Here is a 43,495-nt window from a genome sequence, read left to right as displayed (position 1 = left end):
GGGGTTAAGGCTCCCAGTAGACGACTGGGTTGATAGGCCGGATCTGGAAGGCGGGTAACCGCTGGAGGTGACCGGTACTAATAGGCCGAGGGCTTGTCCTCAGTTGCTCGCGTCCACTGTGTTAGTTCTGAGGCAACGACCGTTGCCGGTTTGAGCAGAACATTCAATTACAAAGTGTGCTTGTTCGCTCGAAACCGATAGGGTTTCGGTGGTCATAGCGTAAGGGAAACGCCCGGTTACATTCCGAACCCGGAAGCTAAGCCTTTCAGCGCCGATGGTACTGCAGGGGGGACCCTGTGGGAGAGTAGGACACCGCCGAACAATCTTTCAGGACCCTGGGTCCAGCGTTCAACGCTGGACCCAGGGTCTTTTTTTGTTTTTTGTCGAAGCGCGTCGGCCTGCCGACTGCGCGAGAATGGCCGCAGTACCTTGCAGACAGGAGTCACCCCCATGTCCACCAACTCTCCCGACGACCGCCCCGAGCGCGAGCAGCGCCGTAGGGATGGTGGCGACCGGGGCGGCTTCCGTGGTGGCCGTGACGACCGTGACCGTGGCCCGCGCCGGGACAACGACCGTGACCGTGGTGGCTACCGCGGCAACGACCGTCGTGACGATCGTGGCGGCCGGCCTGCGGGCAACAGCGGTGGCGGTGGCTACGGCCGGCGTGACGAAGGCGACCGCGGCCCGCGCCGCGATGACCGTCCCAGTGGCTCCTCCGGTGGTTTCCGTCGTGACGATCGCGGAGACCGTCCCGCTTTCCGCCGTGACGACCGGCCTTCCGGTGGTGGCTATGGTGGCCCGCGCCGTGACGATCGTCCCGGTGGTTCCTCCGGTGGTTTCCGCCGTGACGACCGGGGTGACCGTCCGGCGCCGCGTCGTGATGACGACCGTGGTGGCTACCGAGGCAACGACCGCGGTGACCGTCCCGCGCCGCGTCGTGATGACGACCGTGGTGGCTACCGAGGCAACGACCGCGGTGACCGTCCCGCGCCGCGTCGTGATGACGACCGTGGCGGGTACCGCGGCAACGACCGCGGTGACCGTCCCGCGCCGCGTCGTGATGACGACCGTGGCGGGTACCGCGGCAACGACCGTCGCGACGACCGTGGCGGGCGTCCCTCCGGTGGTGGCTATGGCGGTCCGCGTCGTGACGATCGTCCCGGTGGCTCTTCCGGTGGTTTCCGTCGTGACGATCGCGGAGACCGTCCGGCGCCCCGCCGTGACGATGACCGTGGTGGCTACCGCGGTAACGACCGTCGCGACGACCGTCCGCCCTTCCGCCGTGACGACCGGCCTTCCGGTGGTGGCTATGGAGGTCCGCGCCGTGATGACCGTCCCGGTGGCTCTTCCGGTGGTTTCCGTCGTGACGATCGCGGAGACCGTCCGGCGCCCCGCCGTGATGACGACCGTGGTGGCTACCGCGGTAACGACCGTCGCGACGACCGTGGTGACCGTCCGGCGTTCCGGCGTGACGACGACCGCGGTGGGTACCGCGGCAATGACCGCCGTGACGACCGTGGCGGGCGTCCCTCCGGTGGTGGCTATGGCGGTCCGCGTCGTGACGACCGTCCCGGTGGCTCTTCCGGCGGCTTCCGCCGTGATGACCGCAGTGACCGTCCCGCGCCGCGTCGTGACGATGACCGTGGTGGGTACCGAGGCAACGACCGCCGTGACGACCGTCCGCCCTTCCGCCGTGACGACCGGCCGAGCGGTCCCCGTCGTGACGACCGCCGTGATGACCGTCCGGGTGGTTCCTCCGGTGGTTTCCGCCGTGACGACCGTCGCGATGACCGCGGTGACCGTCCGGCGTTCCGGCGTGACGACGACCGCGGTGGGTACCGCGGCAATGACCGCCGTGACGACCGTGGCGGGCGCCCCTCCGGTGGTGGCTACGGCGGACCGCGCCGTGACGACCGGCAGGGTGGCTTCCGCCGCGACGACCGGGACCGGGACCGTCCGGACCGTGAGCCGATCAAGCGGCTGCCGATCCCGGAGGACGTCACCGGTGACGAGATCGACGGCGATGTGCGCCAGGAGCTGATGAGCCTTCCCAAGGGGCTCGCCGAAGAGGTCGCGAAGAACCTCGTCATGGTCGCCAGGCTGATCGACGAGGACCCGGAGGATGCGTTCAACTACTCCAGGATCGCGCTGCGGCTCGCCTCCAGGGTCGCCGCCGTCCGTGAGGCCGCCGGATTCGCCGCGTACGCGACCCAGCGGTACAGCGAGGCGCTGGCCGAGTTCCGTGCCGCCCGCCGGATGAGCGGCGGGGTGGAGCTCTGGCCCGTCATGGCGGACTGCGAGCGCGGGCTCGGACGGCCCGAGCGGGCGCTCGCCATGGCCGGCGAGGCCGAGGTGCAGAAGCTGGACAAGGCCGGCCAGGTCGAGATGCGGCTGGTCGCGGCCGGTGCGCGCCGGGATCTTCAGCAGCTCGACGCCGCGATCGTGACCCTCCAGGGCCCGGAGCTGGCCTCCAACTCCGTACAGCCCTGGACGGCGCGGCTGCGGTACGCGTACGCCGACGCTCTGCTCGCCGCCGAGCGTGAGGACGAGGCACGCGAGTGGTTCGCCAAGGCGCTGGAGGCCGACAAGGACGGCGCGACCGACGCCTCCGACCGGCTGGCCGAGCTGGACGGGGTCGAGTTCGTGGACGTCATGAGCGACGACGACGAGCACACCCCCGACACGGCCCGGCAGGACGCGGTCGTCGAGACGGACACCGAGACCGGGACCGACACCGACACCGATGACGATGTCGCGGACGAGGACGCGGTCGCCGAGGTCGAGGCGGACGTCGACACGGATGCCGATGTCGACACCGACGCCGACACCGAGGGTGACGAGAAGGCGTAGGCAGTGATCGAGCGGTGAACATCAGGGCGGCTCCCGAAAGCGGGAGCCGCCCTGATGTGTTTCAGGGCTCGGTCAGGACAGGGCCGGCGTGAGAGCGCGCAGCACCAGACCGGTGGCCGGCTTCGGGCCGAAGGACGTCGACTTGCGCGGCATCGTGACGCCCTCGCGCGCCAGCTCGCGCACCACTTCCTCGCGGACCGGATGCATCAGCACGGCCGTGCCGCCGCGGCGTTCCGCCTGGATGACGGCGGCCTCGGTGTCATGGATGTAGGCGATGTGGTCGGGGTCGTCCGGGATCCGCCACAGGCCGTCCAGGAGGGCGGCATGGAGCACGGTCGCGTCCAGGGTCCGCCAGCTCTCCGGGCGGTCGTGGCGGACCGCGCGGGCGAGCAGCTCCGGATCCGGGCGGTCGATGAGATGGAAGGCGCCGTCGCCCGCGAGGAGAAAGGCGTTGCCCCCGCCGGCGGCCTCCGCGAGCGCGTCCATGGCCCGGGGGAGCGGCAGGCCGAGCCGGCGGACGCGGAAGGAGTCGCCCAGCGCGGTGAGCGCGTCGGGGACCGGGAGCCGGTGCAGCAGCCGGTGGATCGCGCGGACCCGCAGCGGGTAGCGGGCGGTGTCGATCAGCAGCACGAGGCCGTAGTTCCACGGGCCCTCGGTGCTGCTGTGCTCGGTGCGCAGCCGCAGATAGGTGGCCCATCGGTGGTGGCCGTCGGCGATCAGTGCCTGGCGGGCGGCGAGATCGGTGTTGACCGCGGCGATCTCGGCCGGATCGGTGACTGCCCACAGCCGGTGGCTGAAGCCGTCCTCCGTGGTGGTGGCCAGCAGCGGGGGCCGCTGTGCGGTGCGTTCCACAAGGGCGGCGGTGCCGGTCAGATCGCCCCGGCCGCGGTAGGTGAGCAGCAGGGGTTCCAGATTGGCCCCGGTGGCGCGCATCAGCGCCGCACGGTCGGCGACGATGTCCGGCATCACGTCCTCATGGGGGAGGACCACACCGTCGGAGGGTTCGGAGAGGGCGAGCGCGCCGATGATCCCGCGCTGGAGGAGATCGCCGCCGCGCTGCTCGTACACATAGAGCGCGGGTTCCGGATCGGGTGCCAGTACCCCCTCCGCCAGCCAGCGGGTGAGGGTGTCGGCGGCCTGCCGGTGGCGCTCCTCGGGGCCGGCGGCCTGGGGCAGGATCAGCCGGACGATGTTGTACGGGTCGGCCGACTCCAGATGGTGCAGTCCGTCGGGCCGGACGACGACGTCGTACGGCGGTGAGGTCACGGCGGCGAGGGAGCCCACCCGCTCGGGGACGTAGCGCAGTCCGCGGAAGGGGATCAGGCGCAGACCGTCATGGGCCGCGGGACCGTCGCTGTTCATCCGTGCATCGTATGCGGGGCGGGCGATGAGCGATGATCGGGGGAGTGGAGAGCCGATGGAGGGGCGAGTACCTATGAGCCAGCCGAGCAGGACCCGGCCGGAGGGCAGCGCGCAGGCGCTGATGACCGCGTACGACACCGCGCTGCTGGACCTGGACGGGGTGGTCTACGCGGGCGGTGAGGCGATCGGGTACGCGGTGGGATCGCTGCTGGCAGCCCGGTCCGCCGGGATGCGGCTGGCGTATGTGACCAACAACGCGCTCCGGCCGCCGGACGCGGTGGCCGAGCACATCAGCGAGCTGGGGGTGGCGACCGAGGCCGCCGATGTCATCAACTCCGCGCAGGCGGTGGCCCGGCTGATCTCGGAGCAGCTGCCCGCCGGATCGCGGGTGCTGGTCATCGGCGGTGAGGGGCTGCGGGTCGCGCTGCGCGAGCGCGGTCTGGAGCCGGTGGAGTCGGCGGAGGACGACCCGGCCGCCGTGGTGCAGGGGTACGGCGGGCCCGAGCTGCCCTGGGGGCGGTTCGCGGAGGCCTGCTACGCCATCGCCCGCGGGGTGCCGTGGTTCGCGTCCAACACCGATCTGACGATCCCCGGCGCCCGCGGCATCGCGCCCGGCAACGGCGCGGCGGTCGAGGTGGTGCGGATCGCCACGGGGGCGGAGCCGCAGGTGGCGGGGAAGCCGCTGCCGCCGATGCACCGGGAGACGATTCTGCGGACCGGGGCCGTGCGTCCGCTGGTGGTCGGGGACCGGCTGGACACGGACATCGAGGGCGCCTTCAACGGCGGGGTCGATTCGCTGCTGGTGCTGACCGGGGTGACGGACGCGGCGCTGCTGCTCGCCGCGCCGCCCGAGCACCGCCCGACCTATGTGGACGCCGATCTGCGCGGCATGCTGACCGGGCAGCCGGAGGTCACCGAGGCGTCGGGCGGCTTCCGCTGCGGTGGGTGGACCGCGTCCGCGCGGGGCGGGGAGCTGACGCTGGACGGGGCGGGGGACGGCTCTCCGCTGGACGGACTGCGGGCGCTGTGCGCGGCCGCCTGGACGCATGCCGGGGACGGCGTCTGCGGTCTGGACGCGGGGAAGGCGCTCTCCCGGCTGGGGCTGTAGGCGCGGCAGCATGGTCCCGGCCCCTCCGGCTCGCCCGGCTCGCGAGGGGTCGGGGAAGGGCAGGCTAACCTGACCCCTTGATGGCCGGCACTCCCGGGCACGTACCCCGGCGGCCACCGGAATCCGGAACGACGCCTTCAGGAGTACCGTCACCATGCAGCGCCTCACCGCGGAATCGGTCACCCTCGGCTACGACCGGCACGTCATCGCCGAGGACCTGTCGGTGGAGATACCCGACAACTCCTTCACGGTGATCGTCGGGCCCAACGCCTGCGGGAAGTCCACGCTGCTCCGTGCCCTGTCCCGGATGCTGAAGCCGAGCAGCGGCCGGATCCTGTTGGACGGGCAGGTGATCCACTCCATGCCCGCGAAGAAGGTCGCCAGGACCCTCGGGCTGCTGCCGCAGACCTCCATCGCGCCGGACGGCATCACCGTCGCCGATCTGGTCTCCCGGGGCCGCTACCCCCATCAGGGGCTGCTGCGGCAGTGGTCGCCGGAGGACGAGCGCATCGTCCGGGAGTCGATGGAGGCCACCGGTGTCGGTGAGCTCGCCGACCGCTTTGTCGACGAGCTCTCCGGCGGCCAGCGCCAGCGGGTCTGGATCGCGATGGCGCTCGCCCAGCAGACCCCGCTGCTGCTGCTCGACGAGCCCACCACCTTCCTGGACATCCAGCACCAGCTGGAGGTGCTCGACCTCTGCGCGGAGCTCCACGAGACCCAGGGGCGGACCCTCGTCGCCGTACTGCACGATCTGAACCAGGCAGCCCGATACGCCACCCACCTCATCGCCCTCCACGACGGCAGGGTCGTCGCCGAGGGACCGCCGTCGGCGGTGGTCACGGCCGAACTGGTCGAGCGGGTCTTCGGGGTGCGCAGCCAGGTCATCGAGGACCCGGAGTCCGGTACGCCGCTGGTGGTGCCGGTCGCGCGCAAGCGGGTCCCCGTCACCCGGGCGGGCTGAACCGGCTCCGGGCCCGGGGGGCGTTCACCCGAGCAGTGTCCGCAGCCGGAGGAGATCGCGGAACCCGGCCTCCAGCTTCACCCGGCCCGACGCCCACGCCTTCGCGAAGTTGAGTTCGCCGTTCACCATCGCCACCAGATCGTCGCCCGTCATCGCCAGCCGGATCCGGGCCTTCTCGCGCGGCGGTCCATTCAGGGTCTCGTTCACCTCGATCCGGCCGTCCCGGAGGCGGCCGGCGAAAGTGATGCCCAGATCCGTGATGCGGCAGCTCAGGGATCTGTCGAAGGCCATGGCACCGCGCACGTCGCCGTCCGCGCGGGTGAGATTGTCGCTGAGTTTCGTGAGCGCGTCGCGGCACTCTTCTGTTGTCGCCATCGTGATCGACGTTACCGCAGGGCTTCGCGGTAGCGTCGGGGCATGGACCACTCGACGCCGGGCCCGCACCACCCCGGGCCGGAGCAGCCGGAGCCGGCGGACGCGGCTCCCCCGGACCCCGCGGCCGGGGATCCCGCCGCGCCCGCTCCCCTCGGCGTGGAGCGGGCCCCCACCGGCGACCCCGGGGTGGATCTGCTGCTGGAGCGGCTGGCCGACGCCGACCACCTCCCGGCGGACGGACACCTCGCGGTGTACGAGGATGTGCACGGGGGGCTGCGTTCCGCGCTGGCCGCCCTCGACACCCGTCCGGGACCCGCGCCCGCACCACCGGCCGTGCCCCGGACGCCGCCACCCTCACCCCCGTACGACCACAGGAGCTGAACCGCACGTGGCAGGAGCCGCCCGCCGCCGTCTCGACGCCGAACTGGTACGCCGCAGTCTCGCGCGTTCGCGTGAGCATGCCGCCCAGCTGATCGCCGCGGGCCGGGTCACCGTCGGCGGCAGCGCCGCGACGAAATCCGCCACCCAGGTCGAGACCAGCGCCGCCATCGTGGTGGTCGCGGACGACGGCGACCCCGACTATGTCTCCCGGGGCGGCCACAAGCTCGCCGGGGCGCTCGCCGTCTTCGTACCCCTCGGGCTGCGGGTCGAGGGCCGGCGGGCGCTCGACGCGGGAGCCTCCACCGGGGGCTTCACCGATGTGCTGCTGCGCTCCGGCGCCGCTCAAGTGGTCGCCGTCGATGTCGGTTACGGACAGCTGGCCTGGTCGCTCCAGAGCGATGAGCGGGTCGTGGTCAAGGACCGCACCAATGTCCGTGAGCTCACCCTGGAGGCGATCGACGGCGCCCCCGCCGACCTGGTCGTGGGCGATCTCTCCTTCATTCCGCTGGGGCTCGTCCTGCCCGCGCTGGTGCGGTGCTCGGCCCCGGACGCCGATCTGGTGCTGATGGTGAAGCCGCAGTTCGAGGTGGGCAGGGAGCGTCTGGGCAGCGGCGGAGTCGTCCGCAGCCCCGAGCTCCGCGCGGAAGCCGTACTGGCCGTGGCCGGACGGGCCGCGGAACTGGGTCTGGGTGTACTGGGCGTCACCGCCAGCCCGCTGCCCGGACCCTCGGGGAATGTCGAGTACTTTCTGTGGCTCCGGGCCGGGGCGCCCGGGGTCGATCCGGCGGATGTCGAGCGCGCAGTGGCGGAGGGACCTCGTTGACCACACCCGGCTCATGGGCCACATCGGAAGTGACAGCGGCGGACGGAGCGGCAGGGGGAACGCGAGTGGGGGAGAGAACGGCGGCGGAACCCGCCGGGACCGGGGACGCGCGGACGGTCTTTCTGCTCGCGCACACCGGCCGGCCCGCCGCGATCCGCAGCGCCGAGCTGGTGGTCCAGGGACTGCTCCGCCATGGTCTGCATGTCCGGGTGCTGGAGGCGGAGGCCGCGGATCTGCCGCTGCCGCCGTCGGTCGAGACGGTGCCCGAGGCGACCGCCGGCTGCCTGGACGACTGCGAGCTCCTGATCGTGCTCGGCGGTGACGGGACACTGCTGCGCGGCGCCGAGTTCGCCCGTGCCTCCGGGGTGCCGATGCTCGGGGTCAACCTGGGCCGGGTCGGCTTTCTCGCCGAGGCCGAGCGGGACGATCTCGACAAGGTGGTCGACCGGGTCGTGACCCGGGAGTACGAGGTCGAGGAGCGGATGACCATCGATGTCGTCGTGCACAGCAACGGCGACGTCATCCACCGCGACTGGGCGCTCAACGAGGCCGCCGTCCAGAAGGTGTCCCCGGAGCGGATGCTGGAGGCCGTACTGGAGATCGACGGCCGCCCGGTGACCGCCTTCGGCTGCGACGGCATCGTCTGCGCCACGCCGACCGGATCGACCGCCTACGCCTTCTCGGCCGGCGGCCCGGTGGTCTGGCCCGAGGTGGAGGCGCTGCTGATGGTGCCGATCAGCGCCCACGCCCTCTTCGCCAAGCCGCTGGTCACCTCGCCGACCTCGGTTCTCGCGGTGGAGGTGCAGCCGCACACCCCGCACGGCGTGCTCTGGTGCGACGGCCGGCGCACCGTCGAACTGCCGCCGGGCGCCAGGGTCGAGGTGCGGCGGGGCGCCGTGCCCGTACGGCTGGCGCGACTGCACCACGCCTCCTTCACGGACCGGCTGGTGGCGAAGTTCGCGCTGCCCATCTCGGGGTGGCGGGGCGCGCCGCGCTGACGGGCTCCCCGGCGGGGGCGGTCGCCGGTTCGGGTGACCCGCCGGGCGGGCCCGCCGCCCCGCCCGGGCCCGCCCGGCGGGGTCCGCGTCGCGCCGCGCGGGCGAAACCTCGTAAGGTCGTGTCCGTGTTGGAGGAGATGAGGATACGGTCGCTCGGGGTCATCGACGATGCTGTCGTCGAGCTGTCCCCCGGATTCACCGCGGTGACCGGCGAGACGGGCGCCGGCAAGACCATGGTCGTGACCAGCCTGGGGCTGCTGCTCGGCGGCCGTGCGGATGCGGCGCTGGTCCGGATCGGCGCCAAGTCGGCGGTGGTGGAGGGCAGGATCGGCGTGCGCGCCGGCGGCCCGGCCGCCGTCCGGGCCGAGGAGGCCGGGGCCGAACTCGACGACGGCACCCTGCTGATCAGCAGGACCGTCTCGGCGGAGGGCCGTTCCCGGGCCCACATCGGCGGTCGCTCCGTACCCGTGGGGGTGCTCGCCGAGCTCGCCGATGAGCTGGTCGCCGTGCACGGCCAGACCGATCAGCAGGGACTGCTCCGCCCGGCCCGGCAGCGGGAGGCGCTGGACCGGTACGCGGGCGAGGCGGCCGGCGGCCCGCTCGCCGAGTACGCCGCCGCCCACCGCGGACTGCGGGCGGTCACCGCGGAGCTCGCCGAACTCACCACCCGGGCCCGGGAACGCGCCCAGGAGGCGGATCTGCTCCGTTTCGGCCTGGAGGAGATCGCCGGGGTCGAGCCGCGCGCGGGTGAGGACGTGGAACTGGCGGCCGAGGCGGAGCGGCTCGGCCACGCCGAGGCCCTGGCCTCCGCCGCCGCCATCGCCCACACCGGCCTCACCGGGAATCCGGAGGATCCGGAGAGCGCCGACGCCACCACGCTCGTCGCGGGCGCGGGGCGGGCGCTGGAGGCGGTCCGCTCCCACGATCCGGCGCTCGCCGCGCTCGCCGAGCGGATGGGGGAGATCTCCATCCTGCTCGCCGATGTGGCCGGTGAACTCGCCGGATACGCGGACAATCTGGACGCCGACCCCCGGCGGCTGGCGGCGGTCGAGGAACGCCGGGCGGCTCTGACCGGGCTGACCCGGAAGTACGGCCCGGACATCGACGCCGTTCTCGTCTGGTCGGAGCGGAGCGCGGCACGTCTCGGTGAGCTGGACGGCGACGACGACCGGATCGGCGAGCTCACGGCCGAGCGGGATGTGCTCCGCGGCGAACTCTCCGTACTCGCGCAGCGGCTGACGGATGTGCGCACCGAGGCGGCGGACCGGTTCGCCGCGGCCGTCACCCGGGAGCTCGCCTCGCTCGCCATGCCGCATGCCCGGGTGTCCTTCGCGATCCGGCAGACCGAGGACCCGGAAGGGGTGGAGGTCGGCGGCCGGAGGGTGGCGTACGGGCCGTACGGCGCGGACGAGGTCGAGCTGCTGCTCGCCCCGCATCCCGGTGCGCCGCCCCGGCCGATCGCCAAGGGGGCGTCCGGGGGTGAGCTGTCCCGGGTGATGCTCGCCGTGGAGGTGGTCTTCGCCGGGACCGACCCGGTGCCCACCTATCTCTTCGACGAGGTCGACGCGGGTGTGGGCGGACGGGCGGCGGTCGAGATCGGCCGCCGGCTGGCCAAGCTGGCGAAGACCGCGCAGGTCGTCGTCGTGACCCATCTGCCGCAGGTCGCCGCTTTCGCCGACCGCCAGCTCCTGGTGGAGAAGACCAGCGACGGCTCGGTCACCCGGAGCGGGGTCACGGTCCTGGAGGGCGAGGACCGGGTGCGCGAGCTCTCCCGGATGCTCGCCGGCCAGGAGGATTCGCAGACCGCGCGGGCCCACGCCGAGGAACTGCTGGCCAGCGCGCGGGAGGCGGCGGGCTGAGGGGCGGGGGCGGTCCTCGCGCTCGCGGCGTCGGTCGCGGGCCGCCGGTGCGGGTCCGCGCCTCGGACCTGACGGGCGGCTGCCGTGCGGGGGTGACCTCCGGCCCGCTCGGCCGGGGTTTCCGCCGTCGCGGGTGTGCGTGCGCGGGTTGTACGGGCGCCGGGGCTCGCGCCGTGGCGGTGCGGGCCGCGGGGGTGGTCGCCGTCCGCTTCGGCCGGGGTGGTCTGCCCCCGCCGCGCCGTCCGCTGCGGTGGCCGTCATTCCGGTTCGCCCCGGATCCGGTGGGCGAAGCCGGGCCCGGCCCAGTGCTGGTTTTCGGCCGGCCGGTGCCGGGAGCGGTGGACCCGGGCGCACGGCCCGGCACCGGGCCGATCGCCCCGTCGGATCACCCATGTGAGTGATAGCGGGGGCGGGATGCCCCGGTCCGCCCACCGCGACGGTGCCGGAACGCGCGTACGGGCTGGCATTCTTGGCGGGTGACACAGCTGCGTACGGTCCAGGTGCTGGGCGGCGGCAGTGCGGGCAGCAGCGCGCACGTCCGATCACTGGCCGCGGGGCTGGTGGCACGGGGGGTGCGGGTGACCGTGTGCGCCCCCGCCGAGCTTGAGCACATCTTCGACGTCCCCGGCGCCGGGGCCCGTTTCACCCCTGTGCCGCGCAGAAGCGATCCGGCCGCGGTCGGCGCCCTGCGCGCGGCCTGCGCCGGGGCCGATCTCGTCCACGCCCACGGGCTCCACGCGGCGGTGCGCGCCACGATGGCCCTCGGCGGACTGCGGATACCGCTCGTCGTCACCTGGCACACCCGTACACCGGACGACGGCGCCCGGGGGACCGTGCTGCGGCTGCTGGAGCGGCGCGCCGCCCGGGCCGCCGCGGTGGTCCTCGGGACCTGTTCGGAGCTGGTCGACCTGGCCCGTACGCACGGCGCCCGCGATGCCCGGCTCGCGCCGCACGCGGTGCCGCTGCCCCAGAGCGGCGAGTCCGTCCGCGCCGCACAGGACAGGACACGGGCGGAATTCGGCACCGGCGGACGCCCGCTGGTGCTCGCCGCCGGAAGTCTCGTACCGGGCCGGGGATACGGAACCCTCCTCGACGCGGCGGCGCTCTGGCGGGAGCTGGAGCCCGAACCGCTGGTCGTCATCGCGGGCGAGGGGCGGGAGCGGGCCGCGCTGGAGCGGCGGATCGGGGCGGAGGGGCTGCCGGTGCGGCTGGCCGGCCGCCGCGACGACATCCCGGCCCTGCTCGCGGCGGCTGACATCGCTGTCCTGCCCAGCCGCTGGGAGGCCAGGTCGCTGCTCGCCCAGGAGGCGCTGCGGCGCGGGGTGCCGCTGGTGGCGACCGCCGTCGGCGGAGTGCCGGAGCTCGTCGGCCGGGCGGCGGAGCTCGTTCCGTACGGGGATGTCGGGGCGCTCGCCGTGACGGTGGCGGATCTGCTGGGCGACGGGGCGCGCCGGGCGGAGCTGGCGCGGGAGGGGCGGGCGCAGGCGTCCCGCTGGCAGACCGAGGACGAGACCGTGGCGCAGGTGCTGAGCGTCTACGACGAACTGGTGACGGTGCGCGGGGGCATGGGGCGGATCTGATGCCGCCGCCCCCGCCGTTCAGTTCACATGGCGCCGGGCGCGCAGGGCCAGACTGAGCGTCAGGACCGTCTGGGGGTCGTCCAGATCCGTGCCCAGCAGATCGGTGATGCGGGCCAGCCGGTTGTAGAGGGTCTGGCGGTTCAGATGGAGTTCGCGGGCGGTCTCCGCCTTGCGGCCCGCGTGTGCCAGATAGGTCTCCAGGGTGGGGAGCAGCGGCGGCCGGGAGACGGCGTCGTGTTCCCGCAGCGGCCCCAGCGCGCGATCGACGAAGGCGGCGAGATCCGGGTGGTCGCGCAGGCGCCACAGCAGCAGATCCGTGTCGAGGCGGCGGGCGTCGTACCAGGGGCGGTCGCTCAGCCCCCGGGCCGCCGCCGCGGTCTCGGCCGCATGCCGCAGTCCCGCCGGGACGGCGTCCCAGCCGCCCGCCATGCCGACCACGACGACCGGCGGATGTCCGCCCGCGCGGTCCCCGGCGGCAGCGCGTTCGACCCCGGCGCGCAGGGCCGCGGCGACCCGGTCCGCGACGGCGGTGCGGTCGGCCGCGGTGCGCAGGCCGATGAGCATCGGGACCCGGCCCTCCACCGGGCGGACCCCGAGCAGGACCGGCACCCCGACCGCGGTGAGCTCCTCCGACACGGCACCGGCCAGCGGGGGCAGGCCGCCCGCGCCGGGGGAGAGTCCCATCACGACGGGGAGCAGCGGGCCGTCCCCGGGGCGGAAGCCCAGCACTCTCGCCTGGGCGGGGGCGTCGTGTGCGGTGATCCGCCCGTCGGCGAGATCGGTCAGGAAGTCGCCCCGGCCGCGCGCGGCCAGCTCCTCCTCCTGGCGGGCCTGCATGAGGACGACCGCCAGCAGTCCGGCCGCGCGTTCCGCCGCCATCCCGTGCACGGCCGGCAGCGGGTCGCCGCCGCCCGGTGCCAGCACCAGACGGGCCCGTACCGAGGCCGCGCCCCGCCCACCGCCGGGGACGTCCACGAGATGGGTTCCGGCGGGCGGGGACTCCCGTACCGCGCGTCCGCCGCGCACCGCCTCCCACACCTGGAGCGGATCGGCCCCGGCCCGGTCCGTGCCGGGGCCGGCCGCGTACAGCAGCCGGCCGTCGGGGGTCTCCAGGAAGACCGGACTTCCGGTGAATTCGGCGAGTACCCGCAGCACCTGCGGCACTCCGCCGCCGCCGAGCAGTGCCTCGGTGCACCGGCGGTGCACCTCCTCGGCCCGTCGCAGCAGTGCGTAGTGGCCGTTGACGATCTCGGTGTGGATCTCCTCGGTCACGGTCACGAAGGGGACCTCGCGGTGGAGCTGGACCAGCGGCAGCCCGGTGGCCCGCGCCGTCTCCACGATCGCGGCGGGCAGCCGGTCGAAGCGGGAACCGAGCTCCACCACGAGCGCGGCGATTCCCCGGTCCGCGAGCCGGCGCACGAAGGCCCGCTGTTCCGCCGGCCGGGTGCCGAGGCCCAGACCGGTGGTGAGCAGGAGCTCGCCGCCCTTCAGCAGGGAGGCGATGTTGGGGACCTCGCCCGCGTGCACCCAGCGGACGGTGCGCTGAAGCCGCTCGGCCCCGGCGACGACCTCGGGCAGACCCGAGCGGAGGCCGGGCAGTTCGAGCGCGCGGCGCACGGTGATGCCGCCCTGGGGGGCGGCCGGCGCGGCGGGCCGGGTCCGCTCGCCGGCGGGGCCTGGGGTCTCCACGGAAGGGGTGCCTCGTGCTTCCTGGGTGCCGCACGGGTGGTGCGGAAGGGGCCGGTGTCCGGCCTCGGACGCTACCCGGGACGGCGTACGCACACCTCATCAGCCCCCGGCCGTGCCCGATCCGCTACGCCCCGTACGCCCCCGAGGCGGTGAGCCGCAGCGCGGTGTCGATCAGCGGCACATGGCTGAACGCCTGCGGGAAGTTGCCCACCTGGCGCTGGAGCCGTGAATCCCACTCCTCCGCCAGCAGCCCGAGATCGTTCCGCAGCGAGAGCAGCTTCTCGAAGAGCTTCCGGGCCTCGTCGACCCGGCCGATCATCGCGAGATCGTCGGCCATCCAGAACGAACAGGCGAGGAAGGCGCCCTCGTCGCCCGCCAGGCCGTCCACCCCGGCGTCCTCACCCGCGGTCGGGTACCGCAGGATGAACCCGTCCTCGGTCGAGAGCTCGCGCTGGATGGCCTCGATGGTGCCGATGACCCGCTTGTCGTCCGGCGGCAGGAAGCCCATCTGCGGAATGAGCAGCAGCGAGGCGTCCAGCTCCTTGGAGCCGTACGACTGCGTGAAGGTGTTCCGCTCGGTGTCGTAGCCCTTCTCGCAGACATCGCGGTGGATGTCGTCGCGCAGCTCCCGCCAGCGGTCCAGCGGGCCGTCCGCGTCGCCGGACTCGATGAGCTTGATCGTCCGGTCGACGGCGACCCAGGCCATCACCTTGGAGTGGACGAAGTGCCGGCGCGGGCCGCGGACCTCCCAGATGCCCTCGTCGGGCTCGTTCCAGTGGTCCTCCAGGTACTTGATGAGTTTGAGCTGGAGCAGCGAGGCGTAGTCATTGCGCGCCAGGCCCGTCATATGGGCCAGGTGCAGTGCCTCGGTGACCTCTCCGTACACATCGAGCTGGAGCTGGTGGGCGGCGCCGTTGCCGACGCGCACCGGGCCGGAGTTCTCATAGCCGGGCAGCCAGTCGAGCTCGGCCTCGCCGAGCTCCCGCTCGCCGGCGATGCCGTACATGATCTGGAGATTCTCCGGGTCTCCCGCGACGGCCCGCAGCAGCCACTCCCGCCACGCCTGGGCCTCCTCGCGGTAGCCGGTGCGCAGCAGCGAGGAGAGGGTGATCGCGGCGTCGCGGAGCCAGGTGTACCGGTAGTCCCAGTTCCGTACGCCGCCGATCTCCTCCGGGAGGGAGGTGGTCGGCGCGGCGACGATGCCGCCGGTGGGCGCGTAGGTGAGCGCCTTGAGGGTGATCAGGGAGCGGACGACGGCCTCGCGGTAGGGGCCGTGGTACGTACAGTGCTCCACCCAGTCGCGCCAGAAGTCGGCGGTCGCCTCCAGGGACGCCTCCGGCTCCGGGAGCGCGGGCGGGGTGCGGTGGGAGGGCTCCCAGCTGATGGTGAAGGCGATCCGCTCACCCGGCGAGACGGTGAAGTCCGAGTAGGTGGTCAGATTCTCGCCGTAGGTGTCGACCTCGGTGTCCAGCCACACCGAGTCGGGTCCGGCGACCGCCACCGTGCGGCCGTCCACCTTGTGGACCCAGGGGGTGATGCGGCCGTAGCTGAAGCGCATCCGCAGGGCGGATCGCATCGGAACGCGCCCGCTGACGCCCTCCACGATCCGGATCAGCTGCGGTGCGCCGTCGCGCGGCGGCATGAAGTCGATGACGCGGACGGTGCCGCGCGGTGTGTCCCACTCCGATTCCAGGATCAGGGAATCGCCCCGGTACCGGCGCCGGTCGGCCGCGCGCGGCTCGGCATGCTCGGGGTGGGCGGGACCCAGTCTCCAGAAACCGTGCTCCTCGGTGCCGAGGAGCCCGGCAAAGACTGCATGGGAATCGAAGCGGGGCAGGCACAGCCAGTCGACTGTGCCGTCCCGGCAGACCAGTGCGGCGGTCTGCATGTCTCCGATGAGTGCGTAATCCTCGATGCGCCCGGCCACGTGCATCTCCAGTCGAACGGCCATGTCCGCCCCCGTGGGGCGCTTACTGCGGTCAAGGGTCGTCGGCGAGCCTGTGGTTACGGGTTAATGCCGGGGATGTCGCTTTTGGCCTTTTTCACCCGGTGCCCACTTCCACCCTGCTCGTCTGAGCGTGCCCCTGCGCATTGCTCGGCTAAGCGAGTGTCCGAGCAGGATACGACGCACCACTCGGATCTGCCTGGTGGTCTCGACAACCCGTCTGAGCCGAACGAGTGATCCAAGAGTGATCTCCGGGAAAGATGGTGAAGGAGTGGCACCGCGTGGCCGGAAGCGGTCCCTCGCGGTCGCTGATACCCTGGTATCCCGTGGACCGGTGGCCCGCCTGCGCTCGGCAGGAGCCCCGCAACCGCAGCGACGGCGCCCCCGCGATATGCAGGGAAATCGCCGGTACGCACCTCACCCTCGCGACCACGGGAGCCCCCCTTTGGCGATGCCGCCCAAATCCATGACGACCAAGCACATCTTCGTCACCGGGGGTGTCGCCTCCTCCCTCGGAAAGGGCCTGACGGCCTCCAGCCTGGGGGCTCTGCTGAAGGCGCGGGGTCTCAAGGTCACGATGCAGAAGCTCGACCCCTACCTCAATGTCGACCCGGGCACGATGAACCCCTTCCAGCACGGTGAGGTGTTCGTCACCAACGACGGCGCCGAGACCGACCTGGACATCGGCCACTACGAGCGCTTCCTCGACGTCGACCTCGACGGCTCCGCGAATGTCACCACCGGGCAGGTCTATTCCCAGGTGATTGCCAAGGAGCGGCGCGGTGAGTACCTCGGTGACACCGTGCAGGTCATCCCGCACATCACCAATGAGATCAAGCACCGCATCCGCCGGATGGCCACGGACGACGTCGATGTGGTCATCACCGAGGTCGGCGGCACCGTCGGCGACATCGAGTCGCTGCCCTTCCTGGAGACGGTCCGCCAGGTCCGCCACGAGGTCGGCCGGGACAATGTCTTCGTCGTGCACATCTCGCTGCTGCCGTACATCGGCCCCTCCGGCGAGCTGAAGACCAAGCCCACCCAGCACTCGGTGGCCGCCCTGCGGAACATCGGCATCCAGCCCGACGCCATCGTGCTGCGAGCGGACCGCGATGTTCCGGTGGCCATCAAGCGCAAGATCTCGCTGATGTGCGATGTCGACGAGGCCGCCGTGGTGGCCGCGATCGACGCCAAGTCGATCTACGACATCCCCAAGGTGCTCCACACCGAGGGCCTGGACGCCTATGTCGTCCGCAAGCTGGACCTGCCCTTCCGCGATGTGGACTGGACGACCTGGGACGACCTGCTGGACCGGGTCCACAACCCCGACCACGAGGTCACCATCGCCCTCGTCGGCAAGTACATCGATCTGCCCGACGCCTATCTGTCGGTCACCGAGGCACTGCGCGCCGGCGGCTTCGCCAACCGTGCCCGGGTCAAGGTCAAGTGGGTCACCTCCGACGACTGCAAGACCCCGGCCGACGCCGCCCGCCAGCTCGCCGACGCCGACGGCATCTGCATCCCCGGCGGCTTCGGCGACCGGGGCGTCAGCGGCAAGGTCGGCGCGATCCAGTACGCCCGCGAGAACAAGATCCCGCTCCTCGGGCTCTGTCTCGGCCTCCAGTGCATCGTCATCGAGGCCGCGCGCAACCTCGCGGGCATCCCGGAGGCGAACTCCACCGAATTCGACGCCGCCACCGCCCACCCGGTGATCTCCACCATGGAGGAGCAGCTGGCGTACGTCGAGGGCGCAGGCGATCTCGGCGGCACCATGCGGCTCGGGCTCTACCCGGCGAAGCTCGCCGAGGGCTCCATCGTCCGCGAGGTCTACGCCGACCAGCCCTATGTGGAGGAGCGCCACCGCCACCGGTACGAGGTGAACAACGCCTACCGTGCCGAGCTGGAGAAGAAGACGGGCATCGTCTTCTCCGGCACCAGCCCGGACAACCGGCTCGTGGAGTACGTCGAGTACCCCCGCGAGGTCCACCCCTACCTGGTCGCCACCCAGGCCCACCCGGAGCTCCGCTCCCGTCCCACCCGCCCGCACCCGCTCTTCGCCGGGCTGGTCAAGGCCGCCGTGGAGCGCCGGACGGGCGAGTAACACCCCTGTCCTGTTCAGGCATTACCGTTGACCGGGGTGCGCATTGAGCTGATGCGCGCCCCGGTCGAGCACGGGAGGCTACAGCCATGGACAGGGTCATCAGGGACATCGCCGAGGAATGGCGGGTGACCGCGACCGCGACCCCCTTCCGGGGCAACAAGACCAGTGTCCGCACGGACGAAGTGGTCATGCCGGACGGCACCGTCGCCCGCCGCGACTATCAGGTCCACCCCGGCTCGGTCGCCGTCCTCGCGCTCGACGAGGAGCAGCGCGTCGTGGTGCTGCGCCAGTACCGCCACCCGGTGCGGCAGCGGCTCTGGGAGATCCCGGCCGGGCTGCTCGATGTGCCCGGGGAGAATCCCCTCCACGCGGCCGAGCGCGAGCTGTACGAGGAAGCGCACGTCAAGGCCGGTGAATGGCGGGTGCTGACGGATGTCTACACCACCCCCGGCGGCTGCGACGAAGCTGTGCGGATCTTCCTCGCCCGGGATCTGTCGGAAGCGGCGGGGGAGCGGTACGCGGTCTCCGAGGAAGAGGCCGACATGGAGCTGGCCCGGGTGCCGCTCCAGGAGCTGGTGCGCGGCGCGCTCGCCGGGGAGCTGCACAACAACTGCCTGGTGGTGGGCGTCCTGGCGGCCGCGGCTGCGCTCGCGGGCGAGGGCGGCCTGAGCGCCCTCCGCCCGGCGGACGCGCCCTGGCCGGCCCGGCCCTTCGAGAACTGACCGCCCCGGGCCCGGACCTCCGGGCTGTCCGCCTGCGCGCCGGGGCGGATCGCGGTTTCGGTGTGGGCGAGGGCGGAGGAGCCACGGCTCCGCCCCCGCTTTCGCGGCTTCGGGCGAGCCCGGCGGCGGCGCGGCGCGCGGCCGGGCGCCTGGGCGCCCGGCTCGTGCTCTCCGCGTCCGGGCGGCCCGCGCCCGTGACCACCGGGCGGTCCCACCGGCTCCACGGACGGCTCCCGCGCCGCCCGGAACGGATGTTCGGGGCGGTTCGCCCGTGCGGGGCCGGATCCGGGTGTGGTCTCCGCGCCCGTACGCCTCCGGCCGGGTCCGGCGGCTCGCCGGTGTGATGCCGTTGGTGTTCGCGTCGGGGCCGCCCGCGCGGTGCTCGTACGCCTCCGGCCGGTCCGCCGGCCCATCGGCGTGATGCCGTTGCCTTCGCGTCCGCCCCGCTCGCGCGGTGCTCGTACGCCTCCGGCTCGTCCCGGTCCGTCTGCGCCGGGATGCCCGCACCCCTCGTGCCCGCCGGTCCGTCCGTGCGGGGCCGGATCCGGGCATGGCCGCCGGGCCCGTACGCCTCCGGCCGGTCCGCCGGTCACGCCCCCGCGCGGCGACCCGCGACCGGCGTCGCCCGACCCCGCTCCGTACACATGCGCACGCTTCCATGGGCCGGATCGGTGATCGCCGTTCCGCCAATCCGATGATCTTTCGATCGGATTGATCTGATCGGGCGATTCGCCGGGCACGCTCCGCACGGTCCGTAGCAGAGAGTGAACTACGCTCGGAACGGCCCGTGCGGATTCCCTGCGGGCTCGTGAGGTGCACGGACTGGACGGGAGCGTGGCCCGTGGCTGATCAGGCGGTGGACTCGGGCGGTCGGGCCGAGGCGTCCCGGGGTCAATTCTTCGGGCGGCAAAGGGAACTGAAGGCCCTTCAGGCAGATATCGAGCGCGCCGGGCTCGACACCATCGCCGGCCGCAAGGCCCCCCGTGCCCGAGTGCTGCTGATCGCCGGCCGGCCCGGTTCCGGCCGGAGCACGCTCGCCGCGCGGCTGGTCGCCGAGATCGCCGGAGAGTACCCCGACGGGGTACTGCGCGCCCGGCTCACCGAGCCGGGCGGACGCCGGGTCCCGACCGAGGAGACGGCCCGTGCCCTGCTGGAGAGCCTGGGCGTCCAGGGGCCGCCCGGCGCCGACGGGGACGAGCTCTCGCAGCTGCTGCGCGAGGCGCTCGACGGCCGCCGCGCGGTGCTCCTCCTCGATGACGCGGCCGACGCGGAGCAGGTCGATCCGCTCCTCCCCGACAACCCCGACTGCCTCCTCGTGGCGGTCTCCGGCGGCCCGCTGACCGGAATCCCCGGAGTCCGCCCGTGCACCCTCGGCGGCATGGACCCCAAGGCGGCCATCGAGCTCCTCACCACCTTCACCGGATCCGTCCGGATCACCGTGGACCCGCAGGCCGCCGAATCCGTCGCCGAGGAGTGCGGCGGACTCCCCGCCGCGCTGGTGCTGGTCGGCGGCTGGCTGGCGGCCCGCCCCACCGCATCCGTCGCCGACGCCACCCGCCGGCTGCGCGCCCTCCCCGCCGGGGACGGCGAGGGGCCCCAGAGCCCGCGCCCGGCGGACCGGGCCTTCCGGCTGGTGTACGAGGCCCTCCCGGCGGGCCCCGCCCGGATGCTGCGGCTGCTCTCCCTCGCCCCCGCCGGACTCGCCGACCCGCACACCGCCGCCGCGCTCGCGGGCTGCTCCGTCGCGGAGGCCCGGTCGGCCCTGGACGGCTTCGCGTCGCTCGGCCTGCTGCACCCCGAGGACGGGTACCACCGGGTGCCGGGCGGGCTCCACCCGCTGCTCGCGGCGCTGACCGAGAGCAGCGACAAACCGGCCGAGGTGCAGCTGGCGCGCGCCCGGATGCTGGAGCGGGCGGTGCGCAGGCTCCAGGCGTGCAGGGCGGTGACCGAGCCGGAGGGCTCCCCGGCCCGGGAGGCGCTCGAAGGGATGCCGCACGGGCTCCGCTTCCGTGACGCCGAGGCCGCCGGCCGGTGGCTGCGCCGCAAGCAGCCCCTTCTGCTGGCCGCCGCCCGGGTCGCGGTCGAGGACGGCGGGCTCGACACCCTCGCCCGCCGGCTGGTCTCCGCGCTGGTGCGGGCGCTCGCCGCGCACCGGGGCACCGAGGCCGCCGCCCCCGAGCTGTACGGGCTCCACCGGCTCGTCCTCGATGTCGCCGAGCGCCGGGGGCTGCACCGGGAAGTGGCCGCCGCGCTCCTCAATCTCGCCGATCTGGACGCCAGGACCGGACGGAACGAGGCGGCGCTGGCCCGCTACCGGGCCGCCCTGGACGCGGGACGGGCCGCGAACGACCCGTACGCCACCGGCCGCGCGATGGAATCCGTCGGCGCCGCCCACCAGGAGCTGGGCGACTGGAACCGGGCCGCCGACTGGTACGGGCGGGCGCTCGCCCAGCGCCAGGCCCGGGGGGAGCGCGCGGACGAGGCGCGGCTGTACGGGCGGCTCGGCACCGTCCACACCTACGCCGGGCGGTACGGCGAGGCCCTGCGGGGCTGGCGCGCCTCCGTCGCCGCGTACCGCAGGGTCGGCGATCTGCCCGCCCAGGCGAGGGCGCTCAGCGAGGTGGCCCGGGTGCAGGAGTACGCGGGCAGGCCCCAGGAGTCGCTGCACACCTGCCGCGAGGCGGTCGAATGGGCCCGGCGTGCCGGTGACCAGCGGCTGCACGCGGCGCTTCAGCTCCGGCTGGCCGACACCCTCGACCGGCTCGGCGATCCGGCCGCCGCCCGGCTGCACCGGACCACGGCGGAGCGGCTGCTGGAGCGGGAGGAGGCACGGGATCCGGGTGCCCCGGAGGCCGGGCCGGGGCGGGGTGCCGGGGCCCCCGGCCGCGCCGGAATCGACGCGAAGGAAGGCCACCCGAAGGGTGCTACCTACGAAATCCGTAGTGTCATGGTCGAAGATTAATGCTTTGTAAGGCTAGACAGCGGGAACTCCTTCATTAGACTGGCTGCACCGCGCCTTTTCCGTGGTGTCTGCCGGTGCGCCTCCGTGCATCCGGAATGTATGGACGTACCCCTCTGTCCCCTGAGTCAAGGACCGTGATCGACGTGTTGGTCGGCATCCCCCGCGAGGTCAAGAACAACGAGTTCCGGGTGGCGATCACCCCCGCCGGCGTGCACGAGCTCGTGCGCCACGGCCATGAGGTCGTCATCGAGCAGGGCGCCGGCACCGGCTCCTCGATCACGGACGCCGAGTACATCGCGGCCGGCGCGCGGATCCTCCTCACCGCCGACGAGGTCTGGGCCGCCGCCGACCTGCTGCTGAAGGTCAAGGAGCCGATCGCCGAGGAGTACCACCGCCTCCGCAAGGACCAGACCCTCTTCACCTATCTGCACCTCGCCGCCTCCCGCGAGTGCACGGACGCCCTGCTGGAGTCCGGCACCACCGCGATCGCCTACGAGACGGTCGAGACCGCGGGCCGCGCGCTCCCGCTGCTGGCCCCGATGTCCGAGGTCGCGGGCCGGCTGGCCCCGCAGGTCGGCGCCTACCACCTGATGCGCTCGGCCGGCGGCCGCGGTGTGCTGCCCGGCGGTGTCCCCGGCACCCACGCCGGCCGTGCCGTCGTCATCGGCGGCGGTGTCTCCGGCTGGAGCGCCGCGCAGATCGCCGTCGGCATGGGCTTCCACGTGACCCTGCTCGACCGCGACATCAACAAGCTCCGCGAGGCCGACAAGATCTTCGGCACCAGGGTGCAGACGGTCGTCTCCAACAGCTACGAGCTCGAGAAGGCGGTCATCGACGCCGACCTCGTCATCGGCGCGGTGCTCATCCCGGGCGCGAAGGCACCGAAACTGGTCACCAACGAGCTCGTCGCCAAGATGAAGCCCGGAAGTGTTCTTGTCGACATCGCGATCGACCAGGGCGGCTGCTTCGAGGACTCCCGTCCGACCACGCACGCCGAGCCGACCTTCCCGGTGCACAACTCGGTCTTCTACTGCGTCGCCAACATGCCCGGCGCCGTTCCGCACACCTCCACCTACGCGCTCACCAACGCGACGCTGCCGTACATCGTCGAGCTGGCCAACCGCGGCTGGACCGAGGCGCTCCGCCGTGACCCGGCACTCGCCCTCGGCCTCAACACCCATGACGGCCAGGTTGTTTACGGCCCGGTCGCCGAGGCCCACGGCCTGCCCCACACCGAGTTGAGCGCGCTTCTCGGCTGACGGACGGACGGCCGGTCAACGCCCGCCGTCAACATCGCGCCCCCGGCCGGATCTTGCGGAGCAAGGTCCGGCCGGACGCGTTCCCGGCTCCGGCGGGGGCCCGTGCGACTCGTCCAGTCCGTAACTCTTCAACCGATTCGCGCACCCCCGAAACCCGGCGGCCGACTCCCGCCGAACCGGCCGCGCACCCTTGACAGAAGGGTGTTCCGTTGCCGACACATCGGGCCGGGTCCGGTGGATTGTGTTGCTGCGGAGCGGTGACACGCCATAGAGTCGCCAACCGTCGGCATGGTGCCACGCTGACCTATCGATAAAGTCCTGGTCACGTCCAAGGAGGTAAGACGACTTGTGAATGAGTCGACATTTACTCCCGGGGGTGGTCGAGCGGTGACGCCTGTACGGGGACTGAGCCCGTCGTCCGGGCTGGATGCTGTCGGCTCCGCAGCTGTCCGGACCTTCGCGACACACCAGGACACCACGCACATGACGACAGCCCACACGATGAAGATGACGGACGGCCTACACGTGAACGCCACGGCCGGCAACGAGAGTGGCCGAGAGTCCACCCACTTCGCCGCCTACGAGGAAGTCCCCGAGGGGCACTTCTACGACCCCGACGCCGAATACGAGCCCGATCCGGAGTACGCGGCCACGCTCGCGCCGGACGCCGCGCGCCAGCGCCGCGAGCGGATCGGCCCCACCGGGCGGCCTTTGCCGTACTTCCCGATCCCGGGACCGCTCACCGATCACGGTCCCGCGAAGATCATCGCGATGTGCAACCAGAAGGGCGGCGTGGGCAAGACCACGTCGACCATCAATCTGGGCGCCGCGCTCGCGGAGTACGGACGGCGTGTCCTGCTCGTCGACTTCGACCCGCAGGGAGCCCTGTCGGTCGGTCTCGGCGTGAATCCGATGGAGCTCGACCTCACCGTCTACAACCTGCTCATGGAGCGCGGGATGTCGGCGGACGAGGTGCTGCTGAAGACCGCCGTGCCCAATATGGACCTGCTGCCGAGCAATATCGACTTGTCGGCCGCCGAGGTGCAGCTGGTCAGCGAGGTCGCGCGCGAGTCGACACTTCAGCGCGCGCTCAAGCCGCTGCTCCCCGACTACGACTACATCGTGATCGACTGTCAGCCCTCGCTCGGTCTCCTCACCGTGAACGCGCTCACCGCCGCTCACAAGGTGATCGTCCCGCTGGAGTGCGAGTTCTTCGCGCTGCGCGGTGTGGCGCTGCTCACCGAGACGATCGAGAAGGTCCAGGAGCGGCTCAACCCCGATCTGGAGCTGGACGGCATTCTCGCCACGATGTACGACTCGCGCACGGTCCACAGCCGCGAGGTGCTCGCCCGCGTGGTGGAGGCGTTCGACGATCACGTCTACCACACGGTGATCGGACGCACCGTCCGCTTCCCGGAGACCACCGTGGCCGGTGAGCCGATCACCACCTACGCGTCCAACTCCGTCGGTGCCGCCGCCTACCGTCAGCTCGCCAGGGAGGTGCTCGCCCGGTGTCACGCCGAGTGAGTCTGCCCGGTGCCGACGAGCTGTTCCGCACCACCGGGGGAATGGCACTCCAGCCGTCGTCACCGCGCAGGCCGGCGAAGGGGGAGCCGAGGGTCCCCGCGCCCGCGGGGGAGACCGATCCCCTGCCCGGTTCCGGGGCCGATTCCGACCGCGCGGACGAGCAGCACACGGCAGCCGCCCCCGACGGCGGCGCCGAGGGGCGCAGCAGGGCCGAGGAGGGCGCGCAGCCCTCCTCCCAGGCGGCGGCCAAGGCGCGGCGCCCGCAGGCCGCCCAGGAGCCCGCTGGGGCCCCTGCGCGGCGGACCAGGGGGGGCAGGGGGGCGAACCGCCGCCCGAGCGGCCGTGAGCGGCACGACGAGAAGATCACGGTCTATGTCTCCGCCGAGGAGCTGATGGACCTCGAACACGCGCGGCTGGTGCTGCGCGGCGAGCACGGGCTGGCCGTCGACCGCGGGCGGATCGTCCGCGAGGCAGTCGCCGTGGTGCTGGCCGATCTCGAACAGCGCGGCGACGCGAGCATCCTCGTGCGCCGCCTCAGAGGCCGCTGAGGGTAGCCTGCGGGCTGCCACTGCCGGCCCTTGCGCACCGCTTTGCACCACTCTGGACATGCCATGCCCCCGACTGATCCGTCCCGCCCGCCGCGCCGTGCCCTGGGGCGGGGTCCGGGATCGGCCCGGCCGCCGGGGGAGTCCGCCCCGCCAGGCCCCCCGGTCGCGGGCGGGGACACGCCCCTGCCGCCGCCCGAGGCTCCGGGGGCTCGGGCGGCGCCTGCCCCCGACCCGGACCCGTCCCCGGACGCGTCTTCCGACCCGGACCCGTCCCCCGACCCGGACCCGTCCCCCGACCCGGACCCGTCCCCCGACCCCGCGCCGACCCCGGACCCCGCGCCGACCCCGGATCCCGTGCCGGTCGCGGGCCCCGAGGACGGCTCCGAGGACGGCTCCGGCGACGGTGACACGCGGTTCACGGTGCGGCTGGCCAATTTCGAGGGCCCCTTCGATCTGCTGCTCCAGCTCATCGCCCGGCACAAGCTCGATGTGACCGAGGTCGCCCTCTCGAAAGTCACCGACGAGTTCATCGCCCACATCCGGGCCCTCGGCGACGACTGGGATCTCGACCAGACCACCGAATTCCTGGTCGTCGCGGCCACCCTGCTCGATCTCAAGGCCGCCCGGCTGCTGCCCGCCGCCGAGATCGAGGACGAGGCCGATCTCGCCCTCCTCGAAGCCCGTGATCTGCTCTTCGCCCGGCTGCTCCAGTACCGCGCGTACAAGCGGATCGCGGCGGTGCTCGGCGAGCGGTTCGAGGCGGAGGGCCGCCGCCACCCCCGTACCGTCGGACTCGAACCGCACCTGGCCGAGCTGCTGCCCGAGGTCGTCATCAGTATCGGCCCGGAGGGATTCGCCGCCCTCGCCGCCCGGGCGATGCGGCCCAAGCCGCCGCCGCAGGTGTACGTCGACCACATTCACGCGCCGCTGGTCAGCGTGCGCGAGCAGGCCGAGCTGGTGATCGCCGTGCTGCGGGAGCGGGGCCGGGCCACCTTCCGGGAGCTGGTGGAGGGCGCCGGGGACGACACCCTCACGGTGGTGGCGCGGTTCCTCGCCCTGCTGGAGCTCTACCGCGACAGGGCGGTCGCCCTCGATCAGGCGGAGGCCCTCGGGGAGCTGCTGGTCACCTGGACCGGCGGCGAGGCGGCGGCCGGAGTCGGTGACGAGTTCGACCGGCCCGCCGCCCCGGCACGGGAAGCCGCCCCGGCACAGGCACAGGAACAGGAACAGGTACGGAAGGAGCGGCCGTGAGCGATCTGCTGCCCGCGCTCGAAGCGGTGCTGATGGTGGTCGACGAGCCGGCCTCGGAGGAACACCTCGCCAAGGTGCTGGAACAGCCCCGCCGGGCCGTCGCCGGCGCCCTGCGCGAGCTGGCCGACGACTACACCCGGCAGGGGCGCGGTTTCGAGCTGCGGCTCGTCGCGGGCGGCTGGCGGTTCTACTCCCGTCCCGAGCACGCGGAGGCCGTCGAGCGCTTCCTTCTCGACGGCCGGCAGGCACGGCTGACCCAGGCCGCGCTGGAGACCCTGGCGGTCGTCGCGTACCGCCAGCCGGTGAGCCGTTCCCGGCTCTCCGCCGTGCGCGGAGTGAACTGCGACGGGGTGCTGCGCACCCTTGTTCAGCGCGGTCTGGTGACCGAGGCGGGCGCGGAACCCGAAACAGGTGCGATCCTGTACAGGACGACGAACTACTTTCTGGAGCGGATGGGCCTGCGCGGCCTGGACGAGCTGCCGGAGCCGGCGCCCTTCCTCCCCGAGGCCGAGGCGATCGAGGCCGAGACGCAGGAAGGCGTACCGTCGTTCGATCCGGACGCTCCGGACACCGAGGCGGACGGACGGCCGGACCACCGGACGGACGGCCCGCCGGACAGACATCCAGACGATTCGACGGAACTTTGATGCGAAGCAGCGGCAGGGACAGCAGCGGGAAGAGCGGCGGGCGCGGGAACACCCGGGGCGCCGGCAACTCCCGCGACGACAAGCAGAAGCGTGCGGGCAAGCCCCGGCCCGAGGAGCGCCGCTACGACGTCGGTGGTTCCTCCGACGGTCCCCGGAGCGGCCCGAAGGCCGGCGGCTCCCGGGGCGGCGCGAAGGGCGGCCCCTCCGGCGGCGGTGCGCGCGGCGGCTCGGCGGGCGGCTCCCGGGGCGGTTCGGCGGGCGGCTCGCGCTCCGGCTCCGGCTCCGGCGGCGGGGCTCCGCAGGGCGGCGCCAAGCAGGGACGCGGCGCCTCGGCCCGCGGCGGTGCCAAGGGCGGCCCGAAGCGGTCCCCGCAGAGCGCCGGCCGCTGGACCCCGGCGCGCTCCCGCGAGTACGACGCCAGGACCGAGGAGCGCAACCGCGAGCGGTACGCGGACAAGCCGGAGATCAAGACGCCCAAGACCTTCGGCGACCAGGAGGGCGAGCGCCTGCAGAAGGTGCTGGCCAGGGCCGGTATGGGCTCGCGCCGTGCGTGCGAGGAGCTGATCGAGGCCGGCCGGGTCGAGATCAATGGCCAGATCGTCATGGAGCAGGGTGTCCGGGTGGACCCCGACAAGGACGAGATCAAGGTCGACGGGCTGACCGTGGCCACCCAGTCGCATCTCTTCTTCGCGCTGAACAAGCCGGCCGGTGTGGTCTCCACCATGGAGGACCCGGACGGCCGCCAGTGCCTCGGCGACTACGTCACCAACCGGGAGACCCGGCTCTTCCACGTCGGCCGGCTCGACACCGAGACCGAGGGCATCATCCTGCTCACCAACCACGGCGAGCTGGCGCACCGGCTGACCCACCCCAAGTACGGCGTGAAGAAGACCTACCTCGCGGCGATCCAGGGACCGCTCCCGCGTGAGCTGGGCAAGCGGCTCAAGGACGGTATTCCGCTGGAGGACGGGTACGCCCGTGCCGACCACTTCCGGGTGGTGGAGAACACCGGCAAGAACTACCTCGTCGAGGTGACCCTCCACGAGGGGCGCAAGCACATCGTCCGCCGGATGCTCGCCGAGGCCGGATTCCCGGTCGACCGGCTGGTGCGGACGGCCTTCGGCCCGATCGGGCTGGGCGACCAGAAGTCGGGCTGGCTGCGCCGGCTCACCAACACCGAGGTCGGCATGCTGATGAAGGAGGTCGGCCTCTAGGACTCCGGGGCCTCGGGGGCCTCCGGGTCCTCCGGGGTTCTTCTGGGTCCTGGGCCTCGCGGCCCCACTCCCGCCGGGTGAAGCCCGCGGTTCCTCGGAGCCGCGGGCTTTCTCCGTGCCCCGTGCCCGTGCCCCGTGCCCGTGCACTCGCCCGGTGTCCGCCCGCATGCGAAGGCCGGGTCCCTCGCCCCTCAATCGCCGGCGGGGCTGGTTTTGCCCCGTGTCCCGCGAAGGCCGGGTCCTTCGCGCCTCAATCGCCGGCGGGGCTGGTTTTGCCCCGTGTCCCGCGAAGGCCGGGCTCTTCGCGTCGCAGTCACCGGCGGGGCTGATCTTGTCCCGTGATGGCCGGCGGGGCCGGCTCCGCCCTCGCGTCTCCGTCGGATTCGGGCCCCGCGGCGCTTGTGCGGCCACCGGTCTTCTTTTATAGTCAACATGACTATTAAAGGAGCGGGTTGTTGAGTCTCTCGCAGATACTGGATCCCTTGCAGCAACCGCTGTTCACCGTGCTCGACACCCCGGTGAGCTGGACCGAGGTGCTCGGCTTCGGGAGCGGCGCGCTCTGCGTCTGGCTCGTGGCCCGGCAGCACATCGCCAACTGGCCGATCGGCATCGCCAACAACCTCTTCTTCATCCTGCTCTTCACCCAGGCCGGGCTGTACGCCGACGCCGGCCTCCAGATCGTCTTCATCACCCTCGCCGCGTACGGCTGGTGGACCTGGACCCACGGGGGTGGACCAGGCTCCGGCACTCTTCCGGTACGGCGCACCAGCCGTACCGAATGGGTATGGCTCATCTCGGCGGGGGTGGTGGGGACCACGGCCATCACCCTGCTCCTCGACCGCGCCACCGACTCCACCGTCCCCTTCTGGGACGCCCTCACCACCGCCCTCTCCCTGATGGCGACCTACGGCCAGTGCCGCAAGCGGCTCGAATCGTGGTGGCTGTGGATCGCCGCGGACGTGGTCTACATCCCGCTCTACGCCCACAAGGGCCTCTACCTCACCTCGCTGCTCTACACCGGCTTCCTGGCCCTGTGCGTCCTCGGACTGCGCAACTGGTCCCGGGACGCGCGCACCGCGCCGGCCGGGTCCGTGCGGGCGGTGGCGGCATGAGGGTGCGTCAGTACGGACACGGCCTCGTCCTCGGCAAGTTCTATCCGCCGCACGCCGGCCACCACCATCTCGTCGACACCGCGGCCGGCCACTGCGACCGGCTGACCGTGCTGGTCTGCGCGGCGTCCGTGGAGTCCATCCCGCTCGCCGACCGGGTCGACTGGATGCGCCGGGCCCATCCCGGTGTCCGGGTGGTCGGTGCCGTCGACGACATCCCCATGGACACCGGCGACCCGGCGGTCTGGGACGCCCACATGGCGGTCTTCCACGCCGCCGTCCCCGAGCCGGTCGACGCCGTCTTCACCTCGGAGGCGTACGGGGAGGAACTGGGCCGCCGCTTCGGCGCCCGCGCCGTCAGTGTCGACCCCGAGCGGAACCTCTTCCCGGTCTCCGGCACCGCCGTGCGCCGGGACCCCGCCGCCTGCTGGGGCTTCCTCCGCCCGCCCGTGCGCGCCGCCCTGACCCGCCGGGTGGTGGTCCTGGGCGCCGAGTCCACCGGCACCACCACCATGGCGCGGGCCCTCGCCACGCACTACCGGCGGCGCGGCGGGGTCTGGTCGGCCACCCGCTGGGTGCCCGAGTACGGACGGGAGTTCAGCGAACGCAAACTGGCCCGGCTGCGCGAGGCCAGGCCCGGGGCGCCCTGGGGCGAGGTCGCCTTCGAACCGGACGACTTCGCGGAGATCGCCCGGCGTCAGTGCGAGCAGGAGGAGACCGCCGCCGCGCACGGCTCACCGGTGCTCTTCTGCGACACCGACGCCTTCGCCACCACCATCTGGCACGAGCGCTATCTCGGCGGCGCCCACGAGGAGGTCGCCCGGATCGCCGCCCGGGCGCGCGGACGGCAGCAGCTGTGGCTGCTCACCGACCACGAGGGGGTTCCCTTCGAGGACGACGGGCTGCGCGACGGGGAGGAACTGCGGCCCTGGATGACCGGGCGGTTCGCCGCCGAACTCGCCCGCACCGGACGGCGGACCGTACGCCTCACCGGATCGCACGAGGCCCGGCTGGCCACCGCGGTCGCCGCCGTGGACGAGCTCCTCGGCGCCGGCTGGGGCCTCGCCGACCCCCTCCCCGACCTCACGGAGCGGCACTGATGGCGAACGGATCCGGCGGCGGACGGCACCCCGGCACCGCGGGCCCGGCCGGCCGGCCGCCCGCGTACGACCCCCGTGCCTTCCACCCCTTCGCGGTCACCGTGGACCTCGCCGTCTTCACCGTCCGCGAGGGGCTGCTGCACGTCCTGCTCGTCCAGCGGGGCGAGGAGCCCTACCGGGGCGCCTGGGCGCTCCCCGGCGGTTTCGTCCGTCCGGAGGAGTCCGCCGGGATCGCCGCCCGCCGGGAACTGGCCGAGGAGACCGGACTCTCCCCGGACACCGTCCGCGGACTCCACCTCGAACAGCTGCGGACCTACAGCGAACCGGACCGCGACCCGAGGATGCGGGTCGTCTCCGTCGCGTACGCCGCCCTCCTGCCCGACCTGCCCGAACCGCGTGGCGGCGGCGACGCGGCCGAGGCGCGCTGGGCACCGCTCCCGGCCGCCGCCCCGCTCGCCTTCGACCATGAGCGGATCCTCGCCGACGCGACCGACCGCATCGGCGCCAAGCTCGAGTACACCTGTCTGGCCACCAGCTTCTGCCCGCCCGAATTCACCCTCGGCGAGCTCCAGCGGGTGTACGAGACGGTCTGGGGCGTCGACCTGGACCGGCCCAACTTCCGGCGGAAAGTCCTCGCCACACCCGGCTTCGTCGAAGCCGTCGAGGGCCCGCCGCGCCGTACCGGCGGCCGGGGCAAACCGGCCGCGCTCTACCGGGCGGGTACCGCATCCGCCCTGCACCCTCCGCTTCTGCGACCGGAAGGACGGTAGTCATGACCACGCTCAGGACTCCGGGGACCGTCACCAAGCAGGCCGCCACCGGCTCACTCATCGGGCTCGCGCTCGGCGACGCGCTCGGCTTCCCGACCGAATTCAACGACGTACCCCAGATCCTCACCAAGTCCGGCCCCTGGCGGCGGATGGAACTGCCCCGGCCCGCCTTCGTCACCGACGACACCCAGATGACCCTCGCCGTCGGCCGCGCCATCCGCACCGCCATGGACCGGGGAGTACTCGCCGCGGACCGGCTGCTGCCGCCGCTGCGCGCGGAGTTCACCGCCTGGCTGCACGACCCGGAGAACAACCGCGCCCCCGGCGACACCTGCCTCGCCGCCTGCCGCCTCCTCGACAACGAGCGGCTGCCCTGGCAGGACGCCAGCCGGATGCGGTCCAAGGGCTGCGGCGCCAATATGCGCGTCGCGCCGGTCGGCCTGGTCCCCGGACTGAGCGGCGAGCAGCGGGCCGGGGCCGCGCAGCTCCAGGCCGCGCTCACCCACGGCCACCCCACCGCGCTCGCCGCGAGCGATCTCACCGCCCGCGCCGTCTTCCTCCTCGCCACCGGCACCGAACCGCTCGGCCTGGTCGGCCGGCTGCGGTCGTACGCGTACGAGAACCGCACCCGCTACCCCGAGCGCTGGCTCGGCAATCTGTGGCGGTACTCGGGCGACCAGAGCCCCGAGGCGTACATGGCCAGGGGCTGGAACGAATGCCTGGAGATCCTGGACCGGCTCACCGGAGCCCTGCGCTCCGCCAATCCCGAGACGGACCCCTGCGAGACCACCGGCGACGGCTGGATCGCCGAGGAGGCGCTCGCCACCGCGCTCCAGTGCTTCCTGCTCTTCCCCGAGGACCCGGTCACCGCGCTGCGCCGGGCCGCCTGCACCCGGGGCGACTCCGACTCCATCGCCTGTCTCACCGGTGCCTTCGCCGGAGCCCATCTCGGCGCCGGGGCCTGGCCCAAGGAGTGGTCGGAGCGGATCGAGTACCGCAGCGACCTGATGTCGCTGGCGGCGCTCTGGGACTCCTGAACACCCGCCGGTGCCTCCCGGGCCGGGGCCCGCCGCCTCACCGCGCGTCCCGGCCCGGGAGAATCGCCGTATGACAGATCTCTCAGCGGTCGGCCTCGCCGATGTCGTCGCGGAGCAGCCGGACCCGCTGCTCTTCGCCACCGTCTCCGGCGCCCATCTGTACGGCTTCCCGTCCCGGGACTCGGATGTGGACCTGCGCGGAGTCCATCTGCTGCCGGTGGCCGACCTGGTGGGGCTCGACGAGCCCGAGGAGACCCGGTCCCGGATGTGGACGCGGGACGGCACCGAGCTGGATCTCGTCACCCACGATCTGCGGAAGTTCGTCCGGCTGATGCTCCGCCGCAACGGCTATGTCCTGGAGCAGCTCCTCTCGCCGCTGGTCGTGCACACCTCACCGGCCCATGCCGAGCTGGTCTCCCTCGCGCCCGGAGCCGTCACCTTCCACCACGCCCACCACTACCGGGGTTTCGCCGGCACCCAGTGGCGGCTCTTCGAGCGGACCGGCGAACTCAAACCCCTGCTCTACACCTTCCGGGCCCTGCTCACCGGCGTCCATCTGATGCGCACCGGACGGATCGAGGCCCATCTGCCCACCCTGATCGAGGAGTGCGGCGCCCCGGGATATCTGCCCGGACTGATCGCGGCCAAGGCGGACGCCGAGCACGGCCGGGCGGACGGCACCGACCCGGCCGCCGTGCGCGCCGATGTGGAGGCGCTCCACGCGCTCCTGGAGGAGGAGCGGGAGAAGTCAGCGCTGCCGGGGGAGCCCGGGGGCCTCGGGGCGCTGAAGGACTTCGCCGTACGGATACGGCTGGAGCGCTGAGGCGCGGCGCACCCGGATCAGGAAGTCCTCGACCCGGGCGCGGTCCGGCTCCGGCGGGAGCGGGGTGCGGGCGGCGGCGGCGTCCGACTCGTCGGCGGCGCGGGTCATCCAGCCGTCGAACTCGGCCCAGCCGACCTCGCCGCGCCGGACCGCCAGCAGCCGCTCCCGGTCGGCGCCGGCATCGAGCACCAGCTCACCGGTGCGCAGCAGGTCGCGGCAGCTCAGCAGCAGCCGCAGCAGATGCATCGCGGGCTTCCAGCGCGGCGCGCCGTCCCGCCCGGCACCCGCGCGCAGTCTGGCGTGCTGGGCGCGGGCGTACCGGGTGAAGGTGCGGTGCACCTCCCGGGAGAGAAAGGCGCCGCGCAGCGACAGCAGCTCCCGGCCGGTGTCGTCGAGGTGCTCCACGAGCGGGGAGTGCAGACACTCCAGGATGTTCGGGTTGGCCAGCAGCGCGAGCCCGCAGAAGCGTTCCAGCTCCCAGGAGAACTGCTCGTCCGCAGGCCCCTCGGCATGGGTCGGGGGCTTGTCGAACCCCCAGAAGGCGGGGGTGGGCGCGACGAAGACCCCGCGCCGGTCGGTGTCGCTGGCCTCGGTGGCGAGGCCGAAGGCGCGCGACCCCATGACGCAGGAGTAGACGGTGTGATCGCGGACCAGTTCCTCCGGACTCATGCCGGTCAGCGTAGGGCGCCGAGGCCGGGACTCTCCCGCCGGGGCGGGTCCGCTCTCCGGCCCGGGCCGGTCTCCCGGGTCAGGCGAGGCGGATCACTCCGCCGGATACGGTGATCCGCTCGGGCGGCAGCGGGCGCACCGCCGGACCCCGGACGACCGAGCCGTCCGCGATCCGGAACTCGCTCCCGTGGCAGGGACAGTCGACGGTGCCGTCGGCGACCGTGGTGACCAGGCAGTGCTGATGGGTGCAGACCGCCGAGAACGCCCGGAAATCACCCGGTACGGGCTGGGTCACCACGACCTTCTCGTCGGCGAAGATCTTTCCCCCGCCGACCGGGATGTCGGCGGTACGGGCCAGTCCGCCCCCGGCCGCCCCCGTCCGGTTCGTCTGTTCCCCGGGTGTCCGTCCGCCGTCCGCCGTCGCCGCGGACTCTCCGGAGCCGCCCCCTCCGCCGCAGCCCGCCGCACCGGCCGCGATCATCGCGGCGGCGGACGCCGTCAGCACTCTCCGTCGGCGGATGTCCATCGGCGCGCTCCCTCGGGATGGGTGACATATTCCTTTTGCGGTGCATCCTCCCTCCCCCGGCGCCCCGAGGCGGGGCGCGGCGCGCTCGGAGGTGCCCGAGTGGCGGCGGATCCCGGCCCGAGTGACCTTGACCGGTGAGACGGATCGATCCTTCGCCCCCCGGAAGCGGAAACACGGCGGGCAACGATCTCGGCAGACCCCTCGGCGCGCTTCCCGGCGTCGGCCAGGGCGGCAGCGGTCAGGGCGGTGGCGGCGGCGCGGGCCGCGTCCTCGGCGCCCTGATCGGCGCGCCGGCCGGCAAGGGCGGCACCGGTACGAGCGCGGGCACGGCCGGCGGCAGCAGCCTGAACGGGCTCATCGACCTCCTCACCACATCCGGCCTCGCCGACAAGGCCCGGTCCCGGGCCGGCACCGGCGCCGGCAAACCCGTCGACGGGGCGCGGATCGCCGAAGCCCTGCCCGACGACACCCCGCGCAAGGTCGCCGCCGGCGCAGGGGTCACCCCGGAACAGGCGGCCGGCCGGATCGCCCATTCCCTGCCCACGGCCGTCGACCGGCTCACTCCGGGCGGCCGCGTGCCCCAGGAGTCCCCGGAGGAGATCATCGGGGCCGGCGCGCCTGACCCCCGGCGGCGGCGCTCCCGGCCCCGGCCCCGGTCCCGCTCCCGCTCCCGGAGGGCAGTCCCGGAGGACGGTCCCGGCAGCGCCGCACCCGGCCGCTGACTACGCTGTCACCGGAGCGATGCCCCGGGTCGTCACGGATCCTCGCCCCAGTCGAAGCCGGTTCCGACCGGGCCGAGATCTCCCCGCCCGCCCCGGCGCCCGCAGCCGCTCCCGCAAGGACACCGCACAGTGAGAACCGCCCTCGTCATCGGAACCGGTCTGATCGGCACCTCGGCCGCGCTCGCCCTCGCCGGCCGGGGCGTCGCCGTCCACCTCGCCGACCACGACCCGGAGCGGGCGCGCACCGCCGCCGCGCTCGGCGCGGGCACGGACGACCCGCCCGAGGGCCCCGTCGACCTGGCGGTCGTCGCCGTACCCCCGGCACACACCGCCAAGGCGCTCGCCGACGCCATGGGAGCCGGGCTCGCCCGCGGCTACCTGGACGTCGCCAGCGTCAAGGGCGGCCCGCGCCGCGAGCTGGAGGCGCTCTCCCTCGACCTCTCCGCCTACATCGGCACCCACCCCATGTCCGGCAAGGAGCGCTCCGGCCCGCTCGCCGCGGGCGCGGACCTCTTCGAGGGCCGCCCCTGGGTCCTCACCCCCACCCGGGACACGGACACCGAGGTACTCAACCTCGCCCTGGAGCTCGTCGCGCTCTGCGGAGCCGTCCCCGTGGTCATGGACGCCGACGCCCACGACCGGGCCGTCGCCCTCGTCTCCCACACCCCCCAGCTGCTCTCCTCGCTGGTGGCCGCCCGGCTGCGGGAGGCCGACGAGACCGCGGTGCGGCTCTGCGGCCAGGGCATCCGCGATGTCACCCGGATCGCCGCCTCCGACCCCCGGATGTGGGTGGACATCCTCTCCGCCAACCCCGGACCGGTCGCCGACGTGCTCGCCGGGGTCGCCGCCGATCTCGACGAGACGGTCCGTGCGCTGCGCTCCCTCCAGTCCGCCGACGAGACGGAGCGCCGGGGCGGCGCCGACGGCATCCAGGAGGTGCTGCGCCGGGGCAACGAGGGCCGCGCCCGGGTCCCGGGCAAGCACGGCGCGGCGCCGGCCTCGTACGAGATCGTCGCGGTCCTCATCGGCGACCGCCCGGGCGAGCTGGCCCGGATCTTCGCCGACGCGGACCACGCGGGCGTCAACATCGAGGACGTCCGCATCGAGCACGCCACCGGCCGGCAGGCGGGTCTCGTCCAGCTCATGGTGGAGCCCATGGCCGCGACGCTGCTCTCCGCGGCCCTCCGCGAGCGGGGCTGGTCGATCCGCCAGTAACCTCCGCACCCCGCCCAGCGCCCCTGCGGGCCCCCTCCCGGGCCCCATGTGCCCGCACCGGCCCGGGCGTACGGCACACCGCGGGACGGCCCGGACACCCGCCGCCGGGGCCGCCCGGGGCCGCCGCGCGCCCGGCCCCGGCGTCCGCGTGTCCATGGCGGTCCCCGCACTCGGTAACCTTGGTCGGGGCCCACCGCAATTCCGCCTGGCCCGCTCCCCACCTCAGGAAGGGTGTCCGCCACCGTGGAATCCGTGATCGTCGCCATCGACGGCCCCGCCGGCACGGGGAAGTCGAGCACGTCCAGGGCCGTGGCCGCCCAGCTCGGCCTGAGCTACCTGGACACCGGCGCCCAGTACCGGGCGATCACCTGGTGGATGATCAGCAACGGTGTCGACACCGACGACCCCGAGGCCGTCGCCGGCGCCGCCGAGAAGCCCGCCATCGTCTCCGGCACCGACCCGGCCGCCCCCACCATCACGGTCGACGGCGCGGACGCCGCCGGACCCATCCGCACCCAGGAGGTCAGCTCCCGGGTCAGCGCCGTCAGCGCGGTCCCCGCGGTGCGGACCCGGATCACCGAGCTCCAGCGGGTCATCGCCGCCTCCGCGCCCGGCGGCATCGTCGTCGAGGGCCGGGACATCGGTACCACCGTCCTCCCCGACGCCGACCTCAAGATCTTCCTCACCGCCTCGCCGGAGGCGCGTGCCGCCCGCCGCAGCGGTGAGATCCAGGGCGCGGATGTCGCCGCCACCCGGGAAGCCCTGCTGAAGCGGGACGCCGCCGACTCCGGCCGGAAGACCTCGCCGCTGGCCAAGGCCGACGACGCCGTCGAGGTCGACACCACCGAGCTCACCCTCCAGCAGGTCATCGAGTGCGTCGTCACCCTGGTGGAGGAGCGCCGCGCGGCCGGTGCCGGGGAGCGGACGGCACGGTGACACTTCGTACGGGGACACCCGCCGCGACCGGGGGACCGGGCACGGCGGGCACCGGCGCCCCCTCCGCGCGCGGCGCGGCGGTCGGGCGGCGGATCGGCATCGGCCTGATGTACGGGCTGTGGCGCCCCCGGGTGCTCGGCGCCTGGCGGGTTCCGGCCGCCGGACCCGTGATCCTCGCCGTCAACCACTCGCACATGGTCGACGGCCCCATGCTGATGGGCACCGCGCCCCGGCCGGTGCACTTCCTGATCAAGAAGGAAGCGTTCGTCGGCCCGCTCGACCCCTTTCTGCTCGGCATCGGCCAGCTGAAGGTGGACCGGGCGAGCACCGACCGCACCGCCGTGACCGGGGCGCTCGGCGTCCTGGAGCAGGGCGGCGTCCTCGGGATCTTCCCCGAGGGCACCCGCGGTGAGGGGGACTTCGCCTCGCTGCGCGCCGGGCTCGCCTACTTCGCGGTGCGCTCCGGCGCCCCGATCGTCCCGGTGGCCGTGCTGGGAAGCACGGAGCGGCCGGGACGGTTGATCAGGGCACTGCCTCCGCTGCGCGGCAGGGTGGACGTCGTCTTCGGCGACGCCTTCGAAGCGGGGGACGGCACCGGCCGCCGCACCCGTACGGCGCTGGACGAGGCCACCGTACGCATCCAGGAGCGGCTCACCGCCCACCTGGAAAACGCCAGGCGCCTCACCGGGCGCACCGGGTAAGACTTTGAGCAGCGGGATCGCGCGACCGTGATCCCGTTCACGACCGAGGAACGGACTTCATGAACGACCAGCACGACCACGGAGCACTCGGCGACGCCGAGTACGCGGAGTTCATGGAGCTCGCCGCGGAAGAGGGTTTCGACGCCGAGGACATCGAGAACGCGCTCGACGAGGCCGGACACGGCCCGCTGCCCGTCCTCGCCGTCGTCGGCCGCCCGAATGTCGGCAAGTCGACCCTGGTGAACCGGATCATCGGCCGCCGCGAGGCCGTCGTCGAGGACAAGCCCGGTGTCACCCGGGACCGGGTCACCTATGAGGCGGAGTGGGCGGGCCGCCGTTTCAAGGTCGTCGACACCGGCGGCTGGGAGCAGGACGTCCTCGGGATCGACGCCTCCGTCGCCGCCCAGGCGGAGTACGCGATCGAGGCGGCCGACGCGGTCGTCTTCGTGGTCGACTCCACGGTCGGCGCCACCGACACCGACGAGGCGGTCGTCAGGCTGCTGCGCCGGGCCGGCAAGCCCGTGGTGCTCTGCGCCAACAAGGTCGACGGACCCAGCGGCGAGGCCGACGCCACCGCCCTGTGGTCGCTCGGTCTCGGCGAGCCGCACCCGGTCTCCTCGCTGCACGGCCGCGGTACCGGCGACATGCTGGACGCCGTGCTGGAGGCGCTGCCGGAGGCCCCGGCGCAGACCTTCGGCGCCGCGGTCGGCGGACCGCGCCGGATCGCCCTCATCGGCCGCCCGAATGTCGGCAAGTCGTCCCTGCTGAACAAGGTGGCGAACGAGGAGCGCGTCGTCGTCAACGAGATCGCGGGCACCACCCGCGACCCGGTCGACGAGCTGATCGAGCTCGGCGGAGTGACCTGGAAGTTCATCGACACGGCCGGTATCCGGCGCCGCGTCCACCTCCAGGAGGGCGCCGACTACTACGCCTCGCTGCGCACCGCCGCCGCCGTCGAGAAGGCGGAGGTCGCGGTCATCCTGATCGACGCGAGCGAGTCGATCAGCGTCCAGGACCAGCGGATCATCACCATGGCCGTGGAGGCGGGCCGCGCGATGGTGATCGCGTTCAACAAGTGGGACACCCTCGACGAGGAGCGCCGCTACTACCTGGAGCGGGAGATCGAGACGGAGCTGGCGCAGATCGCCTGGGCTCCCCGGGTCAATGTCTCGGCCCGTACCGGCCGTCACATGGAGAAGCTGGTCCCGGCGATCGAGACCGCGCTGGCCGGCTGGGAGACCCGGGTCCCCACGGGCCGGCTGAACGCCTTCCTCGGCGAGATCGTGGCCTCCCACCCGCACCCGATCCGCGGCGGCAAGCAGCCCCGCATCCTCTTCGGCACCCAGGCGGGCACCAAGCCGCCGCGGTTCGTCCTCTTCGCCTCCGGCTTCCTGGAGCACGGCTACCGCCGCTTCGTGGAGCGCCGGCTGCGCGAGGAGTTCGGCTTCGAGGGCACCCCGATCCACATCTCGGTACGGGTGCGCGAGAAGCGCGGCCGCAACAAGTAGCGGGGCGTTCCGGCCCGGCGGTACGCCGCCCGGCGGGAGCCCGCGCCGTGTGGACACGACTCCGCCCCGGACCGGCACGACGCCCGGTCCGGGGCGGAGCTCTGTTCCGCACGGGCGCACCGGTTCCCCGGCACCGGAGGCGGTTCAGATGTCCCGGCGGGGCGCCGGGGGGAGCGCGGCGGGCTGGTGATGGTGTCCCACATGCGCCCGGGGAGTGGGATAGGGCTGCCAGCCGGTGCCGGGGTAGTACGTCTGCCCGGTGGTGCCGTAGCCCCGGCCGCCGGCCGACCCGATGCCGAAGCCCTTGAAGCCGAGATCCTCCTCACCGCTGCGGTCGCCGGGCAGCGACCGGAACGCCCGCCGGTACTCGGCGCAGAGCAGGTCGAAGATCGGGGTGGGGGAGGGCTCGGCGGATGCCTCGTGTGCGGGGCGCATGCCGGGGATCTGACTCGGGTACGGCTGGCGGGACGGATCGTATGAGTGCACATATGTGCAACGACCCATCCCGCGCGCCGTCACTCTCCCCGGGCCGCTGTCACTCTCCCCGCCGCGCCCGCCCGGCCGCCGGGACCCGTCCGGCCGGGGGAGGGGTCAGGAGGTGCCGGCGAGCGGCATCGCCGCGGCCACCAGCCGGCCGCTCGCGGCCGCCTTCTCCAGGGCGTCCCGCAGCAGGTCCTCCCGGGGCTGCTGGCCGATCGAGCCGACCGGGGCGGCGAAGACCAGGACCCGGTGCGACTTGTTGGCGGCGGTGCGCCAGCCGTCGGTGACCTGGAGCGGCTGGTGCGCCTGCCACCAGGCGACGGCCGCCCCGCCCGCGGTGCCGGGCTGGAGGACCGCGTGCAGCCGGCCCATGGCGAACAGCACCGACCAGCCGGGCAGCTGCGGGGGCAGCTGTTCGAGCTGGTGGACGGGGACGAAGCCCTGCTCGATGAGGAGCGGAAGGAATTCGTCCCCGGCCTCGCCGGTGGTCCCCGGGCGGGCGATCGGCGCGGTCGGCTCCACGACCAGCGCCGGGTGGAGGTCGCCGTTGATCAGGATGAGTCCGCTGGTGACGCCCAGCACCGCCTGGCCCGGCACGGTGTCGGGCAGCGGGGAGCCGGTCTGCGCGGCGGCGGTCTGCTCCCCGGTGATGGAGCGCACGGCACCCTGGAGTTCGGACTCCGCGACCTTGACGACCTGGGAGGGGATGCAGCTGGCGTGGGCGAAGGCGAGAACGGCGGTCTCGTCGCCGACGAACAGGACGGTGCTGGTGCGCTCCTGCTCGGTGTCGCCCGGGGTGCGGCAGGAGGTGCAGTCATAGCTGCCCGGGGCGTTGTCGCCGGCGAGCAGCCGGTCGGCTTCCTGATCGCCGATCTCGGCGCGTACGTCCTCGCTGACGTCGAGCATGCGCGGCACGGGTGGCTCCTCGGACTTGTTCTCATACGCCGGGCGGATCCCGGCTCATAAAGGGTTCAACGGGCGATCCGTGGCAACGGTCACGCGCCGGGGGCGACGGAATCCAACCATCCGCCGCGGAAGGCGAGTTGGCGGGCGGAAAAGGCCGGTGTGTGTCAGCAGGGCCTGATTGCGGGGGTGTTGGGCCGGAGCGGAGTCGCACGGCCACGACAGTCACTGAGTCGATAAATACGGAAATCCACACATCGAGTGGTGGCTCGATTTCCCCGATACCGTCGGTAACCATGGACCGGGCGAGCGCGGACCGGGCCATGCGACGCGATCCGGCCCGACGCGATCCGATCCGATGCCGCCGGGCGAGCGCGGACCGGGCCGCCGGCGCGTCCGGCCGGGGGCGGACACCGGGTCCGACCGGGTGGGCCCGCGCGTGTCCCCGGCCCGGCTGCGGCGCCCGCCGCGCCCCGCTCCCTACCGTGACGCGAATGGCGACCCTGCGCTCCCTGTTCCCGGCCGCGGCCCTGGCCGCACTGCTCGCTCTCGCGCCCCACCCGGCCGCGGGCGCCGAACCCGTACCGCCGTCCGCGACCGGTGTTCCCGCGGAAGCCCCCGGCGCCGTCCCGGCGGAGGAGTGCGCCGCGACCGGCTGGCCGTGGAACTGCGTCGCCGAGTGCGAGAGCGGCGGCGACTGGCGGGCCAACACCGGCAACGGCTACTACGGCGGCCTCCAGTTCTGGCAGCCCACCTGGGAGGGCCACGGCGGACTCGCCTTCGCCGCCCGTGCCGACCTCGCCACCCGCGCCGAGCAGATCACGGTGGCTGAGGAGGTGCTGCGCACCCAGGGCTGGGGCGCCTGGCCCACCTGCTCCAAGCGGTACGGCCTCAGCGGGCGGGTCCACACCGTCCAGCCGGGGGACACCCTGTACGCCATCGCCCGCCGCTTCAAGGTGGCCGGGGGCTGGCAGGCACTGTACGAGGCCAACCGTGACGTCATCGGCGACTCACCCGACCGGATCGCGGTCGGCATGATGCTCGCCATCCCCGAGTGATCCGCATCCCCGAGTGATCCGCGAACTTTTCCCGCGGCATCGGACAACAGCAGGCATGAAGCTTTCCTTCCTGCTGCACAACGCCTACGGAATCGGCGGAACGATCCGCGCCACGTTCAATCTGACCCGCGCCCTGGCCGAGCGCCACGAGGTCGAGATCGTCTCCGTCTTCCGGCACCGCGACGAGCCGCTGATGGGCGCGCCCGCCGGCGTCACCATGAGCCACCTCGTCGATCTGCGGAAGGGCAGCCCGGAGTACGACGGCGACCACCCCGACCACCGGCTCCCCGCACGGGTCTTCCCGCGCGGGGACGGCCGCCACCGGCAGTACAGCAGGCTCACCGACACCCGGATCGGCGACCATCTGCGCACCGTCCGGGCCGATGTGGTGATCGGCACCCGGCCCGGACTCAATGTCCACCTCGCCCGCCAGACCCGCCGGGGACCGGTCCGGGTGGCCCAGGAACATCTGACCCTGGAGAGCCACAGCCGGCGGATGCACCACGAGATCGGCCGCCACTACCCCCTGCTGGACGCCCTGACCACGGTGACCGAGGCGGACGCCCGCGCCTACCGGACCGGGCTCCGGCTCCCCGGGCTGCGGATCGAGGCCATCCCCAACAGCGTGCCCGCGCCCTCGGTGGCCCCGGCCGACGGCAGCGGCCGGTGCGTCATCGCGGCGGGCCGCCTCACCCGGGTCAAGCGGTACGACGTCCTTGTCGAGGCGTTCGCCGAGGTCGCCGCCGCGCGGCCGGGCTGGCAGCTGCGGATCTACGGCAGCGGCGACGCGACCGGCAATGAGAAGACCGCGCTGACCGAGCTGATCAGAGCCCGCGGACTGGAGGGCCGGGCCGCGCTCCTCGGCAACGCGGATCCGCTGGAACGCGAGTGGGTCAAGGGATCCATCGCGGCGGTCACCTCGGAGCGCGAGTCCTTCGGCATGACGATCGTGGAGGCGATGCGGTGCGGCCTCCCCGTCGTCGCCACGGACTGCCCGCACGGACCGCGCGAGATCATCTCCGACGGAGTGGACGGACGGCTGGTCCCGGTCGGCGACACCGCCGCGTTCTCGGCCGCGCTGCTGAGCCTGATCGACGACGAGGACGGCCGCCGCCGGGCCGGCGCCGCCGCCCGCGACGCCGCCGAGCGCTTCGACCCGGCGCGGATCGCCGCCCGCCATGAGGCCCTCTTCGCCGAACTGACCGCCGCCCGCGCGGCCGGCGGCTCGCATGCCGCGGTCCGCACCGCACTCCACCGGATCCGGGGCCCGGTCACCAGCGCCGTCTTCACCACCCGCCGCACGGCCGCCGCCGCGGCCCGCCGCCTCCGCGGCACCGGCTGACGGCCGGCCGGGCCCCGCCCGTGCGGTGCCCGTACCCCCGGCACGTTCCGCGGCGGATCACCCGGGCGGTGAAGGCGGGCGCCACGCCACCCGGACCTCCCGGCGGCCCGGGGGAGCAGGGCGGCGGTGATCACGGGCTCCCGCCCTTCGAGCGCCCGCGCGGAGCGCCGTCGTCCAGGTCCGGCGCGCCGTCCCGTCCCGCCGCCGTCAGGGTCCGGGGTGCCGTCCCGTCCCGCCCCCGGAGGGCACCATCGCGGACCGTATCTGTCCGCAAGTCCTGACAGACTGACGCCATGTTGGAGACCTCCGCACGACTGCTGCGTCTGCTCTCACTCCTCCAGGCCCACCGCGAGTGGTCCGGTGCCGATCTCGCCGACCGGCTCGGGGTCACCGCGCGCACCGTGCGCCGGGATGTGGACCGGCTGCGGGAGCTG

Annotated in this window: 37 protein-coding genes, 2 rRNA genes and 2 pseudogenes (1 of these 41 cut by a window edge); 33 read left to right on the top strand and 8 right to left on the bottom strand. The window is 73.3% G+C overall.

Annotated features, from left to right (window positions below; translation table 11 throughout):
* From AAFN69_RS16650 to AAFN69_RS16635, 4 genes and pseudogenes are all read left to right on the top strand, one after another.
* Positions 1–101, top strand: a 23S ribosomal RNA gene (locus tag AAFN69_RS16650); the annotation flags it as partial.
* A 103-nt stretch (positions 102–204) separates the two neighbouring features.
* A 5S ribosomal RNA gene (gene rrf / locus AAFN69_RS16645) occupies positions 205–321 on the top strand.
* A 108-nt stretch (positions 322–429) separates the two neighbouring features.
* Positions 430–1,923: pseudogene (locus tag AAFN69_RS16640) on the top strand (hypothetical protein); the annotation flags it as partial.
* A 117-nt stretch (positions 1,924–2,040) separates the two neighbouring features.
* Positions 2,041–2,850: a hypothetical protein gene (locus AAFN69_RS16635; protein WP_347729298.1), complete on the top strand. Its 810-nt coding sequence runs from the start codon at positions 2,041–2,043 to the stop codon at positions 2,848–2,850.
* A 72-nt stretch (positions 2,851–2,922) separates the two neighbouring features.
* Here AAFN69_RS16635 and AAFN69_RS16630 read toward each other — a convergent pair whose 3' ends face one another.
* Positions 2,923–4,212, bottom strand: coding sequence for a DUF1015 domain-containing protein (locus AAFN69_RS16630; RefSeq protein WP_347729271.1), 1,290 nt, complete (start codon positions 4,210–4,212; stop codon positions 2,923–2,925).
* 73 nt (positions 4,213–4,285) lie between these two features.
* Between AAFN69_RS16630 and AAFN69_RS16625 the strand changes: the two genes are divergently transcribed.
* Together AAFN69_RS16625 and AAFN69_RS16620 are read left to right on the top strand one after the other, a co-directional pair.
* Positions 4,286–5,320, top strand: a complete 1,035-nt coding sequence (locus AAFN69_RS16625) for an HAD hydrolase-like protein (protein ID WP_347729270.1) — start codon at positions 4,286–4,288, stop codon at positions 5,318–5,320.
* 154 nt (positions 5,321–5,474) lie between these two features.
* Positions 5,475–6,281, top strand: coding sequence for an ABC transporter ATP-binding protein (locus tag AAFN69_RS16620; RefSeq protein WP_347729269.1), 807 nt, complete (start codon positions 5,475–5,477; stop codon positions 6,279–6,281).
* 24 nt (positions 6,282–6,305) lie between these two features.
* On the opposite strand, the gene AAFN69_RS16615 is transcribed toward AAFN69_RS16620, so the two are convergent.
* Positions 6,306–6,656 carry an SCP2 sterol-binding domain-containing protein gene (locus tag AAFN69_RS16615; protein ID WP_347729268.1) on the bottom strand — a complete coding sequence of 117 codons (351 nt, stop codon included), beginning with the start codon at positions 6,654–6,656 and terminating at the stop codon, positions 6,306–6,308.
* Positions 6,657–6,698: 42 nt separating this feature from the next.
* Between AAFN69_RS16615 and AAFN69_RS16610 the strand changes: the two genes are divergently transcribed.
* The 5 genes from AAFN69_RS16610 (at position 6,699) to AAFN69_RS16590 (ending at position 12,297) form a co-directional block, all read left to right on the top strand.
* A complete protein-coding gene (locus AAFN69_RS16610) occupies positions 6,699–7,037 on the top strand; it encodes a hypothetical protein (protein ID WP_347729267.1) in 339 nt (112 codons plus the stop codon).
* A 7-nt stretch (positions 7,038–7,044) separates the two neighbouring features.
* The gene (locus tag AAFN69_RS16605) at positions 7,045–7,860 is read left to right on the top strand and encodes a TlyA family RNA methyltransferase (RefSeq protein WP_347729266.1); all 816 of its coding nucleotides are present in this window, start codon (positions 7,045–7,047) and stop codon (positions 7,858–7,860) included.
* A gap of 65 nt (positions 7,861–7,925) precedes the next feature.
* On the top strand, positions 7,926–8,858 hold the full coding sequence (locus AAFN69_RS16600) for an NAD kinase (RefSeq protein WP_347729265.1): 933 nt from the start codon (positions 7,926–7,928) through the stop codon (positions 8,856–8,858).
* 137 nt (positions 8,859–8,995) lie between these two features.
* Complete coding sequence (recN, locus tag AAFN69_RS16595; protein WP_347729264.1) at positions 8,996–10,717, top strand: DNA repair protein RecN; 1,722 nt, start codon at positions 8,996–8,998, stop codon at positions 10,715–10,717.
* A gap of 476 nt (positions 10,718–11,193) precedes the next feature.
* Positions 11,194–12,297: a glycosyltransferase family 4 protein gene (locus tag AAFN69_RS16590; RefSeq protein WP_347729263.1), complete on the top strand. Its 1,104-nt coding sequence runs from the start codon at positions 11,194–11,196 to the stop codon at positions 12,295–12,297.
* 18 nt (positions 12,298–12,315) lie between these two features.
* On the opposite strand, the gene AAFN69_RS16585 is transcribed toward AAFN69_RS16590, so the two are convergent.
* Together AAFN69_RS16585 and AAFN69_RS16580 are read right to left on the bottom strand one after the other, a co-directional pair.
* Positions 12,316–13,914 carry a PucR family transcriptional regulator gene (locus AAFN69_RS16585; protein ID WP_347729297.1) on the bottom strand — a complete coding sequence of 533 codons (1,599 nt, stop codon included), beginning with the start codon at positions 13,912–13,914 and terminating at the stop codon, positions 12,316–12,318.
* A 196-nt stretch (positions 13,915–14,110) separates the two neighbouring features.
* Positions 14,111–15,913, bottom strand: coding sequence for a glycoside hydrolase family 15 protein (locus AAFN69_RS16580; RefSeq protein WP_347729296.1), 1,803 nt, complete (start codon positions 15,911–15,913; stop codon positions 14,111–14,113).
* Positions 15,914–16,382: 469 nt separating this feature from the next.
* On the opposite strand from AAFN69_RS16580, the gene AAFN69_RS16575 reads away from it, so the two are divergent.
* The 14 genes from AAFN69_RS16575 (at position 16,383) to AAFN69_RS16510 (ending at position 33,001) form a co-directional block, all read left to right on the top strand.
* Positions 16,383–18,032: a CTP synthase gene (locus AAFN69_RS16575; protein WP_347729262.1), complete on the top strand. Its 1,650-nt coding sequence runs from the start codon at positions 16,383–16,385 to the stop codon at positions 18,030–18,032.
* Between the two features lie 86 nt (positions 18,033–18,118).
* Entirely contained in the window at positions 18,119–18,754 is a 636-nt protein-coding gene (locus AAFN69_RS16570; protein ID WP_347729261.1) for an NUDIX hydrolase, read from the top strand.
* 841 nt (positions 18,755–19,595) lie between these two features.
* The gene (locus AAFN69_RS16565; protein WP_347729260.1) at positions 19,596–21,716 is read left to right on the top strand and encodes a tetratricopeptide repeat protein; all 2,121 of its coding nucleotides are present in this window, start codon (positions 19,596–19,598) and stop codon (positions 21,714–21,716) included.
* A 143-nt stretch (positions 21,717–21,859) separates the two neighbouring features.
* On the top strand, positions 21,860–22,975 hold the full coding sequence (gene ald / locus AAFN69_RS16560) for an alanine dehydrogenase (RefSeq protein ID WP_347729295.1): 1,116 nt from the start codon (positions 21,860–21,862) through the stop codon (positions 22,973–22,975).
* Positions 22,976–23,476: 501 nt separating this feature from the next.
* Positions 23,477–24,502 (top strand): ParA family protein, encoded by a 1,026-nt coding sequence (locus AAFN69_RS16555; RefSeq protein ID WP_347729294.1) that lies wholly within the window; start codon positions 23,477–23,479, stop codon positions 24,500–24,502.
* Positions 24,499–25,050 (top strand): hypothetical protein, encoded by a 552-nt coding sequence (locus AAFN69_RS16550; RefSeq protein ID WP_347729293.1) that lies wholly within the window; start codon positions 24,499–24,501, stop codon positions 25,048–25,050. The genes AAFN69_RS16555 and AAFN69_RS16550 overlap by 4 nt, the downstream gene beginning before the upstream one ends.
* Before the next feature lie 63 nt (positions 25,051–25,113).
* On the top strand, positions 25,114–26,301 hold the full coding sequence (locus tag AAFN69_RS16545; protein ID WP_347729259.1) for a segregation/condensation protein A: 1,188 nt from the start codon (positions 25,114–25,116) through the stop codon (positions 26,299–26,301).
* Positions 26,298–26,948 carry an SMC-Scp complex subunit ScpB gene (scpB, locus tag AAFN69_RS16540; RefSeq protein WP_347729258.1) on the top strand — a complete coding sequence of 217 codons (651 nt, stop codon included), beginning with the start codon at positions 26,298–26,300 and terminating at the stop codon, positions 26,946–26,948. Before AAFN69_RS16545 ends, scpB begins: the two co-directional genes overlap by 4 nt.
* Entirely contained in the window at positions 26,948–28,162 is a 1,215-nt protein-coding gene (locus AAFN69_RS16535; protein ID WP_347729257.1) for a pseudouridine synthase, read from the top strand. The genes scpB and AAFN69_RS16535 overlap by 1 nt, the downstream gene beginning before the upstream one ends.
* A 455-nt stretch (positions 28,163–28,617) precedes the next feature.
* Positions 28,618–29,274 carry a nicotinamide riboside transporter PnuC gene (gene pnuC, locus AAFN69_RS16530; RefSeq protein ID WP_347729256.1) on the top strand — a complete coding sequence of 219 codons (657 nt, stop codon included), beginning with the start codon at positions 28,618–28,620 and terminating at the stop codon, positions 29,272–29,274.
* Positions 29,275–29,276: 2 nt separating this feature from the next.
* Positions 29,277–30,371: an AAA family ATPase gene (locus tag AAFN69_RS16525; RefSeq protein ID WP_347729292.1), complete on the top strand. Its 1,095-nt coding sequence runs from the start codon at positions 29,277–29,279 to the stop codon at positions 30,369–30,371.
* Complete coding sequence (locus tag AAFN69_RS16520) at positions 30,371–31,141, top strand: NUDIX domain-containing protein (protein WP_347729255.1); 771 nt, start codon at positions 30,371–30,373, stop codon at positions 31,139–31,141. The genes AAFN69_RS16525 and AAFN69_RS16520 overlap by 1 nt, the downstream gene beginning before the upstream one ends.
* Positions 31,142–31,143: 2 nt before the next feature.
* On the top strand, positions 31,144–32,178 hold the full coding sequence (locus tag AAFN69_RS16515; RefSeq protein ID WP_347729254.1) for an ADP-ribosylglycohydrolase family protein: 1,035 nt from the start codon (positions 31,144–31,146) through the stop codon (positions 32,176–32,178).
* Positions 32,179–32,248: 70 nt separating this feature from the next.
* Positions 32,249–33,001 (top strand): nucleotidyltransferase domain-containing protein, encoded by a 753-nt coding sequence (locus AAFN69_RS16510; protein ID WP_347729253.1) that lies wholly within the window; start codon positions 32,249–32,251, stop codon positions 32,999–33,001.
* Here AAFN69_RS16510 and AAFN69_RS16505 read toward each other — a convergent pair.
* Together AAFN69_RS16505 and AAFN69_RS16500 are read right to left on the bottom strand one after the other, a co-directional pair.
* Positions 32,927–33,670: a nucleotidyltransferase domain-containing protein gene (locus tag AAFN69_RS16505; protein WP_347729252.1), complete on the bottom strand. Its 744-nt coding sequence runs from the start codon at positions 33,668–33,670 to the stop codon at positions 32,927–32,929. The two genes, AAFN69_RS16510 and AAFN69_RS16505, sit on opposite strands and share 75 nt — an antisense overlap.
* Before the next feature lie 79 nt (positions 33,671–33,749).
* Complete coding sequence (locus AAFN69_RS16500; RefSeq protein ID WP_347729251.1) at positions 33,750–34,196, bottom strand: Rieske (2Fe-2S) protein; 447 nt, start codon at positions 34,194–34,196, stop codon at positions 33,750–33,752.
* A gap of 134 nt (positions 34,197–34,330) precedes the next feature.
* On the opposite strand from AAFN69_RS16500, the gene AAFN69_RS16495 reads away from it, so the two are divergent.
* From AAFN69_RS16495 to der, 5 genes are all read left to right on the top strand, one after another.
* Positions 34,331–34,918 carry a YidB family protein gene (locus AAFN69_RS16495; RefSeq protein ID WP_347729250.1) on the top strand — a complete coding sequence of 196 codons (588 nt, stop codon included), beginning with the start codon at positions 34,331–34,333 and terminating at the stop codon, positions 34,916–34,918.
* Between the two features lie 129 nt (positions 34,919–35,047).
* A complete protein-coding gene (locus AAFN69_RS16490; protein WP_347729249.1) occupies positions 35,048–36,133 on the top strand; it encodes a prephenate dehydrogenase in 1,086 nt (361 codons plus the stop codon).
* A gap of 231 nt (positions 36,134–36,364) precedes the next feature.
* On the top strand, positions 36,365–37,069 hold the full coding sequence (gene cmk, locus AAFN69_RS16485) for a (d)CMP kinase (protein ID WP_347729248.1): 705 nt from the start codon (positions 36,365–36,367) through the stop codon (positions 37,067–37,069).
* Positions 37,070–37,176: 107 nt separating this feature from the next.
* Positions 37,177–37,770: a lysophospholipid acyltransferase family protein gene (locus tag AAFN69_RS16480; protein ID WP_347729291.1), complete on the top strand. Its 594-nt coding sequence runs from the start codon at positions 37,177–37,179 to the stop codon at positions 37,768–37,770.
* 59 nt (positions 37,771–37,829) lie between these two features.
* A complete protein-coding gene (gene der, locus AAFN69_RS16475) occupies positions 37,830–39,278 on the top strand; it encodes a ribosome biogenesis GTPase Der (protein WP_347729247.1) in 1,449 nt (482 codons plus the stop codon).
* Positions 39,279–39,422: 144 nt separating this feature from the next.
* Here the strand turns inward: der and AAFN69_RS16470 are convergent, their stop codons facing one another.
* Both AAFN69_RS16470 and AAFN69_RS16465 read right to left on the bottom strand, forming a co-directional pair.
* Positions 39,423–39,713, bottom strand: a complete 291-nt coding sequence (locus tag AAFN69_RS16470) for a hypothetical protein (RefSeq protein ID WP_347729246.1) — start codon at positions 39,711–39,713, stop codon at positions 39,423–39,425.
* A gap of 156 nt (positions 39,714–39,869) precedes the next feature.
* Positions 39,870–40,673, bottom strand: a complete 804-nt coding sequence (locus tag AAFN69_RS16465; protein WP_347729245.1) for a hypothetical protein — start codon at positions 40,671–40,673, stop codon at positions 39,870–39,872.
* A gap of 482 nt (positions 40,674–41,155) precedes the next feature.
* On the opposite strand from AAFN69_RS16465, the gene AAFN69_RS16460 reads away from it, so the two are divergent.
* The 3 genes and pseudogenes from AAFN69_RS16460 to AAFN69_RS16450 all read left to right on the top strand — a co-directional run.
* The gene (locus AAFN69_RS16460; protein WP_347729244.1) at positions 41,156–41,719 is read left to right on the top strand and encodes a transglycosylase family protein; all 564 of its coding nucleotides are present in this window, start codon (positions 41,156–41,158) and stop codon (positions 41,717–41,719) included.
* A gap of 55 nt (positions 41,720–41,774) precedes the next feature.
* Positions 41,775–43,061 carry a glycosyltransferase gene (locus AAFN69_RS16455; protein ID WP_347729243.1) on the top strand — a complete coding sequence of 429 codons (1,287 nt, stop codon included), beginning with the start codon at positions 41,775–41,777 and terminating at the stop codon, positions 43,059–43,061.
* Between the two features lie 293 nt (positions 43,062–43,354).
* Positions 43,355–43,495, top strand: a pseudogene (locus tag AAFN69_RS16450) (YafY family protein); its annotated part runs 810 nt beyond the window's last position; the annotation flags it as partial.

Source organism: Streptomyces sp. CAU 1734, from assembly GCF_039888735.1.
Lineage (GTDB): Bacteria > Actinomycetota > Actinomycetes > Streptomycetales > Streptomycetaceae > Streptomyces.
The sequence above is the reverse complement of the archived record's forward strand: the minus strand, read 5'-3'. Positions and strand labels throughout refer to the sequence as shown.

Coding starts and splice junctions, on each gene's coding strand:
- AAFN69_RS16515 (WP_347729254.1), top strand. CDS start 31,144: ATGACCACGCTCAGGACTCCGGGGACCGTCACCAAGCAGGCCGCCACC.
- AAFN69_RS16480 (WP_347729291.1), top strand. CDS start 37,177: ATGTACGGGCTGTGGCGCCCCCGGGTGCTCGGCGCCTGGCGGGTTCCG.
- AAFN69_RS16615 (WP_347729268.1), bottom strand. CDS start 6,656: ATGGCGACAACAGAAGAGTGCCGCGACGCGCTCACGAAACTCAGCGAC.
- AAFN69_RS16545 (WP_347729259.1), top strand. CDS start 25,114: ATGCCCCCGACTGATCCGTCCCGCCCGCCGCGCCGTGCCCTGGGGCGG.
- AAFN69_RS16500 (WP_347729251.1), bottom strand. CDS start 34,196: ATGGACATCCGCCGACGGAGAGTGCTGACGGCGTCCGCCGCCGCGATG.
- AAFN69_RS16610 (WP_347729267.1), top strand. CDS start 6,699: ATGGACCACTCGACGCCGGGCCCGCACCACCCCGGGCCGGAGCAGCCG.
- AAFN69_RS16460 (WP_347729244.1), top strand. CDS start 41,156: ATGGCGACCCTGCGCTCCCTGTTCCCGGCCGCGGCCCTGGCCGCACTG.
- AAFN69_RS16575 (WP_347729262.1), top strand. CDS start 16,383: ATGCCGCCCAAATCCATGACGACCAAGCACATCTTCGTCACCGGGGGT.
- AAFN69_RS16505 (WP_347729252.1), bottom strand. CDS start 33,670: ATGAGTCCGGAGGAACTGGTCCGCGATCACACCGTCTACTCCTGCGTC.
- AAFN69_RS16625 (WP_347729270.1), top strand. CDS start 4,286: ATGAGCCAGCCGAGCAGGACCCGGCCGGAGGGCAGCGCGCAGGCGCTG.
- AAFN69_RS16555 (WP_347729294.1), top strand. CDS start 23,477: ATGAAGATGACGGACGGCCTACACGTGAACGCCACGGCCGGCAACGAG.
- AAFN69_RS16635 (WP_347729298.1), top strand. CDS start 2,041: ATGAGCCTTCCCAAGGGGCTCGCCGAAGAGGTCGCGAAGAACCTCGTC.
- AAFN69_RS16455 (WP_347729243.1), top strand. CDS start 41,775: ATGAAGCTTTCCTTCCTGCTGCACAACGCCTACGGAATCGGCGGAACG.
- AAFN69_RS16470 (WP_347729246.1), bottom strand. CDS start 39,713: ATGCGCCCCGCACACGAGGCATCCGCCGAGCCCTCCCCCACCCCGATC.
- AAFN69_RS16570 (WP_347729261.1), top strand. CDS start 18,119: ATGGACAGGGTCATCAGGGACATCGCCGAGGAATGGCGGGTGACCGCG.
- AAFN69_RS16520 (WP_347729255.1), top strand. CDS start 30,371: ATGGCGAACGGATCCGGCGGCGGACGGCACCCCGGCACCGCGGGCCCG.
- AAFN69_RS16630 (WP_347729271.1), bottom strand. CDS start 4,212: ATGAACAGCGACGGTCCCGCGGCCCATGACGGTCTGCGCCTGATCCCC.
- recN (WP_347729264.1), top strand. CDS start 8,996: ATGAGGATACGGTCGCTCGGGGTCATCGACGATGCTGTCGTCGAGCTG.
- der (WP_347729247.1), top strand. CDS start 37,830: ATGAACGACCAGCACGACCACGGAGCACTCGGCGACGCCGAGTACGCG.
- AAFN69_RS16620 (WP_347729269.1), top strand. CDS start 5,475: ATGCAGCGCCTCACCGCGGAATCGGTCACCCTCGGCTACGACCGGCAC.
- AAFN69_RS16535 (WP_347729257.1), top strand. CDS start 26,948: ATGCGAAGCAGCGGCAGGGACAGCAGCGGGAAGAGCGGCGGGCGCGGG.
- AAFN69_RS16510 (WP_347729253.1), top strand. CDS start 32,249: ATGACAGATCTCTCAGCGGTCGGCCTCGCCGATGTCGTCGCGGAGCAG.